This window comes from Variovorax frigidus (assembly GCF_051216515.1).
In the GTDB taxonomy this organism is placed as follows: domain Bacteria; phylum Pseudomonadota; class Gammaproteobacteria; order Burkholderiales; family Burkholderiaceae_C; genus Variovorax.
The window spans coordinates 558,161-613,976 of record NZ_JBPJZF010000001.1 but is presented as its reverse complement, the minus strand read 5'-3'; the positions used below and the strand labels follow the sequence as shown (position 1 = coordinate 613,976).

The following is a 55,816-nucleotide window of genomic DNA, read 5'->3' as shown; positions in this document are numbered from 1 at the left end:
TCTCGATGCAATCGGAAATGACTTCGCGGCTCACCAGCGAGAACTTCATGCCTTCGGTGCCCATGGCCATGCCGTCGGAGATGGTGGGGGTGCCGAAGACCTGGGCGTTGCCGCCGGCTTCCTCGATGCCTTCGATGGCCGCGTCGGTCAGCTTCTGCAGGCCCGAGTTGCAGGGCGTGATGGTGCTGTGGCCGTTGGCCACGCCGACCATCGGCTTCTTGAAGTCGGCTTCCTCGTAGCCCATCGCATAGAACATCGAACGGTTGGGCGCGCGCGATTTGCCCTCGACGATGTTGGCGCTGCGGCGGTTGATCTGGAGTGGTTTGTCGGCCATGGGGTCTCTTCTCGTGGGTTGTCTTGTGGGGGAGGCTCGGCGCCAAGTATCCGCCGTTTGACTGATTGGTTCCAATCCGTTGTTGGCCATCGATTGATATGCTCGACATATGAAAGAGACCCTCATCGATCTGCGTGCCTGGCGCCAGTTCGTCGCCGTGGCCGAAGAACTGCATTTCGGCCGAGCGGCCCAGCGCCTGCACATGACGCAACCGCCGGTGACGCAGGCCATCGCGCAGCTCGAGAAGACGCTAGGCATCGTGCTGTTCGACCGCACCCGTCGGCGCGTCGCGCTCACGCCTGCGGGCGAGGCGCTGCTGCCCGACGTGCGCGACATGCTCGAGCGCGCGCAGGCGTTGCCGGCCCGTGCGCGTGCCGCGGCCGCGGGCGAGGTGGGCCGGGTGCGGCTGGCTTTTGTCTCGACCATCGGCTTCGAACGGTTGCCGGTGTGGGTGCGCGAGTTCCGCGCGCTGTGCCCCGAGGTCGCGCTCGAACTGGTCGAGGCGACCGGCGACGTGCAGCTCGAGGCCTTTGCGCGCGGCGAGATCGATGCCGGCCTGATGCTGCATTCGCCCGGCTTCGCGCCGCCCGGCCTCGAGCGCCTAGTGGTCGCGCGCGAGCCGCTGGTGCTGGCACTGCCGGCCCGGCATGCGCTGGCGCAGGTCGGGACACCGGTGCTGGCCGACGTGCTGGCCGAGCCGCTGGTGATCTTCCCGCGCCGCATCGTGCCCTCGCTGCACGACGCGATCTACGGGCTCTACCACGCGGTCGGCCGCATTCCCTCGGTGGCGCAGGAAGCGATCCAGATGCAGACCATCGTCAACCTGGTCTGGGGCGAACTCGGCGTGGCGTGGGTGCCGGAAAGCGTGCGGCAGTTCCGGCGCGAGGGCGTGGTGTACCGCGCCGGCGCCGAGTTCGCGCCGCCCGGGCGCCAACGCCGGGCCGCGCCGTTCCCGGCCTGCGAGACCAGCCTGGTCTGGCCCGCGGCCCTCGATAACCCGGCGTTGGCGCGCTTCGTTGCCTTCGTGCGGGACCGGTCCGCCAGCGCCTGAGCGTGCAGCTCAGGTCGCGGCTTTCGGCCGCTCGCCGCCGTTGCGCAGCAGGCCGGCGGCCAGGGCCAGCAGCGGCAGCATCGCGAGGTTGATCGCCGACCAGCCGAGGCCGTTCAGCAGGGCGCCCGAAGCGAAGGACATCAGCGCGGCGGTGCCGCTGTTGGTGAGTTCCATCACGGCCTGGGCCTGGCCCCGTTCCTGCGGTGCATGCGACTCGCCGAGCAGGGTGGTGCCGGCGATGATCATCAGGTTCCAGCCCACGCCCAGCAGGAAGGAACTGACGAAGAAGGGCATGAACGCATTGCCGGTGAGGGCCACGCACGCACTGGCCGCCAGGCAACCCGCGCCCAGGGCCGCCACGCGCCGGCTGCCCCATCGGTCGACCAGCGCACCGGCAAAGAAGGCCGGCAGGAACATGCCGATCACATGCCACTGGATCACCTGTGCGGCCGAGGCGATCGAAAGACCGCACATGTCCATGGCCAGCGGCGTCGCGTTCATCGCCAGCACCATCAGCCCATGGCCGATCGCCGTCATGCAGACGGCGGCCCGCAGCGCCGGGCGCCGGAACAGGGCCGGCAGCGTCGACCAGTCGCCGCCGGCCGGCTGCGGCACGGTGCCTTCGCGCAGCCGCGACATGACGAGCACGCCGGCAGCGGCCAGCGCGGCGATCGCGAGGTAGGCGCCCGCGAAGGGCGTGGCCAGCGCATCGCGCGACCAGAGCGCGATGCTTGGCGCCAGCAGCGCGGCGCCGATGCCGCCGCCGACCACGCAGGCCGCCGCGCGCCCTTTGTGCTGCGGGTCCACGGCCTCCAGCGCGGCATAGCGGTAGTAGCCGGCCGAGGCCTGGTAGACGCCGATGCAGGCGATGCCGCCGCAGAAGACGATGAAGCTGCCGAGCACCACGCCGGCCGCGGCCACGCCGCCGCCGACGACGCCGAAGGCCGCGCCCCGCATGAGCCCGCGCCGCCGCCCGTGGCGCTGCATGAACATCGACAGCGGCCGCACGGCCGCGAGGTTGCCCAGCACCAGCAGGGCCAGCGGCAGGGTGGCGAGCACGGGCCACGGCGTGAGCCGGGCGCCGACCAGCGAGGTCAGCGTGATGCCGATGATCGAGCACGACCAGTAGAGCGCCTGGCCGATGAACAGCAGGCGCAGCGAGGAGTTGCGAAGCAGCAGCATCGGAGGCGGTCTCAGTCGGTGTGTGGGGCGGCACCGAAGCGTTCCGCGTAGGCCTGCGGACTCACGGCGCGGTGCTTGTGGAAGCTGCGCCGCAGGTTCTCCGTGTGCTCGAAGCCGCACAGCCGCGCCACGGTGGCGATCGAAGCCTGCGCCTGGGCCAGCAGCGCGGACGCCGCCTCGACCCGCACCCGCTCCACATAGCGGCCGGGCGCCATGCCCAGTTCGCGCTGGAACACGCGCGAGAGCGTGCGCGGCGGCATGCAGGCGCGATCGGCCAGCGCCTGCAGCGAGAGGTCGGCACCGATCTGGCCAGGGATCCATTCGAGCAGCGCCGTGAGCCGGGGCGCGTGTGAGGCCTCGGGTGCCAGCAGGTGGCTGAACTGCGCCTGGCCGCCCGGCCGGCGCATGAACATCACGAGCCGGCGCGCGACGGCCAGTGCGAGCGGCCGGCCCAGGTCGGCTTCGACCAGCGCCAGCGCGAGGTCGATGCCTGCCGTCACACCGGCCGAGGTGAACAGGTGGCCGTCCTGCGGGCTCGCGCTGTCGTAGGTGTGCAGGCAGTCGGGCTCGATCAGGACCGTCGGATGGCGCCGACGCAGCGTCTCGAGGCGCGACCAGTGGGTGGTGGCGCGGTGGCCGTCGAGCAGGCCGGCCGCGGCCAGCAGCAGGGCGCCCGAGCAGACCGAGCCCAGCCGGCGGACCCGCGGCTCGGCGGTGCGCAGCCAGGAATGCAGCGCCGCGTCGTCCAGTTGCGCGTCCACGCCATCGCCGCCGGGCACCAGCAGCGTGTCGAGTCCGGCGAGATCGAGTGCGTCGCGTGCCGTGTCGGCGGTCAATGCGAAGCCCGCTGACGTGGCCACGGGGCCGGCCGTCTCGCCCACCAGTTGCAGCACATAGGTCGGCGGCAGGCCGTGGCCCTTGCGTTCGGCATTGGCAGAGGCGAAGACCTGCATCGGCCCGACGACGTCGAGGCTCATCATGTCGGGATAGAGAAGGCAGGCGATGCGGCGCGGCGTGTGCATGACCCGAGTGTGGGTGGGAAGTGCAATGGCCGCAATGACAAGATGCCCACAGATCTGGCCAATTTTTCCGGTGTGGCCCGGCGTCCGGCAAGGGTTGCGCAACCCGTCACGGCGGCCACGGCACAATGCCCGCATGCTCATGTATCCGCAGATCAATCCGGTCGCCCTCCAAATCGGGCCCGTCGCCATCCACTGGTACGGCCTGACCTACCTCGCCGCCTTCGCGCTCTTCTATTTCCTCGGCACACGTCGGCTGCGGCACGAGCCTTTCCGCTCGCTGACCGGGCCCGGCCTCTGGAGCCGCAAGGACGTGGAGGACATCCTGTTCCTCGGCGTGATGGGTGTGATCGTCGGCGGCCGCCTCGGCTACTGCCTGTTCTACAAGCCCGGCTACTACCTCACGCATCCGCTGGAAATCCTGATGGTCTGGCAGGGCGGCATGAGCTTCCATGGCGGGCTGCTGGGCGTGATCGGCGCCATGGTGTGGTTCGCGCATTCGCGGGCCCGGCCGTTCTGGCAGGTGATGGACTTCGTCGCGCCCTGCGTGCCGACCGGCCTGGCCGCGGGCCGCGTGGGCAACTTCATCAACGGCGAACTCTGGGGCCGCTTCTCGAGCCCGGACCTGCCCTGGGGCATGGTGTTCCCGCAGAGCGGCTCGATGCTGCCGCGCCACCCGTCGCAGGTCTACCAGTTCCTGCTCGAAGGCCTGCTGCTCTTCGTGATCCTCTGGCTCTACGCCCGCAAGGAGCGCGTGCAGAGCCGGGTCGCCGCGGTGTTCCTGATCGGCTACGGCGCGATGCGCTTCATCGCCGAGTACTTCCGCGAGCCCGATGATTTCCTCGGCCTGCTGGCGTTCAACATGAGCATGGGCCAGTGGCTGTGCGTGCCGATGATCGCCTTCGGCGTCTGGCTGTACCTGAGCGCACCGGCGCGCGTCGCCCGTTCGGCACGCGCCTGAGCGTTCAGCGCCCGAGCGACAGCGTGGTGCGGAACACCCGCGCGTCGCCGGTCACCGGATCGGTGAAGCGCAGCGTCTGCGCCAGCAACTGCAACGGATGCGCGTGGTCTTCGTCGCCTTCCGCGCGCAGCACCGGGTAGACCGGGTCGTTGACGATCGGCATGCCCAGCGCCGCGCAGTGCACCCGCAGTTGGTGCTTGCGGCCCGTGACCGGCGACAACCGCAGGCGCAGCCGGCCGCCCTCGAGCGCCGCCAGTTGCTCGATCCCAGTTTCGGAGTTCGCTTCGCCCGGCACCTCGCGCATGCGCATGAAGGCCAGGTCTTCGGCCAGCCGACTGCGGTGCACCGCGGGCAGGGGCTGCGGCCCGGGCCCGTGCACGATGGCCTCGTAGGTCTTGTACACCTCGCGTTCCGCGAAGATGCGCTGGTAGAGGCCGCGCGTGGCGGGTTCCACGCTGAACAGCACCAGGCCCGCGGTGCTGCGGTCGATGCGGTGCACCGGCGCCAGCGTGTCGATGCCCAGCCTGCGCTTGAGCCGCACCAGCAGGCTTTCCTGCAGGTACTTGCCGCCGGGCGTGACCGGCAGGAAATGCGGCTTGTCGGCCACCACCAGGTGTGCGTCCTGGAACAGCAGCACCTCGTCGAAAGGCACGCGGGGCTCGTCCGGGATCTCGCGGTAGTAGTAGACGCGCCGGTGGGCGCGGTAGGGCTGCGTCCGCGTGACCGTCTCGCCGTGCTCGTCGATCACCTCGCCGGCGTCGATGCGCGCGAGCCAGGTGGCGGTGCCGACCGCGGGGAAGCGTTCGAGCAGGAAGGCCAGCACCGTCGGCCAGGCGCCGGGCGGCAGACCGACGCAGCTGGGGCCGACGCCGTCGCGGGTCGGCAGGGGGAGGGGAGGGGCAGGGGCGCGCACGGCATCGACTGTAGCCGTCCCACCGACGCGGGCCAGGGTTTCCACTGGCGCCCGGCCATTGCCAGCAGGGGATGTTGTTCCCATAATTACGCGTAATTATCGGAAATTACGGCGCTGCTTGAGGTCCGCACTGCACCTGCCGTCTGCGAACAGCCTTCCGCCCTCCGCCACACCCCGAACCACCCGCCAGGTCGATTCACACCATGCGCATCGTTGCCAACTCGCTGCACGACGAAGTCGCCACCGCGCTGAGGGAAGAGATCTTCGCGGGCGTGCTGGTGCCGGGCAGCTTCCTCGACGAAGCCGCGCTGTGCGAGCGGCTGGCCATCTCGCGCACGCCGCTGCGCGAGGCGCTCAAGGTGCTCACCGCCGAGGGACTGCTGCGCCACGAACCGCGCCGCGGCTGCTTCGTGGCCGAGGTGACCGAGCGCGACCTCGACGAGATCTTCCCCGTGATCTCGCTGCTCGAGGGCCGCTGCGCCTGGGAGGCCGCGCGCAATGCGAGCGACGCCGACATCGCCACGCTCGAGTCGCTGCACGACAAGCTGGTCAAGCACGCCGCGGCCAAGCGCATCACCGCCTACTACGCGACCAATCTCGTCATCCACGAGGCCATCATCACGCTGGCCGACAACCGCTGGCTGGCCCAGACCATCGGCGACCTGCGCAAGATCCTCAAGCTCGCGCGGCTGCAGCAACTCAACGCCCCGGGCCGGCTGGCGCAGAGCCTGTCGGAACACCTGGCCGTGTTCGCGGCCCTCAAGGCGCGCGACAGCGACGGCGCCGAGGCCGCGATGCGCACCCATCTCAACCGCCAGCGCGAAGCCCTGCGCGCCGTGGCGCTTCAACAGAAATCGAGGCTGGCTTCATGAATGCATCCACCTGGCTCACGCGCAGCGTGTCGCGATTGCGCCCCGGCGCCACCCCGGCGGCCGAAGCCGAAGCGGTGACGGCGCTGTCGCCGCTGCCCCCGGCCAAGAAGAAGGCCGCGTTGCCGCCGCGCACGCTGAGCGAGCGGCTCGAGGCCACCTTGCGCCGCCACGGCGAGGCGATGGCGCCGCGTGCGCTGCGGCGCGCGCTGACCGATCTGCAGGCGGTGGTCGACGCGCGCGTCAGCGAGGTCGAGGCCGGCCGGCGCGCCTGCGAAGTCATGCGCTGGTACGCCGAGCTCGATGCGGCCGAGCGGCGCGACGTCTGGCTGCTGATCAGCGAACGCTTCGCGCCCGATGCCAAGAAGCTCAGCAGCGCCCGTGCGCGCCACGAGGCCGCGGCCGGCACCGTCGACGAAGGGCAGGCCGAGGTGCATCTGCGCCGCGCGCTGGCCTCGCCGCGCGCGCGCCTGCTGCAACGCTTCACCATCGACCCCGACGGCATGCGCTTCCTGATCGACCTGCGGGCCGAGCTGCTGCCGCAGGTCAAGGGCGAGCGCCGTTTCGTGCCGCTCGACGCCGAGCTGGAGCACCTGTTCTCGACCTGGTTCGACGTCGCCTTCCTCGACCTGCGCCGCATCAGCTGGGACTCGCCGGCCTCGCTGATCGAGAAGCTGATCCAGTTCGAGGCGGTGCACGACATCAAGAGCTGGGCCGATGTGAAGAACCGGCTCGACAGCGACCGCCGCTGCTACGGCTTCTTCCATCCGCGCCTGCCCGACGTGCCGCTGATCTTCGTCGAGGTGGCGCTGGTCGACCACCTGAGCGACGGCATCGTGCCGCTGCTCGACGAGGCCGCGGCGCTGGCCACCGCGGACAAGGCCACGACCGCGATCTTCTATTCGATCAGCAACACGCAGACCGGCCTGCGCGGCGTGAGCTTCGGCGATTCGCTGATCAAGCGCGTGGTCGAGACGCTGCAGGCCGAGTTCCCGCGGCTCAAGGTCTTCGCCACGCTGTCGCCGATCCCGGGCTTTCGCCACTGGCTGGTCAAGCATGCGGCCGAGATGCTGCTGCGGCTCGACGACAAGCGCGCACGCGCCCTGGGGCAGGCGCTGGGCTCCTTGCCGCCCACGCCGGAGCGCCTGCTGGCCGCGGCCGACGATGCGCTGGCGCTCGATGCCAAATCTCCCGTGCGCCAGATGCTGATGCAATGCGCCGCCGAGTACCTGGGCCGCGCCACGGTCGACGGCAAGCCGATCGATCCGGTGGCGCGCTTCCACCTCGGCAACGGGGCGCGGGTCGAGCGCCTCAACTGGGCGGGCGACCCGTCGACCAAGGGCGTCAAGCAGGCCTACGGGCTCATGGTCAACTACCTCTACGATCTCAAGCGGCTCGACAAGCACCGCGCGCTGCTGTCCGAGGGCAAGGTGGCGGTGTCGGGCGACATCGACGGCCTGTTCTTCAAGGCTTGAGCATCCCGTTTTCGACGGGCCGATTTCCACGGCGTGCCGACGGCCCCGGCACATGAGCGTTGATAAAAACAGGAGACAAGACAATGAACCACAGCTTTCAGCGCCGCGACATGCTGCGCCTGGCCGCAGCGGCTGCCGCCGTCCTTGGCGGCGGCGCGCGCGCGCAATCCGGCTGGCCTGCCAAGCCCGTCACGCTGGTCGTGCCTTTCCCGGCCGGGGGCGGCACCGACGCGTTCGCGCGGCCGCTGTCGGCGCAGTTCTCCAAAGGCGCCGGCCAGACGTTGGTGATCGACAACCGCGGCGGTGCGGGCGGCACCTTGGGCGCGGGCGTCGCGGCCAAGCTGCCGCCGGACGGCTACGGCCTGTTCATGGGCGGGGTGCACCACGCCATCGCGCCGTCGATCTACCCCAGGCTCGACTACGACATCGAAAAGGATTTCGTGCCGCTGATGCTGCTGGCCAATGCGCCGCAGGTGGTGGTGGTCAACCCCAAGCGCGTGACGCAGACCACCCTCCAGGAGTTCATCGCCTATGCCAAGCGAAACCCGGCCAAGATGAATTACGGCTCGGCCGGCGCGGGCACCTCGCACCATCTGGCGGGCGAGCTGTTCAAGCAGCAGACCGGCACCTTCATCACGCACATTCCCTACCGCGGCGCGGGCCCGATGCTGCAGGACCTGATCGCGGGGAACGTCGACGTCTGCTTCGACGGCCTGGGTTCGTCCTCGCAGCACATCAAGGGCGGCCGCATCAAGGCGCTGATGATGGCCGGCGCCAAGCGCAACCCGGCCTTCCCCGACGTGCCCTGCGCGGCCGAGGTGGGCCTGCCCGACTACAACGTCACCACCTGGTACGGCCTGTGGGCGCCCAAGGGCACGCCGGCCGAGGTGCAGTCGCGCATCATCGAGGACATGAAGAAGGCGCTGGCCACCGACGAGCTCAAGACCATCTGGGCTGCCAACGGCTCCGAGGTTCCCGGCCTCACGGGCACGGCTTATGGCGGCTTCGTCAGTTCGGAAATCAAGCGCTGGGCCGCGGTGGTCAAGGCCTCGGGCGCCAAACTGGAATAAGGAAGAAGCGATGGCGGGTGAGATTCGCATCGAACGCGAAGGCGCGATCGCCTTCGTGACGCTGGTGCATGCCGGCCGGCTCAACGCCATGTCGCGCGCGATGTGGCGCGAACTGCGCGCGGCCTTCGAGGGCTCTGCTTCCCTGTCGGCCGACACGGCCCTGCGCTGCATCGTGCTGCGCGGGGAGGGCGGCGCGTTCTGCGCCGGCGGCGACATCTCGGAGTACCCGTCCTTCCGCTTCGATGCGGCCGCGCTGCGCGTCTTCCATGAAGACGAGGTCGGTGCCGCGCTCAAGGCGCTGCGCGGCTGCGAGGTGCCGATGCTCGCGCAGATCGAAGGCGCCTGCATGGGCGCCGGCCTCGAGATCGCGAGCTGCTGCGACATCCGGCTGGCCGGTGCATCCGCGAAATTCGGCGCGCCCATCGCCAAGCTCGGTTTCCCGATGGCGCCCTACGAGGCGGCGCTGGTCCACCGCGCCGTGGGCGATGCGCTGGCGCGCGACATGCTGCTGGCCGCGGGCGTGCACGGCGCGCCCCGGTTGAAGGACGCCGGCTTCCTGCTCGACGTGTGGCCCGACGAGGCCGTCGCCGACGCGGTGCAGGTGCATGCGCGCCGCATCGCCGCGCTCGCGCCCGAAGCCGCACGCGCCCACAAACGCATGCTGGCCGCACTGGCCGGCGTCGACACCGCGGCGGTCGAGGCCCTGCTGCCGACGGCCTACGACTACGCCGACACTCCCGAACACCGCGAAGGCATTGCCGCCTTCCTTGCCAAACGGCCTCCCGCTTTCCGAGACCCCGCATGACGACCAACGCCAACCTCTTCGCCGCGCTGCGCGCCGCTTTTCCTGCCGACCTCGATGCGGTCGCGGTCGAGACCGACGACGGCCTGCTGTATTCCTGGCGCGACCTCGATCGCGCGAGCGCGATGCTCGCCAACCTGTTCGCCGCGCTCGGCCTGGAAGAGGGTGCGCGCATCGCGGTGCAGGTCGAGAAGTCCGTCGAGGCGCTGATGCTCTACCTGGCCACGCTGCGCGCGGGCTATGTGTTCCTGCCGCTCAACACCGCCTACCGCGGCGCCGAGATCGAATACTTCATCGGCAACGCCGAGCCGGCCGTGGTGGTGTGCAGCAGCGCCAACGCCGGATGGGTCGGCCCGATCGCGCAGGCCGCGGGCACGCGCCATGTGTTCACGCTCGACGACGACCGCACCGGCACGCTGCTGGCGCTGGCGGCGCAATGCAGCGACCAGCACGCGGTGGCGCTCAAGAGCGACGACGATCTGGCGGCCATCCTGTACACCAGCGGCACCACCGGCCGCAGCAAGGGCGCGATGCTCACGCACCGCAACCTGCGCTCCAACGCCGAGGTGCTCAAGGACTACTGGGGCTGGACCGAGGGCGACGTGCTGATCCATGCGCTGCCGATCTTTCACGTGCACGGCCTGTTCGTCGCGATCCATGGTGCGCTGCTCAACGGCAGCAAGATGATCTGGCTCAACAAGTTCGATCCCAAGCGCGTGGTGGCACGGCTGCCCGAGGCCACGGTCTTCATGGGCGTGCCCACGCTCTACGTGCGCATGCTGGCCGAGCCCGGGCTCACGAAGAGGGCCTGCAAGCGCATGCGCCTGTTCATCGCCGGTTCGGCACCGTTGCTGATCGAGACCTTTCACGAATGGCAGCAGCGCACCGGCCACACGATCCTCGAGCGCTACGGCATGAGCGAGACGGCGATGCTCACGTCGAATCCCTACAGCCCGGTGCAGGGCGAGCGGCGCGGCGGCACGGTGGGCTTCGCGCTGCCGGGCGTGAACCTGCGCGTGCGCGTGGCCGACGAGAGCGGCGACAGCCGCGAGGCCACCACGGGCGAGATCGGCAACATCGAGGTCGATGGCCCCAACGTGTTCGCGGGCTACTGGCGCATGCCCGAGAAGACCAGGGAGGAATTCACGGCCGACGGTTTCTTCAAGACCGGCGACGTGGGCCAGATCGACGGACTGGGCTACATCACCATCGTCGGGCGCAGCAAGGACCTGATCATCAGCGGCGGCTACAACGTCTATCCGGCCGAGATCGAGGGCTTCATCAACGAGCTGCCGGGCGTGGCCGAGAGCGCGGTGGTCGGCGTGCCGCATGCGGACTTCGGTGAGGTCGGCGTGGCCGTGGTCACGACGAAGCCGGGCGCGACCCTCGATGCGGAAGCCATCGTGGCCGAGCTCAAGGCCAAGCTGGCGAACTTCAAGGTGCCCAAGCGCTGCTTCGTGGTCGGCGAGCTGCCGCGCAATGCGATGGGCAAGGTTCAGAAGGCGCTGCTGCGCGAGCAGCACAAGGGGCTGTTCGCGCGCGCCTGAGCCTCGTTCGGGCAGCGACGTCAGGGTGCGCGGCGCCGCCGTGGCCGGGCGAGCGTCAGCGGCTCGGCTCCAGGGGCGAGCCCGTCGGAAGGCTCGCGCAGGGCGGCGCTGCTGCGCGGTGTCGGACGGGCAGCCACGACAATGCGCGCATGAAAACTCTCGCGCTGTTCATTGCCACCGCGCTGGCCGAAATCGTCGGCTGCTACCTGCCGTGGTTGTGGCTCAAGCAGGGCAGGTCGGTCTGGCTGCTGCTGCCGGCGGCACTGAGCCTGGCGCTGTTCGCCTGGCTGCTCACACTGCATGCCACGGCCGCGGGCCGCGTCTATGCGGCCTATGGCGGTGTGTACATCGGCGTGGCGATCGCCTGGCTGTGGGCCGTGGACGGCATCCGGCCCACGCCCTGGGACGTGGCCGGCGTGGTGGTGGCGCTGACGGGCATGGGCCTGATCATGTTCCAGCCCAAGTGAGAGCGTGCCCTACTTGACCAGCAGCACCGAGACCGGGCTCTCGGCGATCACCTTGCTGGCCACCGAGCCCATGAGCGCGCGGCCGAACATGCCGTGGCCATGCGTGCCCATGACGATCAACCCGGCGCCGGCTTCCTTGGCGCCGGCGACGATCTCCTCGGGTGCGTGGCCATGGCGCTCCTGCGTCGTGAACGCGCTCACGCCCTGGTCGGCCAGCGCTTTCTTCACGGGCTCGAGGACTTTGGCTGCTTCTTCGGCGTAGTAGCCGTCGACGACTTCCTTGGACACATGGCGCTTCACGTTGCCCGGCAAGGCGGTGCAGACGTGCAGCACGACGAGTTCATGGCCTTCGACGAACATGGCGCGGTGGTCGGACAGGTAGGCCAGGGCCTTCTGGGTGTACGGGCTGCCGTCAACGGCGACGAGGATTTTCATGAGAGTCCTTTCAAGGTCATGGAAGAGGGCGACCGCGTGGGCGGCCCCTGCGACATGTGACCACAGCCAGGCCATCGTCGGTGGCGGATGCCCCCGATGGCGCTGCGGTCTTGACCTCGAGCGTAGGGGCGCGGTGCGCCCTGCGGGTTGATGCAGATCAACCCGCAGGGCGGCGGGAAGGCTCAGCGCTTGGGCTTGAGCTCGACGATCAGTGCCGGAGGAACGCGGCCGTCGATGTCACGTGGCAGCTTCTCGGTCTTCTGCAGCGCGCGCAGTGCGGCCTGGTCCCAGGCGGGCAGCCCGCTGGACTTGACCAGCCGTGGCGTGCCCACGATGGTGCCGTCGGGCGCCAGCTTGACCTCGAATTCGGCACCCGGGTTGCCGTTGACGAGTTCGGCGTCGGGGAAGACGACGTTCGGGCGCACAGCTGCCGCCACTCTGCCGCCGTAGCTGCCCGAAGGGCCGGAGGACTTCAGTGCAGTGCCGGTCGCGTTGTCGTCACCGCTGGCGCCGGCCAGGCCCTGCATGCGCTTGAGCGTGGCGGCACGGTCGGCCGCGGCCTGCTTGGCGGCATCGGCTTCCTTCTTCTTCGCGGCCTCGGCCTGCTGCTGTTGCTGCTGCTTGGCCTCGGCTTCCTTCTTCTTGCGTGCGTCGGCCTGCGCCTTCTCCTGTGCTTCCTTGCGATCTTCGGCCTGTTCTTCGGCGCGGCGCTTGGCCTCGAGTTCCTTCTTTTCCTGGGCCGCCTTCTTCGCGGCTTCCATCTTCTTTTCCTGCTTGGCCTGCTCGATCTCCTGCTCGCGCTCCTTCTGCTCGCGCGCCTTCTTCTCGCGCTCGAGCGCGATGTCGGGCGGACGCGGGGCGGGTGCGGGCTCGGGCGCCCTCGCCGCGGGCGGCGGTGGGGGCGGCGGAGGCGGTGGTGCAGGTGTCGGCGCGGGCGCGGGCGGCGGCACGGGCGCCGGCGGCTGCGTCAGGCGCGGTGCCGCCTGCTGCACCGTGGTCGACCAGATCTCGGCCTCGACCGCGTCGCTCTCGGCGTCGCGCTTCCAGTGCACGCCCCAGGTCAGCGCGGCGATCAGCACCGCGTGCGCGGCCAGCGCGAAGGCGATGGCGCGCGGCGTGCCGCGTTGGGGCGGGGGGGCGAACTCGGGGCGGTCGGCGGCGAGCGACATGCCTTACTTCGCGCCCGTGGTCGTGACCGACAGCCCGACCCGCTCGACGCCCGCGCGCTTGAGCAGGTTCATGGCCTTGACCACGGTCTCGTACTTGACCGACTTGTCGGCGCTGATGACCACCGGGCGTTCGGCGTCGCCGCCCTGTGCGGTCTGCACGGCCGTGCCGATCTGCGCGAACGGGATGGCGCTGCCGCCCGAACCGGTGGACGGGTCCTTCTTGATCTGGATCTCGTCGTCGGTCTTGATGACGATCTCGATCGGCTTGTCGGGCTGCTTGTTGGCGCGGTCGACGCTCGGCAGGTTGATCACGCTGGGTGTGATCAGTGGCGCGGTCACCATGAAGATGATCAGCAGCACCAGCATGACGTCGATGAACGGGACCATGTTGATCTCGTTGATCGTGCGGCGGCCGCGGCCGCGGGAGGAGGTGGCGGGCATGGGCTCAGCGGCCGGCGCTCGAAGGCGCCGGCTGGGTCGACAGGTTGCGCTGCAGGATGTTCGAGAACTCTTCGATGAAGGTCTCGAGTGCGATCGCGGTCTTGTCGATCTCGCGCGCAAAGCGGTTGTAGCCGACCACCGCGGGGATGGCGGCGAACAGGCCGATGGCGGTGGCGACCAGCGCCTCGGCGATGCCCGGCGCGACGGTGGCCAGCGTGACCTGCGTCAGCGCGGCCAGGCCGGTGAAGGCATGCATGATCCCCCAGACCGTGCCGAACAGCCCCACGTAGGGCGAGACCGAGCCGACCGTGGCCAGGAAGGACAGGTTGGATTCGGCCACGTCGAGCTCGCGCTGGAAGCTCGCGCGCATCGCGCGGCGCGCGCCGTCGAGCAGCGTGGCGGCGTCGGCCACATGGCGTTCACGCAGCTTCTGGTACTCGCGCATGCCGGAAGCGAAGATGCGCTCCATCGGGCCGGCGAGCTTGGCGTTCTGGGCCGCGGAGGCGAACAGCTCGTTCAGGCTGGTGCCCGACCAGAAGTCGCGCTCGAACTCGTCGTTGAGGGCGCGCATGCGCTTGAGTGCGAAGAACTTGCGGAAGATCGCCGCCCAGCTGGCGATCGAAATGCCGGCCAGCAGCAGCACCACGAGTTGCACGGGCAGGCTGGCATGGATCAGGAGGGTGAGGATCGAAAGGTCTTGGTTCATGGCGTGAGAGGTTGAGACATGGAGCCGCGATGGCGCTCGAGGGTTCCCGCAACATGGGCCGGAATGCGGGCTGGGCGCAATGTGAGGCCATCGACCCAGCCGATGCGGATCGTGCCTTCGCACAGCAAAGAGGGTTGCTCTTCTTTTGATAGCACTCGCTGAGCGATTATGGCGGACGCCGAACCGGTCTGACGAAGTTCGACCGTCACAAGCAGTTCGTCGTCGAGCCGTGCGGGCCGGTGGTACTTGAGCTGGGTCTCGCTCACCACGAACATCCCGCCGCTCTGTTCGCGCAGCGCGCGCTGCTCGATGCCCAGGTCGCGCAGCCATTCGGTGCGCGCGCGTTCCATGAACTTCAGGTAGTTGGCATAGAACACGATGCCGCCGGCATCGGTGTCTTCCCAATAGATGCGGATCGGGAACTGGAAGCTCATCCGGCCAGCGTCTTGAGCCGCGCGATGGCTTCTTCGAGGTGCGCCATGGAGCTGGCGGTCGAGAAGCGCACGAAGCGCGCGGTCTCGGCCGTGCCGAAGTCGCGGCCCGGCGTGATCGCGACGTGGGCGCGTTTCATCACCTCGAAGGCGAAGTCCCAGCTGCCTTCGATGCCCAGCTTGCGCGCGAACTCGGTGCAGTCGGCCCAGGCATAGAAGGCGCCGTCGGGTTCGACCGGCACCGTGAGCCCGAGCGCATTGAGCTGCGGAATGAACCAGTCGCGTCGGCGCTTGAACTCGGCGCGGCGGCGTTCGTACTCGGCGATGCTTTCGGGCTCGAAGCAGGCCAGCGCCGCGTACTGCGCCACGGTGCTCGCGCAGATGAACAGGTTCTGCGCCAGGCGTTCTACCGCCGGCACCAGCGCATCGGGCACCACCAGCCAGCCGAGTCGCCAGCCGGTCATGTTGAAGTACTTGCTGAAGCTGTTGATGCTGATGACCTGGTCGTCGATGGCCAGAGCGGTCTGGCCGAAGGCGTCGTCGTGCGACAGGCCGAGGTAGATCTCGTCGATCAGCGTGATGCCGCCGCGACGCGACACCACCTCGTGGATGCGGCGCAGTTCGTCGGGCGCGATCGAGGTGCCGGTCGGGTTCGAGGGCGAGGCCAGCAGCACGCCGCGCGTCTTGTCGGTCCAGGCCGCCTCGACCTTGGCCGCGCTGAGCTGGAAGCGCTCGGCCGCGGTGGTCGGCACCAGCACGGCGCGCCCTTCGGCGGCCGTCACGAAATGGCGGTTGCAGGGGTAGCTGGGGTCGGGCAGCAGGATCTCGTCGCCTGCCTCGATCAGCGCCAGGCAGGCCAGTTGCAGCGCAGCCGAGGCGCCGGCGGTGATCACGATGCGACGGGCCGGCACGTCGACGCCGAAGCGCTCGCGGTACCAGCCGCTGATGCGTTCGCGCAGCAGTTCGAGGCCGGTGGCCTGCGTGTACTGCGTGGCGCCCGCGCGCACGGCCCGTACGGCGGCTTCCTGCACCAGGGGCGGCGCGGTGAAGTCGGGCTCGCCGATGTTCAGGAAGATCATCGGCCGGTCGGTGTGGGCCACTTCGCGCGCCAGGGCGCTGGCGGCCTTGGCCACTTCCATCACATAGAAGGGCTCGATCTTTTCCGCACGGCTCGAGATCCTCATGCGCGCGCTTTCCCCGACGCGCGATCGGCTTCGACCTCGACGCTGCGCAGCGTCGGCGCCAGGCCGTTGAGCACCGCGTTCACGTACTTGTGGCCGTCGGTGCCGCCGAATTCCTTGGCCAGCTCGATGCACTCGTTGAGCACCACGCGCCATGGCACGTCGAGGCAGTGCCGGAATTCGTAGACGCCGATCCACATCACGGCATGCTCGATCGGCGAGATCTCTCCGAACTTGCGGTCGAGCAGCGGCTGGATCAGCGCGTCGAGCTCGGCCTCTTCGCGGATCGTGCCGTGCAGCAGCGCGTCGTAGTGGGCGGCATCGGCCTTGTGGAAGCCGGCCAGGTCGCGTGTGAAATGGTCGATCTCGGTCGCATCGTTGCGGCCCACCAGGTGCTGGTAGAGCGCCTGCAGCGCGAATTCGCGCGAGCGGCTGCGGTTGGACTTGGCCGAGGCCTTGCGTGCGCCCGTGCTGGTGAGGCCGGTGCGCACCTGGCGCGGCTTGGCGTCTTGGTCGGGGGGAAGGTCTGCGGTCATGAGAGGGTGGTGGCCAGCAGCTGCGCCATTTCGACGGCGACGCGCGCCGCATCGCGGCCCTTGTCGGTCTGGCGGGCCACGGCTTGGTCCAGGTTTTCGGTGGTGAGGATCGCGTTGGCGATGGGCAGGTGGTGGTCGAGTGCGATGCGGCTCACGCTCGCGCCCGATTCGTTGGCCACGAGTTCGAAATGGTAGGTCTCGCCGCGGATGATGCATCCCAGCGCGACCAGCGCGTGGTAGCCGCCGCGCCGGGCCATGGCCTGCAGCGCCACCGGCACTTCCAGTGCGCCGGGCACGCGCACGTGGTCGATGTCGGCATCGGCCACGCCGAGCGCCGAGAGTTCGGCCAGGCAGGCCTCGGCCAGTGCATCGGTGATGTCTTCGTTGAAGCGTGCCTGCACGATGCCGATGCGCAGGCCTTGTCCGTCGAGCGCCAGAAGCTCGCCCTTGTTTGCGTGAAGCACGTGTCAGTCCTTGTGGATGTAGCCGGTGATTTCGATGCCGTAGCCGGCCGCCATGCTGGGCATGCGACGCGGCGTGCCCAGCAATTGCATCTTGTGCACGCCGCATTCGCGCAGGATCTGCGCGCCGACGCCGTAGCTGCGCAGGTCCATGCGGCCGCGCTCGGGCGCCTGGGCCGGACGCGCGGTGCCGTCGAACTGGGCCAGCAGCTCCGCCGCGGTCTCGCCGCAGTTGAGCAGGATCGCCACGCCCTTGTCCTGCTTGGCGATGTAGGCCAGGCTGGCGTCGAGGCTCCAGGAGTGCAGCGAGCGGTTGATCTCGAGCGCATCGAGCACCGACAGCGGCTCGTGCACCCGCACGGCCACGGTCTCGTCGCTGTTCCAGCTGCCGCGCACCAGCGCGAGGTGCACGCCGTTGCTGGGCTTGTCCTGGAAAGCGTGGGCGGTGAAGCGGCCCCAGGCGGTTTCGATCTCGCGGCAACCGACCTTGTGGACCAGCGTCTCGGTGCGGCTGCGGTGTTCGATCAGCGCGGCGATGGTGCCGATCTTCAGGCCGTGCTCGGCCGCGAACAGTTGCAGGTCGGGCAGACGCGCCATCGTGCCGTCTTCGTTCATGACTTCGCAGATCACCGATGCGGGCGAGCAGCCGGCCATGGTGGCGAAGTCGCAGCCGGCTTCGGTGTGGCCGGCGCGCATCAGCACGCCGCCGTCGACCGCCTGCAGCGGGAAGATGTGGCCGGGTTGGACCAGGTCGGTTGCCACGGCATTGCGTGCGACGGCCGCCTGCACGGTGCGCGAGCGGTCGGCCGCCGAGATGCCGGTGGTCACGCCTTCGGCGGCCTCGATCGATACGGTGAACGCGGTCGAGTGCTGGGCGCCGTTGCGCGCCACCATCGGCGGCAGGTTGAGCCGCTCGCACATCTCGCGCGAGAGCGTGAGGCAGATCAGGCCGCGGGCGTAGCGCGCCATGAAGTTGATGGCTTCGGGCGTCACGTGGTCGGCGGCCAGCACGATGTCGCCCTCGTTCTCGCGGTCTTCCTCGTCGACCAGGATGACCATGCGGCCGGCGGCGATTTCCGCCACGATTTCCTCGACCGGCGAGATGGGGGCCGGGGCCCGCCCGTTGCGGTTGCCCGCGATGGGGGTGACGGATGCGTTCATGGCGTGTGCTGTTTAGGAGGTTGCGGCGGGAAGCATCCCGGCCTGGAGCATGCGCTCGACGTAGCGAGCGACGGTGTCGATTTCGAGGTTCACGCGGCTGCCTTCGCGCAGCGTGCCGAGCGAGGTGTTTTCCACCGTGTGCGGGATCAGGTTGATGCTGATCTCGCTGCCGTCGGCCCCATCGGTCACGCTGTTGACCGTGAGGCTCACGCCGTTCACGGTGATCGATCCCTTGTAGGCGAGGAAGCGGGCCAGCGCGGGCGGCGCGAGCACGCGCAGTTCCCAGCTTTCGCCGACCGGCGCGAAGCGGCGCACCGTGCCGATGCCGTCGACATGGCCCGACACGATGTGCCCGCCCAGACGGTCGTTGGCGCGCAGCGCCTTCTCCAGGTTGACCCGAGCGCTCTCTTCGGCCAGGCCGGCGGTCTTGTCCAGCGATTCGACGGAAATGTCGATGGTGAACTGCTGCTGCGCCGGATCGCGCGTGGTCACGGTCATGCAGGCGCCGTTGAGCGCGATGCTGTCGCCGAGGCCGACGTCGTCCAGATAGCCGGGCGGCGTGGCAATGCTGAGGCGCTTGCCGTGGGAGGAGGAGCTTCCGAGGTTGCGTACGGCGGCGATGCGCCCCACGCCGGTGATGATGCCGGTGAACATCCGCGCATTTTCGCAGAGAACGGGAGCCCCCCGGCTTTTCATGGCGCTTTGCACCATGTAATTCGCCACCCCCCGAGGGGGAGGCGCGGTTCGCCTTGGGGCGGCCCGGCGGCGGCCGCCTGCGTCCCGGTTTCTAGAAAGCGTCCCGGCCGGCGACGCGGGCCACGATGCGCAGGTCGGGGCCGAAGCGTTCCACAGAGCGAAATTCGAGGGGCAGGGCACCGCTCAATGCGCTCAGCGGGCCGCCGGCGAAGGGTTGGCTGGCCATCTCCAGGCCCTCGCCGAGCAGCTTGGGCGCCAGGTAGACCACCAACTCGTCCACCCAGCCTTCGCGCAGCAGCGAGCCGTTGAGCTTGTGGCCGGCCTCGACGTGCAATTCGTTGACTTCGCGCCGGGCCAGGTCGTGCAGCATCGCGCCCAGGTCCACCTTGCCGTCGGCATTGGGTAACTGGACGATGGTCGCGCCGCGCGCCGCGAGCGCGGCGGCCCGGGCTTCGTCGGCCTGCGCGGCGTAGATCCAGACCTGGCGGCCGGGCACGTCGAACAACCGGGCATTGGGCGGCGTTTGAAGCCGGCTGTCGACGATCACCAGATGCGGCTGCCGCGGCGTCTCGACCAGCCGCACGTCGAGGCGCGGGTTGTCGTCGATCACCGTGCCGACGCCGGTCAGCACGGCGCTCGCGCGGGCGCGCCAGGCGTGGCCGTCGGTGCGAGCCTCGGCCGAGGTGATCCACTGGCTCACGCCGTTGGACAGCGCCGTCTTGCCGTCGAGCGAGGCCGCGGTCTTGAGCCGGACCCAGGGCGTCTGGCGGACCATGCGGCTGAAGAAGCCGATGTTGAGTTCACGCGTCGCCTCGGCCTCGGCGCCGATCTCGACCACCACGCCGGCGGCGCGCAACCGTGCGAAGCCCTGGCCCGCGACCAGCGGGTTCGGGTCGGCGATCGAGGCCACGACGCGGCCGATGCCGGCCGCGGCCAGCGCGTCGCAGCAGGGGCCGGTGCGGCCGTGGTGGGCGCAGGGCTCGAGCGTGACGTAGGCCGTGGCGCCGGCCACCGACAGCCCGCGCGCCGCGGCATCGCGCAGCGCCATCACCTCGGCATGCGGGCCGCCCGCGCGCTGGGTGTGGCCGCTGCCGATCACCTCGCCCGAAGGCGCGACCAGCACGCAGCCGACGCGCGGATTCGGATCGGTCAGCAGGCGGGCGTCCGAGGCCAGTTGCTGGGCGTGCGCGATGTGCTGCGCGTCGAGGGAGGGAAGAGGCATGGAGGAGCGATCGAAGGGCGCGTGGCGCGCCGACGGATCATACGAGTGGTCGCGCGAGGCGACGAACGGCAGGCGGTCCGTCGAGGTTCAAATCTAGACTCCCGGCACTTCGACGGACGAGCAGGGGATTCCTGCCGGCGATCGAGGGCCTGCAGGGAGGCATAGAACATGACGTGTTCCAAACGTCTGGCCGGAGGCTTTTCTCTTCTCGAGGTGCTGGTCTCGGTCCTCGTGCTCAGCGCGGGATTGCTGGGCGCGGCGGGCATGCTGCTTACGTCGCTGCGCAGTGCCAGCGAATCGGCCGTGTTCAGTGCGGCCGTGGACCTGGCGCGCGACCTGTCCGAGAAGCTGCGCGCGAATCCGGGCATTGCGGCGAGAAACGACCCTGCGAACGCCTATCTCCTCGCACTCGGCGCGGGCGACGCGGCTCCCGCCAGCGCGCTGGCCTGCGTGGGCGAAGCGTCCTGCACCGCTGCGCAGTTGGCAGCCTGGGACGTGCACGAATGGGCGCTTCGTGTGCAGGTCGCATTGCCCGAGGCGCGGCTGGTGGTCTGCTTCGATGAGGCCTTTGCCCGGGCCGAGGACGATGTCTGGGCCTGCACCCACGCCGGGCGCACGCTTGCCGTCAAGTTGGGCTGGGCGCCCCGGGTGGGTCACAAGGCCGACGGCGCCGCCCCACCGCCCCGCCTGGTCATGCAACTGAGTCCCGGACACGACGGTGATGACCATGTGGCCGAAGGTTTCTGAGCCGCGCCCGGCCGGGCACCACCGCCCGGCTCGCGGCGTCACGCTGATCGAGCTGATGGTGGCGCTGGCCATCGGGCTGATCGTGGTGCTGGCGGCCGGCACCGCCTTCCTCGCCGCCCGCAAGCTGTTCGATGCCAACGCCGACATCCAGCAGGTGCAGGACACGATGCGTTATGCACGCTACGTGGTGCAGAACGTGGTCCGGCAGGCCGGCTATGCCGACTACGCGCCCGACAGGGCGGTCGAGGGCATCGGCGTGGTCGCCGCCAACACGGCGCTGCCGGGTGACGCCGCCGATCATCTGTCGAGCCTCCATGTCTTCGGTGCGACCCGCACGATCGTTCCGAGCACGGGCGACAGCGTCGGCGTGGATGGCACCGATCCCGTGGGGGCCAACGATTCGTTGCTGGTGCGCTTCTTCGGCCGCAGCGCCTTCGACAGCGACGAGCCCGACAGCACCATGGTCGACTGCCTCGGGCAGGCGGTGAGCGGGCCCGGGGGCGCCGCGCCGGAGGCGGCGCGCGCCTGGAGCTTCTTCTACGTGGCGCGGGCCGCCGACGGCGAACCCGAGCTGTACTGCAAGCGGCGTGTGGTCCACCCCGGCGCCGCCGACAGCTTCCAGTCGCAGCCCATCGCGCGCGGCGTCGAGCGGTTCAAGGTGGTGTTCGGCTACGACGCCGATGGCGACAGCGTGCCCGAGCGCTGGCTCGATGCCGAGGCACTCGACGAACAGGCCCGCGCCGCCAACGTGCCGGCCAGCACCGAGTGGCGCAAGGTCGTGGGGCTGCGGATCGGCATGGTGGTGCGCAGTGCGCGGCCCAACGCAGATCTGAGGCACGCGGGGACGGCCCTCGCCGCCATGACACCGCTGGGCGCTGCGTTCGAGCGCCGCGTGTCTTTCGATCCGCCGGACGATGGCCGTTTCCGCCTGACGACGACCTTCACGCTGATGCTGCGCAATGCCGTGAAGGACCCTTCGTGAGTGCGAAGCCCCAAGGTTGCGGGGCCGCCCAGCGCGGCTTCTCGCTGATCGTGGTGCTGCTGTTGCTGGCCATCGTCATGGTGCTGAGCGTGTCCGCGGCGCAATTGGCGCTGGTCAACGAGGCGGCGGCCCGCAGCGATCGCGACACCGAAATCGCACTGCAGGCCGCCGAGGCCGCGTTGGTCGATGCCGAGCGCGATGTGCTCGGCCCGAACGCCGACGCCGCGGCCCGGCTGTGCCTGTTCGACAACCGAGACATCGCCGCATTTACCGTCGGTTGCGGCACGGGCCGAAACCTTGGCCTGTGCGCGGCCACCGCACCGGGCGAAACACCCGCCTGGATTTCCGCCGATCTCTCGCCCGCGAGCGCCGTTGCCGTGTCCTACGGGCAGTTCACCGGACAGGCTTACGTGGCGGGCGAAGACCAGGGCGCGGTACCGGCCCATCTGCCTCGCTATGTCGTCGAGGCCATCCGCAACCACGGCGGGTGGGAGGCCAACCGCCTGCAAGGTGCCAGCGCCGAGGGCGCCACCCACCTGTTCCGCGTGACCGCCGTGGGTTTCGGTGTCGACGCCCGGACGCAGGTGATGCTGCAAACCACGCTCTACAAATCCATGACCAGCCCGGGGTGCCCATGAGCATGCAATCGATCCTCCGGTGCAGCCTCGTCGCATCGTCGCTCTGCCTGACCGGGCCCTGTGTGAGGGCTGATGCGCCTGCGCGCCCGCCCGACGCCGTGCTGGCCGCCGAGCCGCTGTTCGCCACCACGGCGCGCGTGAAGCCGAACATGGTGCTGGACCTGTCGGTGGCATATCCGACCACCGGCGCGGCCTACCGTGGCGAGTTCGATCTTCGCAAGACCTACATCGGTTACTGGGACCCGATGGGCTGCTACGACTACGCGGCGGCCGATGGCTTCTTCCGGCGCGGCGCCGATGCGAGCGAGAGCCCCGACGGTATCGTCTGCGTCAATCAGTGGAGTGGGAACATGCTCAACTGGGCTGCTTCGTCGGCCATCGACATGCTGCGCTACGCCATGACCGGCGGCGACCGTGTGATCGACACCGCCGACACGACGGTGCTGCAACGGGCCGTGCTCCCGGACGATTTCTACAACGCCGAGCGCTACTTTCCGGCCCGCACCCTGCGCGGCCGTCTCGACCAGCTCACGCCCCTGGTCGCAAGCGGGCAGGTGAGGGCCAACGGCTCGGTGCGCATCGCCAACTGCCGAGACCGTCTGTTCGTCGGTTCCGCGACCAGGGGCCACTGCGACGCACCCGGCGCCAACCAGGCCTACGGGCCGGGCGGCGCGGCACCGTACCTGGCGCGCGTGCAGGTCTGCAGCGGCGCCGAGGGCACGACGCGACGCGATCTGTGCTTCAGGTACCCGAGCGGACAGGCCAAGCCCGTCGGGGCGCTGCAGACCTACGCCGACAAGATGCGCTTCGCCGTCTTCGGCTATCTGACGGACAACACCAATGCGCGCTATGGCGGCGTGCTGCGCGCGCCCATGAAGTTCACCGGCCCGAACGGGCAGAACGAGCGCTTCGAAAAGATCGCCAACGAGGCCGCCGAGTGGGATGCGACCTCCGGCGTGTTCGTGCGCAACCCGCTGGCCGCGAGTGAAGGCCTGAGCGGCGTGGCGAACTACCTGAACCAGTTCGGGCGCACCGGCCCGGTGGCGGGCACCTACAAGGGCCTGGACCCTGTCGGTGAGCTGTACTACGAGTCGCTGCGCTACCTGCAGGGGCAGCCACCGTCCGAGCCGGCTGCGGCAGGCATGACGGCGGCGATGAAGGACGGATTCCCGGTCTACAACCAGAGCCGCCACTGGGGCGTCGGCGATCGGGCGCTGTGGGATCCCGTGGTCGAAGGCTGCCAGCGCAACCAGGTGCTGGCCATCGGCGATCTCAACACGCATCACGACCAGTCGCTGCCCGGCCTGCGCAACGACGGGCTCGACGGCTGGCCGAGCGGCATTCGCACGCCCGATCCCGCCCGGATGGAGCCCGACACCGCCCACTGGAGCCGCATCGTGGGCGCCTTCGAGAACAACGAGTCGCTGGCTTACACCCATCCCTCGGGCAAGCCCGGGCTCAGGACGCGCGGCAATGCCGACGGTCCCCGCGCCTTCGCCTACCGCAGCGGCACGCAGATCAGCGCGCAGAACATGGCCACGCTCGGCACGGGGGCCAGCGCCGGCTCCCTGGGCTGGGCGGGGCTGGCCTATTGGGCGCACACGCAGCAGATCCGCAGCGACCATCCCGCGCTGCGTGTGAAGACCTACACCATCGACGTGGACGAGCGGGGTGACGGCACGCTGCGCCGGGCCCAGCGGGGCAGCGCCTACTATCTGGCGGCCAAGTACGGTGCCTTCGACGACCGCAACCAGGACGGCAACCCTTTCGTGACGGCCAGCGGTGTCGGCGGCGAAGAACGCGTCTCGAATGCGGAATGGCAATCGGGCGTGGACGACGACGGTTTTCCCAAGCCGCGCGGCTACTTCCTGGCGAGCCGGCCTCAAGAGATGATTGCAGCCATCCGGGAGATCTTCCGGAGCGCCGCCGCCCCGAGCGGCACGACCGCGGGCGGCGCCATCGCCAGCCACCACGTCGCGCGCAGCGGCACGCAGCTCTACATCCCGCAGTTCGACAGCAGCACCTGGTCGGGCTCGTTGCTGGCCTATCCGTTGCACTACGACGCAGCCTCGGGCGCGGTCAGCAAGGGCGCGACCCCCATCTGGAATGCGGGCGAGCGGCTCACGGGCCATCCGGAGGCGGTTCCGCCTGTGGCGGCCCGCGATCCGGCCAGCCGGCGGATCTTCACGCAGCGCAGCACGGGGCAGGGCGCCGAATTCTTGTGGGAAGCATTGAGCGCCGATGCACCGCTGCGGGCCGCCCTGGACCGCGTGCCCGACTCGCAGATGGACGAACGCGACGGGCTGGGCGAGGCCCGCGTCGCCTACCTGCGCGGTGACCGCCGGCGCGAGGGCCACGGGAGTGCGGGGGTGTTCCGCATGCGCGACTCGGTGATGGGCGACATCGTCAACGCCGCGCCGCTGCAGGTGGGGGCGCCTAGTGCCGCATTGCAGGGTCCGGCTTACGCGGACTTCCTGGTCGCGAACCGGGCACGGCGGCAGGCCGTCTACGTCGGCGCCAACGACGGCATGCTGCACGCCTTTGCCGCCGACGACGGCAGCGAACTCTTCGCCTACGTGCCGCGCGCCGTGTTCGACAGGCTGGGCGCCTACGCCTCGCCGGCCTATGTCCATCAGCCCTATGTCGACGGCAGTCCGGTCGCGGGCGAGGTCCTGGGCACCGACGGCCAGTGGAAGACGATGCTGGTGTCGGGCATGGGCGGTGGCGCGCGCGGGGTCTTCGCGCTGGACGTGAGCACGCCCGAGCGCTTTGCCGCGTCGCAGGTCCGATGGGAGTTCAGCGGTGCCGACGACGCCGACATGGGCCATGTCACCCAGGCGCCGCGCCTGCTGAAATTTCGCACCACCGCAGCCAGAAACGGCAAGGCCGCGACCTACCGGTGGTTTGCGGTGGTGCCATCCGGTTTCAACAACGCCAACGCCAGCCGGGCCGGCGCGTTGTTCCTGCTGTCGCTCGACAAGGCACCGGGCGAGCCCTGGGTCATGGGCAGCAACTACCACAAGGTCCTGCTGCCCGCGCCCGTCGACACCACGCGGGTCAATGCGCTCGGACCGGTCGGCGACTACGCCGGCGCGGACCGCGCCACGCGGTGGCTCTACGCGGGTGACACCCAGGGCAATCTCTGGAAGTTCGACTTCGCGAACGACGCGCCCTGGACGGCGGCCAACGCACTGGCCCTGTCGGGTGCGCCGTTGATGGTTGCCCAAGACGCGGCGGGGCTGCGCCAGCCCATCACCGTGCCGCCTGAAGTCGGGGTCGGGCCGAACGGCGGCGCGATCCTGCTGTTCGGTACCGGGAAATGGGTGGAGGCCGACGACGTGGGAAGCCGTGGCGTGCAATCGATCTATGCGGTCCACGACAACGGCCAGGCGATCCCCGGCGGCGGCGCCCGCACGCAACTGCAAAGCCGCCGCGTTACCAGCGAGGGCGACCGGTTCCGGGTCACGGGCGATGCCTTCGCCTACGGCCGCTACAGCGACAAGACGGCCCAGCGGCGCGGCTGGTATTTCGACCTGCCCAACGCCGAGGACCAGGGCGAGCGCCTGGTGTCGCGCATGGTGCTCAGCGATGGCCAGTTGTTCTTCAACACGCTGATTCCCCAGGCCAGCACTTGTAGTGCAGGCGGTGGCGGCCACCACTGCGCGGTCGAAGCCATGACGGGCTTGTCCGCGGGCTTGACCTGCCTCCCGTCGACCGTCGGCATGCCGAGTGCGCCGCTGGTCGTCCAGGCCGGCGACGGTGCATTCGCCCGGACCGACGCTTTCGGGCGCCGCACCGAGACGAAGAAGGTCGAGGTCGTCAGCATCGGTACCGGGCCCGGCGACGCACCGGGTGTGTCCATCGACCGGCCGCTTGCCGGTGGAAAGATCGCGCAGGTGGCCGGGCGCCTGAACTGGCGCCGGGTGCTCCACTTCAAGGATCTGAAGAAATGACGCGCCGCCGCCTTGCCCTGCGCGGCTTCACGCTGGTGGAGCTCATGATCGTGGTGACCATCATCGCCATCCTGGCCTCGATCGCCTACGCCTCCTACGTGGACGCGTTGCGCAGGGGCTGGCGGGCCGAGGCGCGCACCGCGCTGATGCAGGAGATGCAGCAGCAGGAACGCTTCTACACACAGCGCGCCACCTACCGCGGCACGGCTTTCAGCAGCGACTCGGGTCCGACCGCTGGCGCCGGAAAGTACACGCTGGCGGTCGGCCCCTGCGATGGGCAAACCGGTACGCGACATTGCATCCGGCTCACGGCCACGCTCAAGAGCCATTTCGTCGACCCCCTGGCATGGGCTTTCTGGCTGGACAGCCGGGGAGAGAAGGGCTGCACCGGCACGGCGTCGCCGTCGGGCTGTTGGCCATGACGGTGCGGTGGGGCCGGGGCTTCACGCTCGTCGAACTGCTGGTCGTGGTGGGGCTGCTGGCCATCCTGGCGATGCTGGCCGTTCCGGGCTTTCGCGATCTGATGCTGAACCAGCGGCTGAGCGCGAGCACCCGGGATTTCGTCGCCGCGCTGAATCTGGCGCGCGCCGAGGCGCTCAGGCGTTCGCAAAGCGTCAGGGTCCTGCCGACCGGCCGCGACTGGGACAGTGGTTGGCAGGTGCAGGTCCAGCAGGGGGAAGAGATCGTGGTCCTGCGGCGTTTCGAGCCGCTGCGCGAGGGTGTCACGGTGGATGCGCTGGGCAATGCCTTCGGCCGCTCGGTCAGCTACGACGCCAACGGCTTTGCGGGTGGCAGCAAGGGTATCAATGCACTGGGCTGCCTGACCTTCAAGGCCCGGACCCAGCGCCGCAGCTCGATCGTCATTCCGGCTTCTGGCCGGCCCAAGCTGTGCGATCCCGACAAGGCCGGTGATTGCGGCCTGGGCCGCTGCGGCAGCAAGCGGTAGCCGCGGCTCAAATATCCCGCAGCAGCTGCCTGAACTCGTCCACGTCCTCGAAGCTGCGGTAGACCGAGGCGAAGCGCACGTAGGCCACCTTGTCGAGCTTCTTGAGCTCGCGCATCACGAGCTCGCCGACCTTGGTCGAGTCGATTTCGCGCAGGCCGCTCGAGAGAAGCTTCTGGTCGATGCGCAGCAGTGCGCCGTCGATCTGCTCGATGCTCACCGGACGCTTGCGCAGCGCCAGCATCATCGAGGCACGCACCTTCCTGGAATCGAAGTCGGCGCGGCTGCCGTCCTTCTTGACCACGACCGGATAGTTGACGTCCGGCCGTTCGTAGGTGGTGAAGCGCTTGTCGCAGTCGCCGCACTGGCGACGGCGGCGCACGAAGTCGCCGTCCTCCGAGACCCGGGTCTCGACGACCTGGGTCTCGGCATGGCCGCAGAACGGACACTTCATGCGGGCGGCCTAGACAGGGGAACTCAACGGTAGACCGGGAACCGGCTCGTCAGCGCATGCACCTTGGCGCGCACGGCATCGATGTTCGCCGCATCGCGCGGGTTCTCGAGCACGTCCGCCACCAGGTTGGCCGTGAGGCGCGCTTCCTCGTCCTTGAAGCCGCGCGTGGTCATGGCCGGCGTGCCGATGCGCACGCCGCTGGTCACCATCGGCTTTTCCGGATCGTTGGGGATCGCGTTCTTGTTGATCGTCATGTGGGCGCTGCCCAGCACCGCTTCGGCTTCCTTGCCGGTGATGCCCTTGGCGCGCAGGTCGACCAGCATCACGTGGCTTTCGGTGCGTCCGCTCACGATGCGCAGGCCGCGCTCGGTCAGCGTGTCGGCCACGATCTTGGCGTTCTTGACCACCTGTTGCTGGTAGGTCTTGAACTCCGGTGTCATGGCCTCCTTGAACGCGACGGCCTTGGCGGCAATCACGTGCATCAACGGGCCGCCCTGCAGGCCGGGGAAGATCGCGCTGTTGATCGCCTTCTCGTGCTGCGACTTCATCAGGATGATGCCGCCGCGCGGGCCGCGCAGGCTCTTGTGGGTGGTCGAGGTGACGATGTCGGCGTGCGGCACCGGGTTGGGGTACACGCCCGCGGCCACCAGGCCGGCGTAATGGGCGATGTCGACCATGAAGATCGCACCGATGTCCTTGGCCACCTTGGCGAAACGCTCGAAATCGATGTGCAGCGAGTAGGCCGAGGCGCCCGCGATGATCAGCTTGGGCTTGTGCTCGTGCGCCTTGCGCTCCATCGCTTCGTAGTCGATGGCTTCATTGGCGTCCAGGCCGTAGCTCACCACGTTGAACCACTTGCCGCTCATGTTCAGCGGCATGCCGTGGGTCAGGTGGCCGCCTTCGGCCAGGCTCATGCCCATGATGGTGTCGCCGGGCTTGAGGAAGGCCAGCATCACGGCTTCGTTGGCCGAGGCGCCGCAATGCGGCTGCACGTTGGCGGCGTCGGCGCCGAAGATCTGCTTCACGCGGTCGATGGCCAACTGCTCGGCCACGTCGACGTGCTCGCAACCGCCGTAGTAGCGCTTGCCCGGATAGCCTTCGGCGTACTTGTTGGTGAGCTGCGAGCCCTGGGCCTGCATGACGGCCGGCGAGGCGTAGTTCTCGCTGGCGATCAGTTCGATGTGGTGTTCCTGGCGCGCGTTTTCGGCTTGAATCGCAGCCCAGATTTCGGGATCGGTCTGTTCGACCAGGATGTCGCGGTGGTACATGGCAGTCCTTTGAAGACGGTGGTCCTTGTCTGTTCTTCTGAGATGAAACAACAAGGGCTGCCCAGGCGAACGGCTGATCGCCCGAAGATCGGGCGGCACGCTTCCCAGTGGTATTCCACGTCAGCACCATCCGCAGCAAGAAGAGGGATGGCACCTATCGCCAGTCGCGTACCTCGCGAGTGTAGCCCAGCGTCGACGGGCCCGTGACCCGCCGGGCCACGTTCGGGATCAGGAGGCCTCGAGCAACGCCACCTTCTGCGGCGGTGCGACGTCGGGCTTGGCGGCCGGGGCCGGCGCCACGATCGGGATCGGTTGGGTGCGCACAGCCGCTGGCGGCGTCACCGGCAGCGAACGGCCGTCGGCCACCAGGCGCAGGCGCTCGTGTTCGGCCATCACCTTGCCGGTGTAGCCGCCGTCGTCGGCGAGGTTGGCCGCGCCCACGTAATAGCGCAGGCCGGCCTCCAGCGAGCCGGCGCGTGCGATGCATTCCTGCAGCACCTTCACGCCGACGCGCATGTTCGTCACCGGATCGAAAGCCGCGAGCGTGCCGCCCGCGCTTTCGTACTTGTCCACGTGCACCCGGGTCATGACCTGCATCAGGCCCTGCGCGCCGACCTGGCTTTGCGCGAAGGGATTGAAGCTGGATTCAACCGCCATGATCGCGAGGATCAGCGTGGGGTCGAGCTTGGTGCGCTGGCCCAGTTGGTAGGCTTCCGCCACCAGCACGCTCAGCGGCTCGGCCGCGACGCGGTACTTCTTGCTCAGCCAGAAGGCGACGGCCGCTTGCTGCTTGGGCAGGTCCTTGGGGCTCGCCGCGGTCGTGCGGTCGATTGCATTCGGCTCGAGCGCCGTGGCTTCCGGTGCCGGTTTGCGCGATTCCAGCCAGCTCATCAGATGGACTTCGCCGCTTTCGCGCAAGTCCGGTCGGGCCATCAACGCGAGCACCACGAACACGGTGGCCAGGCCCAGCAGGGCGAAGCCGTTGTGCGTGATCTCGAAGAAGCCGTCGACCACATCGGACCCGAAAGTCCGTAGCCCGCGGGCTGTGGCCTCGAACGCCTTGTTCATCGTTTTCCTTTCTGTGCGGCGCCTGAGTCTCTGGGCCCGTGCGGGCGGCGGAGAATTCAAACGACAGCGCTTGGATTGGTACGTACCAGGTGAGCGCGAGGAGGGAGGAGCGCTTCAGCCTGATGAGCCGAAGCAGGTTCGGCGGCGGAAAGAGAAGGCCCGGCGCGGAGTAGGGAGCGCGGGGCGACGGCGGATTCTAGGAGTGGCCAAATACCCAGTCAAGCATAAAGAGATTGATCTTTATGCATTGGTGGATGAAGGAAATGCTGACTTTCGTCTTATGAGGCGATGCCAGTCGATGGACAAACGGTGTTGCCGGCGCTGCATGAAAAGCCTAATGTGAGGCCGTCCGATCTGATCGGACACCGGCCGACGTCCCGGACATCCGGCGCAAGCCAAACGGTCCGGCGACAGAGGCAAAGGTGGCGGCAATCTCTTGCTGCCAGCAACGGCGGAACCCTTCAACTTCTGCCCGAGCGCCCAGATGGCATGGGCCTTGCGCCCGCCATCGAGCCCGGTGCGTGACTGCAGGTCATGCACCGGGCTTTCTCGTTTGGAGCGCAGCATTCGCAGTGCCAGAGCGAGATATGTTGCGCATTGCGGCTTCGTACGCGCTGTTTCAGGATGTGCGTCCGTCGCGGGCACCGATCAATTGCGGCACACTCGCGCGATGAATGCCGCTTCGTTGAAACAGAACAAATGGGTGCGACGGTGTGGCGTCGCGGTGCTGGTGCTGCTTGGGCTGTGGCTCGTGGCCTGGCTGGCAGTGCCACCCATTGCCAAGAGCCAATTGCAGAAGATCGCGAGCGAGAAACTCGCACGCCAGGTAACGGTTGGCAAGATCGACTTCAAACCGTGGACGCTCGAATTGGCGCTGAACGATCTGCGCATTGCATCGGCCGACGGCAGTCAGTCGCAGCTGGCCATTCGCCGTCTCTATGTCGATGCCGAACTTCAGTCGCTGCTGCGCCTGGCGCCGGTGATCGATGCGGTCAGCATCGAGGCACCGGAGGTGCATCTCACGCACCTGGCCGACGGCAAGTACGACATCGACGACATCCTCGCCAAGCTGGCGAGCGAACCGGCCAAGCCTGCGGGAGACCCGGCGCGTTTCGCCGTCTACAACATCAGCGTGTCCGGCGGCAGCGTCGACTTCGACGACCGCACTGTCGGTCGCAAGCACGAGCTGCGCGACCTGGTGCTCAACGTCCCCTTCCTGAGCAACCTCGACTCGAAGCGGGACATCAAGACCGAGCCCAAGCTGGCCTTCACGCTCAACGGCAGCGCCTTCGACTCGGCCGCTTTCTCCACGCCCTTTGCCGAGAGCCGCAAGACCGATGCGCAGCTTCGCTTCAAGGGTCTGGATCTCGCGCCTTACCTGGGCTACATCCCGGCCGGTTTGCCGGTCCAGCTCAAGGCCGGCACGCTCGATGCCGACCTCAAGATCGACTTCGAACGCGCCGCCACCGCGGGCCTCAAGATCACCGGTACGGTCGAAGCCCACAAGGCCCGCGTGGCCGATGCCAAGGGGCGCGAGCTGCTGGCCTTCGACTCGCTCAAGCTGGCGCTCGCCGATGTGCGGCCGATCGACGGTGTGATCCACCTGGGCGAGGTGGCACTGGCCGGCCCCCAGTTGGCGGTGGCGCGCGATGCGGCCGGACAACTGAACCTGCTGGCCACCGATCCGGCGACCGGCGCGACCCAGAAGGTGGCGCCGCCCAAGCCCGCGGCCAGCGCTGCGGCGACGCCAGCCGCCGAGAAGAAGCCCCTGCGCGTGCAGGTCGACAAGGTGGTGCTGACGGGTGGCCAGATCGGCTGGCGCGACGAGACAACGAAGCCCGCTGCCGCCGTCGATGTGAGCCAGCTCGCGGTCGAGGCCACCGGCATCGCCTGGCCGATGGACAAGCCCACGCATTTCAGCGGCTCGACGCTGGTGGCGGGCGCAGCGCTCAAGTTCTCGGGGGACGCCACCGACAAGGCCGCGACCGTGCAGACCGAGGTCACGGCGCTGCCGTTGTCGCTGGCCGCGCCCTACCTGGCGCAGAGCCTGGAGCCGACGCTCGACGGCAAGCTCAGCGGCCAGATCGACGTGGCCTGGACTGCACCTGCCGCGCTCAAGTTCAAGGCCCGCCGTCTCGCGGCCGATGGCCTGGCGCTGACCCAGGCCAAGACGGCACTGGTGAGCGTGGGGCGTTTCGAGCTGATCGATGCCGAGGCCGACATGAGCCAGCACACGTTGGCCATCGCGTCCTTCACGGCCACCAACCCGAAGCTGCGCATCGAACGCGACAACGAGAAGCGCTGGATGTTCGAGCGTTGGCTCAGGACGCCGGCTGCATCGTCGAAAGAGGGCGCGAAGGAGACCAGCGCCCGCGTGGCCGCGCCCAAGCCGGAGTCGGCATCCGCGCCACAGCCGGGCGCCAACACGCAACCCTGGCGCTTGAGCATCGGAACGCTCGCCATCGACGGCGGTGCCGTGTCGTACGCCGACAAGGCCGGTTCGGCCCCGGTCGCGGTCGAGATCACGGCCCTCAAGCTCAATGTGCAGAAGATCGTGCCCAACAGCGCGACCGTTTCGCCGGTACAACTGTCGGGGCGCATCGGTGCCGGGCGCGCCGATCCGGGGCGCTTCGACTACAAGGGCAATGTGGTACTGCAGCCGTTGTCGGCCGAAGGCCGGCTCGAAGTCAGTGCCTTCCCGGCCCATGCCTTCAAGGCCTACTACGCCGACGCGCTCAACATCGACATTCGCCGCGCCTTCGCCAGCTACCGCGGCACGGTGCGCTACGCCACCCAGCCCGCGGGCATGAACCTGCAGCTGGCAGGCGACACGGCGGTCGAAGATTTCCGCGCCAACAGCGCCGCGCTGACCCAGTCCGATGCACCCGGCCTGGAGCGCAGCAACAACCAGCTGCTGAGCTGGAAGGCGCTGAGCCTGCGTGGCCTGCAGGTGGCGATGGTGCCCAAGGCGCCGCTGTCGGTCGACGTGCGCGAGACCACGCTGACCGACTTCTTCGCCCGCGTGATCGTCGATCCCACAGGGCGGCTCAACCTGCAGAACCTCACGAAGAAGTCGCAGCAGGACGCCGATGCCGCGGCGGCGAAGGTGGCGGCAACGCCCGAGACCGCCACGCAGCGCAAGACCGGTGGTGTCACCGTCACGACGGCCGTGGTGCCCGCAGCAGAAGGCGCCACGCCAGCGCCCGACGCGGGCGGGCCGGCGCCTTTGATCCGTTTCGGCCCGATGAGCCTGGTCAACGGCAAGATCGACTTCACCGACCTGTTCGTCAAGCCCAACTACTCGGCCGATTTGAGCGAACTGACCGGCAAGCTCAGCGCCTTCGCCTCCGACAAGGCGGGGCTCGCCGATCTCGAATTGCGCGGCAAGGCGCAGCAGACCGCGGCGCTCGACATCTCCGGCAAGATCAATCCGCTGGTCAAGCCGCTGGAGCTCGACATCACGGCCAAGATTCGCGACCTCGATCTCGCGCCGCTGACCCCGTACTCGGTGCGCTACGCCGGCCACGGCATCGAGCGCGGCAAGCTGAGCATGGACGTCAACTACAAGATCACGCCCGAGGGCCGGCTCACGGCCGCGAACAAGCTGGTGCTCAATCAGCTGCAGTTCGGCGAGGAAGTGAAGGGCGCACCCAACAGCCTGCCGGTCAGGCTGGCGGTCGCGCTGCTGTCCGACCGCAACGGCGTGATCGACGTCGACCTGCCGATCAGCGGTTCGCTCAACGATCCGCAGTTCAGCATCGGCTCGCTGATCTTCAAGGCCATCGGCAACCTGATCGTCAAGGCCGTGACCGCACCCTTCAGCCTGCTGACCGGCGGCTTCGGCGGCGGGGGGGCAGGAGAGGCCACCGCCATCGCCTTCGACGCCGGCAGCGCCGCGCTGTCGTCTGCCGCCAAGGAAAACCTCGACAAGGTCGCCAAGGCCCTGACCGATCGGCCGGCGCTGCAGCTCACCGTGGTCGGCACGGCGGGCCTCGAGCAGGAACGCGATGCGGCCAAGCGCCAGCGCCTGCGCCAGATGCTGCAAGCCGAGAAGCGGCGCGCGGCGGCGCGGGCGGGCCAGGATGCCGCCGAGGTGCCCCCGTTGACCGATGCCGAGTACCCGGCTTTGCTCACCGCGGTCTACAAGCGCGCCGACATCACCAAGCCGCGGAATATGATCGGGCTTGCCAAAGACCTGCCGGTGCCGCAAATGGAAGACCTGTTGCTTGCCGGCATCACCGTGAACGAAGAGACCATTCGGCAGCTCGCCGTCGAACGCGGCGCCGTGGTCCGCGATTACCTGCTGGCCAAGCAGTTGCCGAGTGAACGCCTGTTCCTCGGCGCGGTGCGCACGAACCCCTCCGATGCCGGCTGGAAACCCGGCGCCGAACTGAATCTGGCGAGCCGTTGACCGGATCGAGCGCCGGTCTGTGAAAATGGCGGGGTGCGCCGGCTTTTGCCGGCGCCTTGGCTTTCCTCTTATCCGATAAAACGATCAGCGCGCAGTGACCTCTACCTCCTCCAAGCACCAAGACCTCCAGTCCCTCGATACGCTCACCGGCGGCGCCTTCACCGCGCCCACCTCCGGAGAGCGCGCGCAGCGCATCCGCGAGTGGCTGGCGACGAGCCCTTCGCCCGAGCAGATGCAGGAGGTGTTCAAGGAATTGAGCGGCCGCGACAAGGGCGCGGCGCGCCTGCTGCGCGAGAAGCTCGACGAGATCAAGCGCGCCAAGGGCCAGGAAGCGATCGCCGCCGAATGGGCCCAGAAGGCCGAGGCGCTGCTGGCCCAGTCCAAGCTCAACATCGCCGACGCGCTGGCATGGCAGCGCGATGCCGCCAAGGCCGGTGCGCCGCTGTCGCGCGAGCCGCTGGCTGGCTTCAAGGTGCAGCTGGCCGAACGCGTGAAGGGCATCGAGGACCTGCAGCACCGTGCCCAGGTGCAGCGCGAAGCCGCCGTGCTGTTGGCGCAGCGCTTCGAAGTGCTTTCGACCAAGGGCTGGCGCGATGCGCAGGCCGCCGAGGAGGCGCTCAAGGCCGACGTCGCGCATTGGCAGCAACAGGCCGGCGAACTGACCGCCGATGCCAACTGGAGCAGCCTGGACGCGAAGTTCGCGCCGCAGCTCGAGGCCTCCAAGGCCCAGCTGATGGTCGTGTCCGATTCCTTTCATGGCGCGCTGACGCAGGCCGTTGCAGCTGCCGCGGATGTCGCCGCGCCGCTGCCGCCGGTGCCGGTCTGGGCCGACGAACTGCGGGCCGCGCGTGGCTTGCCGACCGAGGCCTCGGTGGTGGCCGCGGCCACCGTGCCCGCCAAGCCGGCGGGCCCGAAGGTCGATCCCGAAAAGCGCGCTGCGGCGCAGGCTGCGGTCGAAGCGGCCCTGACCAAGCTCGAGCAGGAAACCGCCGAGGGCCACGGCAAGGCCAGCGCCGGCGCTGCCGCCGCGCTGCGTGCGGTACTGAAGGAACACGGCAAGCTGGTCGACGCGCCGCTGGAAGCCCGCGTGCATGCCGCGCTGGTGGCGGCCGGTGAACTCGAAGGCTGGCAGCGCTGGAGCGCCGACAAGGTGCGCGAAGAGCTGGTGGCCAAGGCCGAAGGCCTGCTCAAGCGGCCCGAAGGCCAGGCGCTGGGCGGCCGCAAGATGCAGGAATCGCTGCGCACGCTGCGCGAGCAGTGGAAGCAGGCCGACCAGGGCGGCGTGCCGAACCACGCGCTCTGGAAGCGCTTCGACGAAGCCTGCAACGAGGCGCACAAGGTGGTCGAGGCCTGGCTCGACAAGGTGCGTGCCGACGCCGCGGAACACCGCGCCCATCGCGTGGCGCTGATCGAAGAGGTCAAGGCCTGGGCGGTCGAACATGCCGCCGGCAACGACCTCAAGGCGCACAGCCGCGCGCTGCACCAGTTCGCCGACCGCTGGCGCGATGCCGGCCATGTGGGTGAAAAGGTGTTCGCCGAACTGCAACTGCTGTGGAACGAAGCTTTCGGCGCTGCCCGCGTGCCGCTGGAAAGCGCGCAGGCGTCGAGCGTCGAGCGCCGCCAGGCCATGATCGCCGAGGCCGCCGAGCTGGGGGCCCAGCCGATGCTGCGCATCGACGCCGTGAAGGCGCTCCAGCAGCGCTGGCAGGCCGAGGCGCAAGGCGTGCCGCTTGATCGCCGCCATGAACAGAAGCTGTGGGACGCCTTCCGCGCACCCATCGACGAAGCCTTCAACCGCAAGACGAGCGAGCGCGAAAAGGCATCGGCCGCCATGAGCGAGCACGACCGCTACGTGCTCGACGCCTCGAAGGCGCTCGACGCCGCCAACGCGACGGGCGATGTGCAGAAGATCCGCGCCGCCGTGGCGCAGCTCGAGGCCGCCATCCGTGGCGAGGCCCCGCCGCCCGCACCCGCGCGTGCACCGGCCGCTGCCAAGGTCGGCGCCGACGGCCCGGCCGTGGGTGCGACCGAAGTCGTGGCGCCCGGCCAGGCTGCGGCCGAGTTCAGCGAAGGTGCGCAGATCCAGCCGGTGCCGGGCGAGAACGATGCGCCTGCGCCCACCGTCGCGTCAGCCGACACCGAAGAAGCCGGCGACGCGGTGGCAAGCCCCGCTGCGGCCGGCGACCTGATCGCCCCGGTCGGCAGCGCCGATGCAGGTGCGCTGGCCGACGAGGGCGACAGCGCCGCGGCCGCCGAGCCTGCGCCAGCGCCGAAGCCCGCACCCAAGCCGGTCGTGGCCGCGCGCCGCGGCGATGACCGTCCGGGCAGCCGCAAGGCCGAGCCCGCGGCGCCCGCCGGTCGTTTCGGTGACCGCCGTGACAGCCGCAGCGGCCCTGGCGGTCCCGGCGGCCGTCCCAACGACCGTGGAGCACGCCCTGGAGCGCCGGGTGGCGATCGCGGCGACCGTGGCGCGCCAGGCGGCGGCCGTTTCGGCGACCGCCCTCCGCGTTTCGAAGACCGCGGCCCGCGCCTCGGTGACACGGCTTTCCGTGCCCAGCGCGAAGCGCTGGAGCGCGCCGACCTGGCGCTGCGCAAGCTGGCGGCACAGGCCCATGGCGAAGCGCTCACGCACCTGCTGAGCGCATGGGAAAAGCGCGATGCGGCCCAATTGCCCAGCGTGCAGGAACTCGGTCGCGCGGTGACGCCGACGGTGCGCACGGCCTGGACCCAGGCGGTCGCCAAGCCCGCCGCTGGCGACGCTGGTGAAGCGCTGCTGCGCCTCGAAATGGCTGCCGAAGTGCCGACGCCCGCCGATCAGCTCGACGCGCGCCGTGCGCTGCAGTTGAAGCTGCTGACCAAGCGTGGCGACCCGGTGCCGGCGCAGACCTGGGGCGAGGATGCCGGCAAGGTGCTGGCCTCGGCCCACGATGCCGCCACCGCGCGCCGGCTGCAGAACGCGCTCAAGGCGCTGCTGCGCAAGTGATCGCCGCGGCGCTGCGCATCCGCGCGGCGCCGTTCGCGATGCACGCTTTCTTCAGGCCCGATCAGGTCGGAAGAAGGCGTCGAACAGTGCGAGCAGCGGCGGAAACTCTTCGCCGAAGCGTGCACGGTTGACGAAATACGCCTCGCAGGCCACTGCGAAGAATTCGCTGATCGATTCCGCGCCGTAAGGGTCGAGCCAGGTCGGCTCGCCGCCGAAGCGCTCGGCCAGGATGGTCTGTTCCCTGAACGCCTCGTAGGCCGGCAGGATCACATCGGTCCAGGCCGCGCGCGCCTCGCGGGTGCTGGTGGTGCCTGCAAAGCCCGAGGGCAGGGTGGGGCAGCCGTCGGCCCCGCCGTCGCGCATGTCGATCTTGTGGGCGAACTCGTGGATCACCACGTTGTAGCCCTGGTCGGCCGTCAGGCTGCTGGCCAGCACGTCCTGCCAGCTCAGCATCACCGGACCGCGTTCCATGGCCTCGCCGGCCACGACTTCCTCGTACTCGTGCACCACGCCGGCCTCGTCCATGGTCTTGCGCAGCGCGACCACTTCCGACGGGTGCACGACGATGCCGACGAAGTCGCCGTACCAGTCGAGTCCGCCCGGCAGATGCAGCACCGGCAGCACGGCCTGTGCGGCAATGGCCAACGCCACTTCGTCGGTGATGACGAAGCCGTGCGCGCCGTGGAATTCCTTGTCGCGCAGCAACTCCGCGGCCATCGCGCGGAGTCGAGCAGACGCTTCACCGGTGGGCTGCGCCAGGAAAGGGTAGCGGGCCAGCGTCGCCAGCCACGCCGCATCGGGGATCGCAGGGGCGGCACGCAGGCCGCGGAGCCACTTGAACATCGAGGCGCCGTCAGCGGACGTCGACGCGCCGGGCACCGGTGGTCGACAGGCACAGCACCTGCGCGCGCGGCGGGTGCGCGGCGGCATCCCAGTCGCTCAGCACGATGCGCCGCAGTCCGTCGCCGAGCGCGTGCTCGGCCGGTTTGTGCGTATGGCCGTGGACCAGCGTGCGCGCATCGGCGCGTCGCAACCAGTCGCGGGCCGCGTCCGTGTCGACGTCGGCCCAGACCATGCCGGGCGTGGCCTTGCGGGCTTCGCTCTGTGTGCGCATCGACCGCGCGAGTGCGCGTCGCTCCTCGAGCGGGCGCGCCAGGAAGGCCTGCTGCCAGGCCGCATTGCGCACCTGCGCGCGAAACTTCAGGTAGTCGGTGTCTTCGAGGCACAGCAGGTCGCCGTGGCTCAGCAGCCAGCGTTGGCCGTGCAGCACCAGCACCGTCGGGTCATCGAGCAGCGTCAGGCCGCACTGCGCGGCAAAGGCCGGACCGACCAGGAAGTCGCGGTTGCCGTGCATGAAGAAGACCGGGCGTCGTGCCGCAGCCTGGCGCAGCAGTTCAGCGCATTGCGCCTCGAAGCCGGGCAGGGCGGTGGCGTCGTCGCCGATCCAGACCTCGAACAGATCGCCGAGGATGAACAGCGCGTCGGCGGGGGTGGTCTGGAGGTAGCCGCGCCACGCATCGAAGGTGACGGGCTCGTTCGCCTGCAGGTGCAGGTCGGACAGCAGGTCGACGGTGCGCCACGCGGCGGGCGCGACGAGTTCGGCGAAGGCCGCCTGGTCACTCATGCCGCGCAGCGCCGGGCCGTCATTCGACGGTGATGGTGGCCTTCTCGATGACCACGTCTTCGAGTGGCACGTCGTCGTGGAAGCCCTTGCGGCCCGTCTTGACGGCCTTGATCTTGTCGACCACGTCGGTGCCCGAGATCACCTTGCCGAACACGGCGTAGCCCCAGCCCTGCGCCGAAGGCGCGGTGTGGTTCAGGAAGGCGTTGTCGGCGATGTTGATGAAGAACTGCGCGGTGGCCGAATGGGGCGCGCTGGTGCGTGCCATGGCGACCGTGTACTTGTCGTTCTTCAGGCCGTTGTTGGCTTCGTTCTCGATTTCGGCGTCGGAAGGCTTCTGGCTCATGCCGGGCTCGAAGCCGCCGCCCTGGACCATGAAGCCCGGGATCACGCGGTGGAACACCGTGTTGTCGTAGTGGCCCTTCTTCACGTAGGCGAGGAAGTTCTCGACCGACTTCGGCGCCTTGGCGCGATCGAGTTCGAGGGTGATGGTGCCTTGGCCCTTGATGCTGAGTTCGACCTGGGGATTGCTCATTGGAAAGCTCCTTTTTCGCTTTACTTCGCCACGACGGTGGCGGACTGGATGGTGATGGGTTCGACCGGCACGTTCTGCATGCCGCCCTTGTTGGCCGTCTGCGCCGCGCGGATCTTGTCGACCGTCTCGGTGCCCGATACGACCTTGCCGAACACGGTGTAGCCGTGGCCATCGGGGTTGGGGGCGTCGAGCATGGCGTTGTCCTTCACGTTGATGAAGAACTGCGCGGTGGCGGAGTTCGGGTCGCCGGTGCGCGCCATGGCGATGGTGTACTTGGTGTTCTTCAGGCCGTTGGAAGCCTCGAGCGGCACGGGCGCGCGCGTGGGCTTCTGCCGCATGTCGGCGCTGAAGCCGCCGCCCTGGATCATGAAGCCGTCGATGACGCGGTGGAACACCGTGCCGTCGTAGTGCTTGTCCTTCACGTACTGCAGGAAGTTGGCGACCGTCTTGGGGGCCTTCTCGGGCGCGAGTTCGACCACGATGTCGCCGGCCGAGGTGCTCAGCTTGACGCGCGGCGCGGCGGCCGTCTGGGCCCAGGCGGCACCGGTCACGAGCAGCGTGGCCGCGAGGGTCAGCGCCATGCGGCGCGTGGAGGATGGGAGTTTCAAGAAAAGGTCTCGCTTTCTGAAAAGGAAATGGGCAGGGTCACTGCGCCGCCCGGTGTCGCGCGCCGAGGACTTACTTGCTGCGCGCCGGCTTGTGCGCTGGCACGGGGGCCGGCGCGGGCGGCAGGACCGCGGCGGCCGGTGCGTTGACGAAGATTTGCCGGATCAGCACGAGCTTGGGCGCAGCGGTGGCGTTGGTCGATGCGAGCTGCTGCGCACGGCCGTACGACTGGGCCGCCAGGCGCGCATACACGTCGCCGAGGTTCTCGTGCGCGGTCGCGTAGTTCGGGTTGAGCCGCAGGGCGGTTTCGAGCGCGTCGCGCGCCTTGTCGAACTGGCTCTGCTGCGCATAGAGCGCCGCGAGGTTGTTGTAAGGCTCGGGCAGTTCCGGGAAGTCCTGCGTGAGCTGCGTGAAGGCCGCGGTGGCTTCGGCGGTCTTGCCCTGCTCGGTGAGGATCACGCCGCGCAGGAAGCGCATCTGAGGATCGCGCGGCTTGCCGGCGATGTAGGTGTCGGCCTTGGCCAGTGCTTCGGGCGCCTTGCCCTGGCGCAGCAGCTGGTTGACGTCCGAATAGTCGTCGGCCAGTGCGACGGTCGATGCAGCGGCCAGCAGCAGCGCGCCCAGCAGGCGCAACGTGGGGCGGAAGGACAGGGCGGGGGAGAGGAGGGGTACGGCGTGCTTCATGAGGCTCGGGAAGAAGGTCTGGCGCGGGCTTCGAGATTCACCCGGAAGATGCCCGGCAGGGGCCGTTTATACTGGGCGCGATTGTAGCCGAGGGGCCGCGTCCAACCTCTCGTGCCACAGTCCCCCCATCCCTGAATAAAAACGTTGTTCGCCCGCACCCGTCGCCAGCCTGCGTCGGGTGGGTCGGACATCGACGCTTCCCGAATTCCATGAGTCTGCGCATCTACAACACGCTCTCGCGTGAACTGGAGGAGTTTTCCCCGTTGCAACCCGGCCACGTGCGCATGTACGTGTGCGGCATGACGGTCTATGACCTCTGCCACATCGGCCATGCGCGGATGATGATGGCCTTCGACGTGGTGCAGCGCTGGCTGCGCGCGAGCGACCTGCAGGTCACCTACGTGCGCAACATCACCGACATCGACGACAAGATCATCGACCGCGCGGTGAAGCGCGGCATCACGATCCGCGCGCTGACCGACGAGATGATCGCGTTGATGCACGAGGACATCGCCGCGTTGGGCATCGAGCCGCCGGCCGTGGAGCCGCGCGCCACCGACTACGTGCCGCAGATGCTGGGCCTGATCGAGACCCTCGAGCGCAAGGGCCTGGCCTATCGCTCGCCGACCGGCGACGTCAACTATGCGGTGCGCAAGTTCCCGGGTTACGGCAAGCTGTCGGGCAAGTCGCTCGACGAGCTGCACGCAGGCGAGCGCGTGGCGGTGCTCGACGGCAAGCAGGACCCGCTGGACTTCGTGCTCTGGAAGGCCTCGAAGCCGACCGAGCCGGCCGAGGTGCAATGGGACAGCGCGTTCGGCAAGGGCCGGCCCGGCTGGCACATCGAGTGCTCGGCCATGAGCTGCGCGACGCTCGGCGAAACCTTCGACATCCACGGTGGCGGTGCCGACCTGCAGTTCCCGCACCACGAGAACGAGATCGCGCAGAGCGAAGGCGCGAGCGGCCAGCAGCTGGCCAGGGTGTGGATGCACAACGGCTTCGTGCGCGTGGACAACGAGAAGATGTCCAAGAGCCTGGGCAACTTCTTCACCATCCGCGAGGTGCTGCAGAAGTACGACCGCGAGACGCTGCGCTTCTTCCTCGTGCGCACGCACTACCGCAGCCCGCTCAATTACAGCGACGCCCATCTGGACGATGCGCGCAATGCGCTCAAGCGCCTGTATACGGCGCTCGACCTGGTGGCGCCCGCACCGGTGACGATCGATTGGACGAACCCGCACGCCGCCGCCTTCAAGGCCGCGATGGACGAAGACTTCGGCACCCCCGGCGCCATCGCGGTGCTGTTCGAACTGGCCACGGCCGTCAACAGCACGCGATCGGCGGAAACCGCGGGGCTGCTCAAGGCGCTGGCCGGCACGCTGGGGCTGCTGCAGGGGGACCCCAAGGCCTTCCTGCAAGCGGGCAGCACGCTCGACGACGCGGCGATCCAGTTGCGGATCGCACAGCGCGCGACCGCCAAGGCGGGCAAGGACTTTGCCGAGGCCGATCGCATCCGCGACGAACTGCTCGGCCAGGGCATCGTGCTCAAGGATTCGCCTACCGGCACCACCTGGGCTGCGGCCCAGTGAAGGACACGACTGCGATGTCTCCTGTCATTTCCGCGCCGGTCAAGATCATCACGCCCGACTACTGGGAAGAAGCCTGCAGGCATCTGGCCAAAAAGGACCGCGTGATGAAGCGGCTGATCCCGCGCTTCGGCGACGCCTGCCTCGAGTCGCGCGGTGACGCCTTCGTCACGCTCGCGCGCAGCATCGTCGGCCAGCAGATCTCGGTCAAGGCCGCGCAGCAGGTGTGGGACCGCTTCGAAACGCTGCCGCGCAAGATGACGCCGGCCAATGTGCTCAAGCTCAAGGTCGACGACATGCGTGCGGCCGGCCTGTCGGCGCGCAAGATCGAATACCTGGTCGACCTCGCGATCCACTTCGATTCGGGCGCGGTCCACATCGACGCCTGGAAGGACATGACCGACGAGATGATCATCTCGGAACTGGTCGCCATCCGTGGCATCGGCCGCTGGACGGCCGAGATGTTCCTGATCTTCCACCTGATGCGCCCGAACGTCATGCCGCTGGACGACGCCGGCCTGATCACCGGCGTGAGCCAGAACTACTTCTCCGGCGAGCCGGTGAGCCGCAGCGACCTGCGCGAAGTCGGCGTGGCCTGGGCGCCTTACTGCAGCGTGGCGACTTGGTATATTTGGCGATCGCTCGACCCGGTACCGGTCGCGTATTGAGCTCGCCCCCAAGCTTCGGCGCACTGCGTGTCGCCTGCGCCAACCCCTTGCCGGGGGCAACACCAGTGGCCCGGCAAAGCCGGTTCCACGGTGTTTCTGGAACAGATCACGCGCGGCTAAAGTCGCGCCGTAAACGAAACTAACAGGAGAAGACGTTGGCGAAACGAACCTTCCTAGACTTCGAGCAGCCCATCGCTGAACTCGAAGGCAAGATCGAAGAACTGCGCTATGTGCAGACCGAATCCGCGGTCGATATCTCCGAAGAGATCGACCAGCTGAGCAAGAAGAGCCAGCAGCTCACCAAGGACATCTACAGCGAGCTTTCGCCCTGGAAGATCACCAAGATCGCCCGGCATCCCGAGCGCCCGTACACGCTGGACTACGTCAACGAGATCTTCACCGACTTCGTCGAGCTGCACGGCGACCGCCATTTCTCCGACGACCTGTCGATCGTGGGCGGCCTGGCACGCTTCAACGGCACGCCCTGCATGGTGCTCGGCCATCAGAAGGGCCGCGACACCAAGGAGCGCACCGCGCGCAACTTCGGCATGAGCAAGCCCGAGGGTTATCGCAAGGCACTGCGCCTGATGAAGACCGCCGAGAAGTTCAAGCTGCCGGTGTTCACCTTCGTCGACACGCCCGGCGCCTACCCCGGCATCGACGCCGAGGAGCGCGGCCAGTCCGAAGCCATCGGCCGCAACATCTTCGAGATGGCGCAGCTCGAGGTGCCGATCATCGTCACCATCATCGGCGAGGGCGGCTCCGGCGGCGCGCTGGCGATCTCGGTGGGCGACCAACTGGTCATGCTGCAGTATTCGATCTATTCGGTGATCAGCCCTGAAGGCTGCGCATCGATCCTGTGGAAGACCAGCGAGAAGGCGCAGGAAGCGGCCGATGCGCTGGGCATCACGGCGCACCGGCTCAAGGCCCTGGGCCTGGTCGACAAGATCGTGAACGAGCCCGTGGGCGGCGCGCACCGCGACCACAAGCAGATGGCCGCCTTCCTCAAGCGCGCGCTCAACGACGCCTTCCGCCAGGTCAGCGACCTCAAGGTCAAGGAACTGCTCGAACGCCGCTACGAGCGCCTGCAGAGCTACGGCCGCTACTCGGACACCAAGGCCGAGAGCACGCGCTGACGCGCCGCGGGCCGATGCCGGCCTGCCTTCCTCCGATGGACAACCCCGCCGCTCACGCGCTCGCCTCGTGGGCGGCGCCGTTGCCGCTGGCCGTGGCCTACAGCGGCGGTGCGGATTCGACCGCGCTGCTGCACGCGGCCGCATCCCTCTGGCCGGGCCAGGTGCAGGCCCTGCATGTGCACCACGGCCTGCAAGCGGCCGCCGATGAATTCGAGCGTCATTGCGTGGCCGCCTGCCATGCCTTGTGCGTGCCTTTGCACATCGCGCGCATCGATGCACGCCATGCATCGGGCGACAGCCCCGAGGATGCTGCTCGTCGTGCGCGCTACGCGACGCTGGCACGACTCGCGCGGGAGCATGGGCTGCCAAACGTCGCGCTGGCCCAGCATGCCGACGATCAGGTCGAGACCATGCTGATCGCATTGGGCCGTGGTGCGGGCCTGGACGGCCTGGCCGCGATGCCGCGCGAGATGACGCGCCACGGCGCGCAGTTCCACCGGCCTTTGCTCGACGTGCATGCCGACGCCTTGCGTGGCTGGCTGGTGGCCGCGCAGGTGGCCTTCATCGACGATCCGAGCAACGCCGATGCGCGCTACACGCGCAACCGCATCCGCCATCAGCTGCTGCCGGCATTGGCCCAGGCGCTGCCGCAGTTTCGCGAGACCTTCGCGCGCTCGGCACGCAACGCGGCGCGGGCGTCGTCGCTGCTGGTCGCGCTGGCCGACATCGACCTGGCCATGACCGGCGCGCCGCCGCGCATCGCAGCGCTGCAGGCCTTGCCGCGCGAGCGCTGTGCCAACGCGTTGCGGCGCTGGCTGCGGCGCGATCACCAGGCCGTGCCCAGCGAGGCGCAGTTGCAGCAACTGCTCGACCAGGTCGATGCCTGCCGCACGCGGGGCCATCGCATTCATTTGAAGGTGGCCGGCGGCTTCGTCGCGCGCGAGAGCGATGTCCTGCATTGGTACAATGCCCCGCCTTCGTCGACGCTTGCAGCTTCCTCCGCTGAATGAGCTTGGCGGCGACTGCAGCCTCCGGCCACCGACGACTTCGCGGTGCCCGTTCTACTTCTTCTTGATTTCACCCATGGCATTGATCGTTCACAAATACGGCGGTACGTCGATGGGCTCGACCGAGCGCATCAAGAACGTCGCCAAGCGCGTCGCCAAGTGGGCGCGCGCGGGCCACCAGATGGTGGTGGTCCCCAGCGCCATGAGCGGCGAGACCAACCGCCTGCTCGGCCTGGCCAGAGAGCTGGCTTCCGGCAAGGCCGACTCGCAATACGAGCGCGAGCTCGACATGCTGGCGGCGACCGGCGAGCAGGCTTCGTCGGCGCTGCTGGCGATTGCGCTGCAGGCCGAAGGCGTGCAGTCGGTCAGCTACGCCGGCTGGCAGGTGGCGGTGCGCACCGACGATTCGTATACCAAGGCCCGCATCGAGAGCATCGACGATGCCCGCGTGCGTGCCGATCTCGAGGCCGGCAAGGTGGTGGTCATCACCGGCTTCCAGGGCGTCGACGATCACGGCAACATCACGACGCTCGGTCGTGGTGGCAGCGACACCTCGGCCGTGGCCATCGCCGCGGCGATGAAGGCGGCCGAATGCCTGATCTACACCGACGTCGATGGTGTCTACACCACCGACCCGCGCGTCGAGCCCGATGCGCGCCGCCTGCTGACCGTGAGCTTCGAGGAAATGCTCGAGATGGCCAGCCTGGGCTCCAAGGTGCTGCAGATCCGCTCGGTGGAATTCGCCGGCAAGTACAAGGTCCCCTTGCGTGTGCTGTCGAGCTTCACGCCCTGGGACATCGACATCAATGAAGAAGCCAAATCTGGCACGCTGATCACTTTCGAGGAAGACCTGAACATGGAACAAGCCGTCGTATCCGGCATCGCGTTCAACCGCGACGAAGCCAAGATCTCGGTGCTGGGCGTGCCCGACAAGCCGGGCATCGCGTACCACATCCTCGGCGCGGTGGCCGATGCGAACATCGAAGTCGACGTGATCATCCAGAACCTGAGCAAGGACGGCAAGACCGACTTCAGCTTCACGGTGAACCGCAACGACTACGCCAAGGCCACCGACCTGCTCAAGGCCAAGGTGCTGCCGACCTTGGGCGCGGACGAGATCGTCGGCGACACCAAGATCTGCAAGGTCAGCATCGTGGGCATCGGCATGCGCAGCCATGTGGGCGTCGCGAGCAAGATGTTCCGCGTGCTGAGCGAAGAGGGCATCAACATCCAGATGATCTCGACCAGCGAAATCAAGACCTCCGTCGTGATCGACGAGAAGTACATGGAGCTGGCCGTGCGCGCATTGCACAAAGCTTTCGATCTCGATCAACCTGCGGCCTGAAACCGCTCCAAAGACTGGCATAATCCAGGCTTCCAAAGGAACTGTGACCGAGTGGCCGAAGGTGCTCCCCTGCTAAGGGAGTATGGGGTGTAGAGCCTCATCGAGGGTTCGAATCCCTCCGGTTCCGCCAAGATGCTGAAGCCCCGTTGATCGTTTGATCGGCGGGGCTTTTTTCATGCTCGCCTTCTTCCGGAAAGGCGTTGATCCGCTGTAAGCGGCCGCGTGGACGCAGACGAAGCCCTCGAAGCCAGGCAGCCGGGCCGGTGCGGTCCTCATCGTGGTGCTGTGGCTGGCTATGGGCGCAGTGGCGTGGTCTTGGCTCAAGCCGCGTCTGCAGGCAGCCCCACGTCGCACCCCCGAGCCGCCGCGCTTTCACGGTCAACCGACGCCACGGGCGCAGTCTTCAGCGCGGCACGGACCCGTCGTGGCGCACCGCGCCGAACTGCGCTTCGAGCGCGGCGAGCGGCAGCCGGCCCTGCAGGCCGATGGCCACCACGGCCGGCCCGGCCTGTGGCGCCGTGGCGCGACGCAGCGAGGCATGGCGGCCGGCGAACTGGAGCTCGGTCCATTCGGCTTCGCCGGTGCGCAGCAGGGCCTTGAGCCGCAGCAGGCCCTCGGGCGCGTCGGCCATCCAGCGGCGCAGCGTCGCGGCTTCGAAGCAGCGCTCGGGCCGGGCAGACCAGGTCTGGAACAGCTCGCCATGCCGCGGCAGTGCATCGCCGCCGGGCGAGGGCCCCGCATGGTTGCAGCCCGGGCCGCAGACGTGCGGCGCCTGCGCGCCGGGTGCCGGCCGGGTCGGCCATGCGGGCTCGCGCAGCAGCTCGAGCGGCACGCGGGCCTGCACGGTGTCGAAGCACGGCGTCTTGGGGGCGCTGGCCGCGATGCGCGCGTGCACGCGGGCCAAGACCTCGCCGTCCACGGTGTCGGTCTTGTTGACGACGATCAGATCGGCCGCCCGCAACTGGCGTTCCATCGTGTCGGCCAGCAAGGGATCGCCCAGATGCGCGAGCAGGGCGCCGGCGTCGACCAGCACGACCACGCCGCCCAGGCTCAGGCCGGGGTCGGCCAGGCCCAGCTGCGCAATGCGCCAGGGGTCGGACACGCCGCTGGCCTCGACCACCACGCCGTCGAAGCGCGTGCCCGAGGAAAGCACCTGCATCAGCGCGCGCGACAGGTCGTCGCCGATCTGGCAGCAGACGCAGCCGTTGCTCAGTGCGATGGTGTCGCCGCTGGCGGAGGCGATCAGTTCGGCATCGATGTTGAGCGCGCCGAAGTCGTTCACCAGCACCGCGATGCGCTGGCCTTGTGTGGCGCGCAGCCAGCCGTTGAGCAGCGTGGTCTTGCCGGCGCCGAGGAAGCCGCCGATGACGGTGAGCGGCAGGCGCCTTGTCATGCGCATGTCGGGCTCAGCCCCGGTGCGCTTCGAACACGCGGCCCGAGAGCACGGTGCCCCACACGCGCGCGTCCTTCAGCGCGGCCGGGTCCATGGCCAGCGGGTCGTCTTCCAGCACGCAGAAGTCGGCGCGTTTGCCGCATTCGATGCTGCCGACCTCGTGGTCGAGCTTGAGGGTCCAGGCCGCGCCCAGCGTGATCGCGCGCAGCGCCTGCGGCACCGTGATGCGCTCCTTCTCGCCGAGCACGCGGCCCTTGGGCGTGACGCGATTGACGGCGCACCAGGCGGTGAAGAGGGGCCCGAGCGGTGTCACCGGCGCATCGGAGTGGATGGCCAGCGGCACGCCGGCTGCGAGCGCGCTGCCGCAGGCGTCGAGCCGGTTCGCGCGGTCGGGGCCCATCGTCATCTCGTAGTGCTGATCGCCCCAGTACCAGAGGTGGTTGGCGAACAGGTTGGCACACAGCCCGAGCGATGCCATGCGGCGGAACAGCGGCGCGTCGATCATCTGGCCGTGCTGCAGCGTGTGGCGGTGGTCGGGCCGCGGCGTCTTGGTCAGGATGCGCTCGATGGCGTCGATGGCGACCTCGCTCGCCTCGTCGCCGTTGGTGTGCGTGTGGATGGTCAGCCCGGCGCGGTGGTAGGTCTCGAAGTCAGCCTCGTACTGCGACGGGGCCGTGACCCAGATGCCGTTGGGCGCGCCGTTGAAGTGGCCGGGCCAGCGCAACCGCGCCGAGAAGCCCTGGATCGAGCCGTCGAGCATCATCTTCACCAGCCCGTAACGCAGCCGGTCGGTGTTGCGGGCCTTCAGCGCCGTCACGTGCTCGGCGCCCTGTGGCGCCCCGTGGGTGCCGTGGAAGGCCTGGAAGGCGGGCAGGATACGCACGCCGAAGTCGTCGTCGCCGGTCACGCTTTCGAGCACGCGGCAGTCTTCCTCGCCCAGCTTGTTGACCAGGTCGGTCGCGGTCGTCACGCCCTGCATGCAGGCCAGCCGCGCGAAGGAGCGCACGCCGGCTTCGGTCATCGGCGCCAGCAGGCCGGCATTGCCGATCTTTCGCAGCACGAGGTACATCGCCGCGGGTTCCTGCAGCTCGCCGGTGGGCTCGCCGGCGTTCGGGCCGTCGGCGAACTTCAGCACGCCCTCGACTTCGTTGTCGCGCGTGACCTCGGCGATGCGCAGCATGGCCGAGTTGACGTTCATCAGGTGGCCGTTGGCGTGGCCGATGACGATGGGGCGCGTTGTGCTCGCGCGGTCCATGTGCGCGACCGTCATGCGCTCACCGCCGAAGTAGATCGGGTCGAAGCCCCAGGCGATCAGCGGCTCGCCGTCGGGCCGGCCCTCGGCCGTCATGCGCGACGCGACCTCGATCAGCCGCGCCACCACCGCCTCCATCGAGCGCAGGCCGGGCCACACCTTGCCCTGCGGGTCGCGCCGGTCGAACCAGCCAAGGTACGTCCAGTCCCACATGCTGCCTTCCTTCAGATGGCAGTGGCCTTCGACCAGCCCGGGCATCAGCACCTTGCCGGCGAAGCGCTGGTCCAGCGCGAAGTCGCCCCAGGCCTGCATGTCGGCCAGGGAACCGACCGCCAGCACCCGGCCGTCGCGCACCGCGACGTGCGTGGCGCTCTCCTGCATCGGGTTCATGGTGATGATCCTGCGGGCGGGGTAGACGGTGATCGGGCTCATGGATGGCGTGGCTTGGTTGGATGAGGGGAGGGCGGAAAGGCTCAGGCGGCAGGCATCTGCAGCGGGACGGTCGGCACGCCGTCGACGACATCGACGCGGCGGCAGCGCACCCAGTGGCCGGGCGCGACCTCGCGCAGCGGCGGCAGGTCGGCCGCGCAGGCCGGCTCGGCGACCGGGCAGCGACCGGCGAAGCGGCAGCCTGCCGGCGGGTTGATCGGGCTCGGCGGATCGCCGCTCAATTTGATGCGCTGCGCCGCGCGCCGGCGGCCGCCGTCGACGGTCGGCACCGCCGACATCAGCGCCACGCTGTAGGGATGCAGCGGCCGGGCGAAAAAAGCGCGGCGCGGTGCGCGCTCGACGATCTGGCCCAGGTACATCACGGCGATCTCGTCGCAGATGTGCTCCACCACCGCCATGTCGTGCGAGATGAAGAGGTAGGTCAGGCCGAGCTGGCGCTGCAGCCGCACCAGCAGGTTGAGGATCTGTGCGCGGATCGCGATGTCCAGCGCCGACACCGGCTCGTCGCACACCACCAGTTCGGGGTTGGTGGCGAGCGCGCGCGCGATGTTGATGCGCTGGCGCTGGCCCCCGGAGAACTGGTGCGGGAACAGGTGCTGCTGCTCCGGCCGCAGGCCGACCGCCTCGAACAGTTCGTCCACGCGCGCGCTGCGTTCGGCCGGCGTGCCGACCTTCATCAGGTCGAGCGGCGCACGCACCGTGGCGCCGGCGCGCTCGCGCGGGTTGAGCGAGGAGAACGGGTCCTGGAAGATGATTTGCATGCGCCGGCGCGCGAGGCGCAGCGCCTCGCCGCGCAACGCGCTCAGGTCCATGTCGCCGAGCCGGATGCGGCCCGAGGTCAGGGGCGACAGGCGCATCACCGCCAGCGCGGTGGTGGTCTTGCCCGAGCCCGATTCGCCGACCACGGCCAGGGTGCTGCCGCGGCTGATCTCGAAGGACACGCCGTCGACCGCCTGCACCACCTCGGCCGGCCGGCCCCAGCCTGCGCCCGGGCGCGGGAAGTGCACCTGCAGGTCCTGCACGGACAGCAGCACGTCGGTGGAGGCGATCTGCGTCACGCGACCTCCAGTTCGGCGCGGGCGGGCGCGCTCGCGTGCAGCCAGCAGGCCGCGCCGTGCGGCGTGGAGGGCCGCTCGGCACCGGCGTCGCCCAGCGCCAGCATCGGCGGCACCTCGGCAGCGCAGCGCGGCATGGCCTGCGGACAGCGTTCGCGGAAAGCGCAACCGTTGCCCAGCTCCCAGATCGAAGGCACGACGCCGGCGATCTCGGCCAGTGCGACGCGCTCGCCGGCTTCGGACGCGACGCTGCTGCCCAGCGCGGGCAGGCAGTCGATCAGTCCGCGGGTGTAGGGGTGGCCGGGCCGGCCCAGCACTTCCTCCGTGGTGCCTTGTTCGATCACCCGGCCGGCGTACATCACCATCACGCGGTCGGCCATCTCGGCCACCGCGCCCATGTCGTGCGTGATGAGCATCACGGCGGTGCCCTTCTCGCGCTGCAGCGCGCGCAGCAGGTCGAAGATCTGGGCCTGCACCGTCACGTCGAGTGCGGTGGTGGGTTCGTCGGCGATCAGGATGTCGGGCCGGCAGGCCAGCGCCATCGCGATCATCACGCGCTGGCGCATGCCGCCCGAGAGCTGGTGCGGGTATTCGTCGACGCGCCGCTCGGGCGCCGGAATGCCGACCTGCTGCAGCATCTCGATGGCGCGCTGCCGTGCGGCGGCCGCGTCGAGCCCGGCGTGCAGCCGCAGCGACTCGCCGATCTGGTCGCCCACGGTGAACACCGGGTTGAGCGAAGTCATCGGCTCCTGGAAGATCATCGAGATGCGGTTGCCGCGCACCGCGCGCATGCGGGCCTCGTCGGCCTGCAGCAGGTCCTCGTCGTGGAACAGCACGCGGCCGCCGCTGATGCGCCCTGGCGGGGAGGGGATCAGGCGCAGCAGCGCGAGCGCCGTCATGCTTTTGCCGCAGCCCGACTCGCCGACCACGCAGAGCGTCTCGCCGGCGCGGATCTCGAAATCGACGCCGTTGAGGACCAGCGCCCGGCCGCGCCGGGTCTTGAATTCCACGTGCAGGTCCTGCACGCGAAGGATCGCGTTGTCGGTGGCCATCAGCGTTCCCTCAGTTTCGGGTTCAGTGCATCGTTCAGGCCGTCGCCGATCAGGCTGACGGCCAGCACGGTGACGAAGATCGCCGCGCCCGGAAAGGCGACGGCCCACCAGCAGTCGAGCACGTACTGGCGGCTCGAGCCGATCATCAGTCCCCAGCTCATCTGGTTCGGATCGCCCAGCCCGAGGAAGGACAGGCCGGCCTCGAACAGGATCGCCGCACCGATGGCCAGCGTGGCCGACACCACCAGCGGCGGCAGCGCGTTGGGCAGGATCACCTTCCAGATGATGCGGGCGTCGCGCGCGCCGATGGCCCGCTCGGCGCGCACGAACTCGAGGTTGCGGAACTTCAGGAACTCGGCGCGCGTGAGCCGGGCGGTACCGGTCCAGCTGACGACGCCGATGGCCAGCGTCACGGTCACCAGCGAGGGCGAGAACAGCGTCACCACGACCATCGCGAACAGCAGGGCCGGCAGCACCTGGAAGAACTCGGTCACGCGCATCAGCACCGCGTCCACGCGGCCGCCGTAGTAGCCGGCGAAGGCCCCCAGCGTGATGCCGATCAGCACCGACAGCAGGGCTGCGACGGCCCCCACCAGCAGCGTGGCGCGACCGCCGTAGATGAGCGTGGTCAGCACGTCTCGTCCGAGGTAGTCGGTGCCCAGCCAGGCGTCTTCGCCGAAGGGCGCGGTGAGCGGCGCGGCGCGGATCTCGAACGGATCGGCAGGGTAGACCCACGGCCCGGCGATCGACACCGCCAGCACCAGGAACAGCGTGGCCATCCCGACGATGGCCGAGGGGTTGCGCACGAACATGCGCAGCGCCTCGACGGACGGGTGCGGCACCTTGGCGGTCGCACGGGGCAGCGCGACCGGGGTGGCGGCCTGGGGAAGGGTGGAGCTGTTCATGCGGTCTTGATCCGGGGGTCGATGAGGCGGTAGCAGAAGTCGGTCACGAGGTTCATGACGATCACCACCACGCTGGAAAACAGCAGCACGCCCAGGATGGTCGGGTAGTCGCGACGAAGCACCGAATCGAAGGCCAGCCGGCCCAGGCCGGGCCAGTTGAAGACGGTCTCGACCAGGATCGCGCCGGCCATCACGTTGCCGAACTGCAGCCCGAGCACGGTGACCACCGGCAGCAACGCGTTGCGCAGCGCGTGCTTGTAGAGCACCACGCGGTCGGCCAGGCCCTTGGCGCGCGCGGTGCGGATGTAGTCGGCCCCCAGCACGTCGAGCATCGCCGAGCGCGCGAGCCGGCTGTACTGCGCGAGGTAGACCAGCCCCAGCGAGACGGTCGGCAGCACCAGGTGGTGCAGCACGTCGAGCACGTCGGCGAAGCCGCCGCCGCTTGAGTCGGCCGCGCGCATGCCCGACACCGGCAGGATCGGGATCACCGAGGCGAACAGGATGATGAGCATGATCCCCATCCAGAACACCGGTGCCGCGAAGCCCACCATGCTCAGCACCGTGATGAACTGCGAGAGCAGCCCATTGGGCTTGCGCGCCGACAGCACGCCCAGCGTGGTGCCCAGCACGAAGGCCCACAGCACCGCGCTGAGCACCAGCAGCAGCGTGGCCGGCACGCGCTCGAAGATCATCTGCGTGACCGGCAGGTTGAAGAAGTAGGAGTAGCCGAGATCGCCACTCAGCACCTTGGAGAGATACACGCCGAGCTGCACGTACAGCGGCTTGTCGAGGCCGTACTGGGTGCGCAGCTGCGCGACCATCTCGGCGCTCATGCCGCCGCTGGCGCCGGCGATGGTTTCCACCGGATCGCCCGGCGCCGCATGCACCAGGACGAAGTTGAGGACCACCACCGCGAGCACCAGGGCCAGGCCCTGGAGCACCCGCGACAGGGTCTGGCGCGCAAGATTCATCGTGTTTTCTCCCGCCACCGAAGCAGCCGTTTCAGCCTCAATCCCGCAAGCCCCGCGCCACCGCCGGGCCGCCCCCTGCAAGGGAAGCGCCGCGAGACGCGGCGTGCGAACCCCGGGGGTCTACTTGAAATACACCTCGTCCATCGGCGACAGCGGACCCCAGATGGAGACCGGCGCGTTGACGATCTTCTTGTCGTAGGCCGTGTGATAGGGCACCTGGTTCACGAACAGCAGCGGCAGCTCGTCGGTCACGATCTTCTGGAAGGTGGCGTAGTAGGCCTTGCGCTTGGTCGGGTCGGTGATGCCGCCGGCGGTGTTGAGCAGCTCGTCGACCTGCGGGTTGGCGTAGGACTGCGTGTTGGTCCAGACGATCGGCTTGATGTTGGTCGACAGGTAGGTGCGGTGCACGCCGATGATCGGGTCGCCCCAGTTGAACACCAGGTCCATCGACATGTCGAAGTCGTGCGTGGCCATGCGCTTGGCCCAGGCCGGGAAGTCGGCCGAGGCGCGCACCTCGACCGCGATGCCCACCTTCTTCAACTGGCCGCGGATGTACTCGGCCACGTTCTTCTGCTGGTCGTCGTTGCCCGGCAGGTAGTCGATGGTGAGCTTGAAGCGCTCGCCGTTGGGCCCGGCCTTGTAGCCGGCGGCATCGAGCATCTCGCCGGCCTTCTTCAGATCGACCGGGTAGCGCACCAGGTCGGTCACCGCGAACGGGCTGCCGGCCACGATCGGGCCGTCGGACGGCGTCGCGAAGCCGCCCATCAGCGCCTTGGCGATGAAGTTCTTGTCGATCGCCGTGGCGATGGCCTTGCGCACCGGCAACTCCGACAGCGGCTTCTTCTTGAGATTGAAGGCCAGCCAGTTGAGTGCGCCGATGCCGTCGTAGCCCTGCGGCGTGAGCGAGGCCTTCGGGTTCGCGCTCAGGCGCTTGAGGCTGGTCGGGGTGGTGACGAAGGGCACCATCTGGATGTCGCCGCGCTCGAAGCCGAGCATCAGGGTGGCGCTGTCGGGCGTGATGTTGACGATCAGGCGGTCGAGGTAGGGCCGCCCCGGCAGGAAGAACTTGTCGAAGCGCTCCAGCACGATGCGCTGCGAGGGATTGAACTCGGTCACGCGGAAGGGACCGGAGCCGACCACGTCGGTGCCGTTGCGCGGATGCGTCTTGAGGTCCTGGCCGTCGCCGTAGATGTGCTTGGGCAGGATGGGTGCGAGCGCGGGCGACATGGCCAGCACGATCGCGGGGTGCGGCGTGCTCATGCGGATGATGGCGGTGTAGGGGTCGGGCGTGTCGACTTTCTCGACCGGGGCCAGCATGGTCTGGAACGGGTGGTTGGCCTTGATCGCCATGATCGAGAAGGCGACGTCGGCCGAGGTGATCGGCTTGCCGTCGTGGAACACCGCGTTCTTGCGCAGGTTGAGCGTCAGCGACCTGGCGTCGTCGGACAGCTTCCAGGTCTCGGCGAGGTAGGGCTGCGGATTCCACTTGTCGTCGAAGCGCAGCGGGCTCGCGAAGATCTGCGTGCCGGGCAAGGCGGTCGCGATGCCGGACTGCACCGCGCCGTTGAGGTGGCGCGGCGTCTGCGTGCTGCCGATGACCAGCGTGCCGCCGCGCTTGGCTTCCTGGGCGGTGGCCGGGACCGACATCAGCGCGCCGGCGGTGAACAGGGCGGCCGCCAGCAAGGCGGTGCGACGGACGAGACGGATAGGGGGCATGCGTACCTCTTCGGATGTCGACGGATGAACGAGGCCCGCAAGCCTCAACTCCGAAGATAAGGCGCAGGCCACCCCGGTGCGAAGATCCACAGTAACGTCAACGAAAGGTCCAGATGGCAAGGGTTTTCCCCGCTCTGCACCCAAGCCATGCACGCGCCCCGATGTGGCGCATGCGGTGCCGTGTACTTCTGTCTACCTCGCTCTACTTCTCGTCGCGCAGCCAGTACCACTTGTAGAGCGCGCGCTGGCCGATGCGGCGGA

General features: G+C 68.8%; 52 protein-coding genes, 1 tRNA gene and 1 riboswitch (2 of these 54 cut by a window edge). Of the genes, 22 read left to right on the top strand and 31 right to left on the bottom strand.

The features are described from left to right. Positions 1-334, bottom strand: partial view of a dihydroxy-acid dehydratase gene (ilvD, locus tag ACSFBC_RS02885; RefSeq protein WP_435508796.1) — the beginning only. Its footprint begins 1,361 nt before the window's first position; only the first 334 of its 1,695 coding nucleotides appear in the window; its start codon is at positions 332-334; the stop codon falls past the left edge of the window. 109 nt (positions 335-443) lie between these two features. Here ilvD and ACSFBC_RS02880 point away from each other — a divergent pair, with 109 nt between their 5' ends. Next, positions 444-1,385: a LysR family transcriptional regulator gene (locus tag ACSFBC_RS02880; RefSeq protein WP_435508795.1), complete on the top strand. Its 942-nt coding sequence runs from the start codon at positions 444-446 to the stop codon at positions 1,383-1,385. A gap of 9 nt (positions 1,386-1,394) precedes the next feature. Here ACSFBC_RS02880 and ACSFBC_RS02875 read toward each other — a convergent pair whose 3' ends face one another. Both ACSFBC_RS02875 and ACSFBC_RS02870 read right to left on the bottom strand, forming a co-directional pair. Further along, positions 1,395-2,567 carry an MFS transporter gene (locus tag ACSFBC_RS02875; RefSeq protein ID WP_435508794.1) on the bottom strand — a complete coding sequence of 391 codons (1,173 nt, stop codon included), beginning with the start codon at positions 2,565-2,567 and terminating at the stop codon, positions 1,395-1,397. 11 nt (positions 2,568-2,578) lie between these two features. Further along, the gene (locus tag ACSFBC_RS02870; protein ID WP_435508793.1) at positions 2,579-3,589 is read right to left on the bottom strand and encodes a GlxA family transcriptional regulator; all 1,011 of its coding nucleotides are present in this window, start codon (positions 3,587-3,589) and stop codon (positions 2,579-2,581) included. A gap of 133 nt (positions 3,590-3,722) precedes the next feature. On the opposite strand from ACSFBC_RS02870, the gene lgt reads away from it, so the two are divergent. Next, positions 3,723-4,547 (top strand): prolipoprotein diacylglyceryl transferase, encoded by an 825-nt coding sequence (gene lgt / locus ACSFBC_RS02865; protein ID WP_435508792.1) that lies wholly within the window; start codon positions 3,723-3,725, stop codon positions 4,545-4,547. Between the two features lie 4 nt (positions 4,548-4,551). On the opposite strand, the gene ACSFBC_RS02860 is transcribed toward lgt, so the two are convergent. After that, complete coding sequence (locus ACSFBC_RS02860) at positions 4,552-5,460, bottom strand: pseudouridine synthase (protein ID WP_435508791.1); 909 nt, start codon at positions 5,458-5,460, stop codon at positions 4,552-4,554. A gap of 203 nt (positions 5,461-5,663) precedes the next feature. Between ACSFBC_RS02860 and ACSFBC_RS02855 the strand changes: the two genes are divergently transcribed. The 6 genes from ACSFBC_RS02855 (at position 5,664) to ACSFBC_RS02830 (ending at position 11,690) form a co-directional block, all read left to right on the top strand. Beyond that, the gene (locus tag ACSFBC_RS02855) at positions 5,664-6,332 is read left to right on the top strand and encodes a GntR family transcriptional regulator (RefSeq protein ID WP_435508790.1); all 669 of its coding nucleotides are present in this window, start codon (positions 5,664-5,666) and stop codon (positions 6,330-6,332) included. Next, positions 6,329-7,804, top strand: a complete 1,476-nt coding sequence (locus ACSFBC_RS02850; protein WP_435508789.1) for a malonyl-CoA decarboxylase — start codon at positions 6,329-6,331, stop codon at positions 7,802-7,804. Before ACSFBC_RS02855 ends, ACSFBC_RS02850 begins: the two co-directional genes overlap by 4 nt. An 83-nt stretch (positions 7,805-7,887) precedes the next feature. Further along, positions 7,888-8,874, top strand: coding sequence for a Bug family tripartite tricarboxylate transporter substrate binding protein (locus ACSFBC_RS02845; protein WP_435508788.1), 987 nt, complete (start codon positions 7,888-7,890; stop codon positions 8,872-8,874). Positions 8,875-8,884: 10 nt separating this feature from the next. Next, positions 8,885-9,679: an enoyl-CoA hydratase/isomerase family protein gene (locus tag ACSFBC_RS02840; RefSeq protein WP_435508787.1), complete on the top strand. Its 795-nt coding sequence runs from the start codon at positions 8,885-8,887 to the stop codon at positions 9,677-9,679. Then, positions 9,676-11,223: a malonate--CoA ligase gene (locus ACSFBC_RS02835; RefSeq protein ID WP_435508786.1), complete on the top strand. Its 1,548-nt coding sequence runs from the start codon at positions 9,676-9,678 to the stop codon at positions 11,221-11,223. Before ACSFBC_RS02840 ends, ACSFBC_RS02835 begins: the two co-directional genes overlap by 4 nt. Positions 11,224-11,372: 149 nt before the next feature. Beyond that, on the top strand, positions 11,373-11,690 hold the full coding sequence (locus ACSFBC_RS02830) for a YnfA family protein (protein ID WP_435508785.1): 318 nt from the start codon (positions 11,373-11,375) through the stop codon (positions 11,688-11,690). 9 nt (positions 11,691-11,699) lie between these two features. Here ACSFBC_RS02830 and ACSFBC_RS02825 read toward each other — a convergent pair whose 3' ends face one another. The 11 genes from ACSFBC_RS02825 to ribD form a co-directional block, all read right to left on the bottom strand. Further along, positions 11,700-12,125, bottom strand: coding sequence for a universal stress protein (locus ACSFBC_RS02825; RefSeq protein ID WP_435508784.1), 426 nt, complete (start codon positions 12,123-12,125; stop codon positions 11,700-11,702). 182 nt (positions 12,126-12,307) lie between these two features. Beyond that, positions 12,308-13,294, bottom strand: coding sequence for a cell envelope integrity protein TolA (tolA, locus tag ACSFBC_RS02820; protein ID WP_435508783.1), 987 nt, complete (start codon positions 13,292-13,294; stop codon positions 12,308-12,310). Positions 13,295-13,297: 3 nt separating this feature from the next. Beyond that, on the bottom strand, positions 13,298-13,735 hold the full coding sequence (locus tag ACSFBC_RS02815; protein ID WP_435508782.1) for an ExbD/TolR family protein: 438 nt from the start codon (positions 13,733-13,735) through the stop codon (positions 13,298-13,300). Between the two features lie 4 nt (positions 13,736-13,739). Further along, positions 13,740-14,441 (bottom strand): protein TolQ, encoded by a 702-nt coding sequence (gene tolQ, locus ACSFBC_RS02810; RefSeq protein WP_435508781.1) that lies wholly within the window; start codon positions 14,439-14,441, stop codon positions 13,740-13,742. Beyond that, on the bottom strand, positions 14,438-14,875 hold the full coding sequence (gene ybgC, locus ACSFBC_RS02805) for a tol-pal system-associated acyl-CoA thioesterase (RefSeq protein WP_183025612.1): 438 nt from the start codon (positions 14,873-14,875) through the stop codon (positions 14,438-14,440). The genes tolQ and ybgC overlap by 4 nt, the downstream gene beginning before the upstream one ends. After that, positions 14,872-16,056, bottom strand: coding sequence for a pyridoxal phosphate-dependent aminotransferase (locus tag ACSFBC_RS02800; protein WP_435508780.1), 1,185 nt, complete (start codon positions 16,054-16,056; stop codon positions 14,872-14,874). Before ACSFBC_RS02800 ends, ybgC begins: the two co-directional genes overlap by 4 nt. Beyond that, positions 16,053-16,589 carry a transcription antitermination factor NusB gene (gene nusB / locus ACSFBC_RS02795; RefSeq protein WP_435508779.1) on the bottom strand — a complete coding sequence of 179 codons (537 nt, stop codon included), beginning with the start codon at positions 16,587-16,589 and terminating at the stop codon, positions 16,053-16,055. Before nusB ends, ACSFBC_RS02800 begins: the two co-directional genes overlap by 4 nt. After that, positions 16,586-17,053 carry a 6,7-dimethyl-8-ribityllumazine synthase gene (ribH, locus tag ACSFBC_RS02790; RefSeq protein ID WP_435508778.1) on the bottom strand — a complete coding sequence of 156 codons (468 nt, stop codon included), beginning with the start codon at positions 17,051-17,053 and terminating at the stop codon, positions 16,586-16,588. The genes nusB and ribH overlap by 4 nt, the downstream gene beginning before the upstream one ends. 3 nt (positions 17,054-17,056) lie before the next feature. Continuing rightward, positions 17,057-18,211, bottom strand: coding sequence for a bifunctional 3,4-dihydroxy-2-butanone-4-phosphate synthase/GTP cyclohydrolase II (ribBA, locus tag ACSFBC_RS02785; protein WP_435508777.1), 1,155 nt, complete (start codon positions 18,209-18,211; stop codon positions 17,057-17,059). Positions 18,212-18,223: 12 nt separating this feature from the next. Beyond that, entirely contained in the window at positions 18,224-18,865 is a 642-nt protein-coding gene (locus tag ACSFBC_RS02780) for a riboflavin synthase (protein WP_435508776.1), read from the bottom strand. Positions 18,866-18,998: 133 nt separating this feature from the next. Further along, positions 18,999-20,129, bottom strand: a complete 1,131-nt coding sequence (gene ribD, locus ACSFBC_RS02775) for a bifunctional diaminohydroxyphosphoribosylaminopyrimidine deaminase/5-amino-6-(5-phosphoribosylamino)uracil reductase RibD (RefSeq protein WP_435508775.1) — start codon at positions 20,127-20,129, stop codon at positions 18,999-19,001. 168 nt (positions 20,130-20,297) lie between these two features. On the opposite strand from ribD, the gene pilV reads away from it, so the two are divergent. The 6 genes from pilV (at position 20,298) to ACSFBC_RS02745 (ending at position 27,395) form a co-directional block, all read left to right on the top strand. Continuing rightward, positions 20,298-20,876, top strand: coding sequence for a type IV pilus modification protein PilV (pilV, locus tag ACSFBC_RS02770; RefSeq protein ID WP_435508774.1), 579 nt, complete (start codon positions 20,298-20,300; stop codon positions 20,874-20,876). After that, positions 20,851-21,858 carry a PilW family protein gene (locus ACSFBC_RS02765; RefSeq protein ID WP_435508773.1) on the top strand — a complete coding sequence of 336 codons (1,008 nt, stop codon included), beginning with the start codon at positions 20,851-20,853 and terminating at the stop codon, positions 21,856-21,858. The genes pilV and ACSFBC_RS02765 overlap by 26 nt, the downstream gene beginning before the upstream one ends. Further along, positions 21,855-22,496, top strand: coding sequence for a pilus assembly PilX family protein (locus ACSFBC_RS02760; protein WP_435508772.1), 642 nt, complete (start codon positions 21,855-21,857; stop codon positions 22,494-22,496). Before ACSFBC_RS02765 ends, ACSFBC_RS02760 begins: the two co-directional genes overlap by 4 nt. 98 nt (positions 22,497-22,594) lie before the next feature. After that, a complete protein-coding gene (locus ACSFBC_RS02755) occupies positions 22,595-26,449 on the top strand; it encodes a pilus assembly protein (protein ID WP_435508771.1) in 3,855 nt (1,284 codons plus the stop codon). Next, positions 26,446-26,871, top strand: a complete 426-nt coding sequence (locus ACSFBC_RS02750) for a type IV pilin protein (protein ID WP_435508770.1) — start codon at positions 26,446-26,448, stop codon at positions 26,869-26,871. The genes ACSFBC_RS02755 and ACSFBC_RS02750 overlap by 4 nt, the downstream gene beginning before the upstream one ends. Next, positions 26,796-27,395 carry a GspH/FimT family pseudopilin gene (locus ACSFBC_RS02745; protein ID WP_435508769.1) on the top strand — a complete coding sequence of 200 codons (600 nt, stop codon included), beginning with the start codon at positions 26,796-26,798 and terminating at the stop codon, positions 27,393-27,395. Before ACSFBC_RS02750 ends, ACSFBC_RS02745 begins: the two co-directional genes overlap by 76 nt. 7 nt (positions 27,396-27,402) lie before the next feature. On the opposite strand, the gene nrdR is transcribed toward ACSFBC_RS02745, so the two are convergent. The 3 genes from nrdR to ACSFBC_RS02730 all read right to left on the bottom strand — a co-directional run bounded on the left by nrdR (position 27,403) and on the right by ACSFBC_RS02730 (position 30,182). Then, positions 27,403-27,846, bottom strand: coding sequence for a transcriptional regulator NrdR (nrdR, locus tag ACSFBC_RS02740; protein WP_435508768.1), 444 nt, complete (start codon positions 27,844-27,846; stop codon positions 27,403-27,405). Between the two features lie 23 nt (positions 27,847-27,869). Continuing rightward, on the bottom strand, positions 27,870-29,114 hold the full coding sequence (gene glyA, locus ACSFBC_RS02735) for a serine hydroxymethyltransferase (RefSeq protein ID WP_435508767.1): 1,245 nt from the start codon (positions 29,112-29,114) through the stop codon (positions 27,870-27,872). Between the two features lie 52 nt (positions 29,115-29,166). Then, positions 29,167-29,292, bottom strand: a riboswitch (ZMP/ZTP riboswitch). 50 nt (positions 29,293-29,342) lie between these two features. Further along, positions 29,343-30,182, bottom strand: coding sequence for a lytic transglycosylase domain-containing protein (locus tag ACSFBC_RS02730; protein WP_435508766.1), 840 nt, complete (start codon positions 30,180-30,182; stop codon positions 29,343-29,345). A 670-nt stretch (positions 30,183-30,852) separates the two neighbouring features. On the opposite strand from ACSFBC_RS02730, the gene ACSFBC_RS02725 reads away from it, so the two are divergent. Next, on the top strand, positions 30,853-34,593 hold the full coding sequence (locus ACSFBC_RS02725; protein ID WP_435508765.1) for a DUF748 domain-containing protein: 3,741 nt from the start codon (positions 30,853-30,855) through the stop codon (positions 34,591-34,593). 94 nt (positions 34,594-34,687) lie between these two features. Continuing rightward, a complete protein-coding gene (locus ACSFBC_RS02720; protein ID WP_435508764.1) occupies positions 34,688-37,576 on the top strand; it encodes a DUF349 domain-containing protein in 2,889 nt (962 codons plus the stop codon). A 51-nt stretch (positions 37,577-37,627) separates the two neighbouring features. Here the strand turns inward: ACSFBC_RS02720 and ACSFBC_RS02715 are convergent, their stop codons facing one another. The 5 genes from ACSFBC_RS02715 to ACSFBC_RS02695 all read right to left on the bottom strand — a co-directional run bounded on the left by ACSFBC_RS02715 (position 37,628) and on the right by ACSFBC_RS02695 (position 41,022). After that, the gene (locus ACSFBC_RS02715; RefSeq protein ID WP_435508763.1) at positions 37,628-38,419 is read right to left on the bottom strand and encodes a M90 family metallopeptidase; all 792 of its coding nucleotides are present in this window, start codon (positions 38,417-38,419) and stop codon (positions 37,628-37,630) included. A gap of 10 nt (positions 38,420-38,429) precedes the next feature. Beyond that, positions 38,430-39,200 carry a UDP-2,3-diacylglucosamine diphosphatase gene (locus ACSFBC_RS02710; RefSeq protein WP_435508762.1) on the bottom strand — a complete coding sequence of 257 codons (771 nt, stop codon included), beginning with the start codon at positions 39,198-39,200 and terminating at the stop codon, positions 38,430-38,432. Between the two features lie 19 nt (positions 39,201-39,219). Then, the gene (locus ACSFBC_RS02705; RefSeq protein WP_435508761.1) at positions 39,220-39,732 is read right to left on the bottom strand and encodes a peptidylprolyl isomerase; all 513 of its coding nucleotides are present in this window, start codon (positions 39,730-39,732) and stop codon (positions 39,220-39,222) included. Between the two features lie 20 nt (positions 39,733-39,752). After that, positions 39,753-40,313 (bottom strand): peptidylprolyl isomerase, encoded by a 561-nt coding sequence (locus tag ACSFBC_RS02700; protein WP_435509254.1) that lies wholly within the window; start codon positions 40,311-40,313, stop codon positions 39,753-39,755. A 97-nt stretch (positions 40,314-40,410) separates the two neighbouring features. Next, complete coding sequence (locus ACSFBC_RS02695) at positions 40,411-41,022, bottom strand: tetratricopeptide repeat protein (RefSeq protein WP_435508760.1); 612 nt, start codon at positions 41,020-41,022, stop codon at positions 40,411-40,413. Positions 41,023-41,231: 209 nt separating this feature from the next. On the opposite strand from ACSFBC_RS02695, the gene cysS reads away from it, so the two are divergent. The 6 genes from cysS to ACSFBC_RS02665 all read left to right on the top strand — a co-directional run bounded on the left by cysS (position 41,232) and on the right by ACSFBC_RS02665 (position 46,891). After that, positions 41,232-42,608, top strand: a complete 1,377-nt coding sequence (cysS, locus tag ACSFBC_RS02690; protein ID WP_435508759.1) for a cysteine--tRNA ligase — start codon at positions 41,232-41,234, stop codon at positions 42,606-42,608. Positions 42,609-42,622: 14 nt separating this feature from the next. Further along, entirely contained in the window at positions 42,623-43,273 is a 651-nt protein-coding gene (locus tag ACSFBC_RS02685) for a DNA-3-methyladenine glycosylase family protein (protein WP_435508758.1), read from the top strand. Between the two features lie 155 nt (positions 43,274-43,428). Then, the gene (locus ACSFBC_RS02680) at positions 43,429-44,409 is read left to right on the top strand and encodes an acetyl-CoA carboxylase carboxyltransferase subunit alpha (RefSeq protein WP_435508757.1); all 981 of its coding nucleotides are present in this window, start codon (positions 43,429-43,431) and stop codon (positions 44,407-44,409) included. A 35-nt stretch (positions 44,410-44,444) separates the two neighbouring features. Then, positions 44,445-45,419 (top strand): tRNA lysidine(34) synthetase TilS, encoded by a 975-nt coding sequence (gene tilS, locus ACSFBC_RS02675; protein WP_435508756.1) that lies wholly within the window; start codon positions 44,445-44,447, stop codon positions 45,417-45,419. 73 nt (positions 45,420-45,492) lie between these two features. Further along, complete coding sequence (locus tag ACSFBC_RS02670) at positions 45,493-46,761, top strand: aspartate kinase (protein WP_435508755.1); 1,269 nt, start codon at positions 45,493-45,495, stop codon at positions 46,759-46,761. Between the two features lie 37 nt (positions 46,762-46,798). Continuing rightward, positions 46,799-46,891 (top strand) — tRNA-Ser (locus tag ACSFBC_RS02665). A 273-nt stretch (positions 46,892-47,164) separates the two neighbouring features. Here ACSFBC_RS02665 and ACSFBC_RS02660 read toward each other — a convergent pair. The 8 genes from ACSFBC_RS02660 to ACSFBC_RS02625 all read right to left on the bottom strand — a co-directional run. Then, positions 47,165-48,154 (bottom strand): CobW family GTP-binding protein, encoded by a 990-nt coding sequence (locus ACSFBC_RS02660; protein ID WP_435508754.1) that lies wholly within the window; start codon positions 48,152-48,154, stop codon positions 47,165-47,167. 13 nt (positions 48,155-48,167) lie between these two features. Next, positions 48,168-49,838 (bottom strand): amidohydrolase, encoded by a 1,671-nt coding sequence (locus tag ACSFBC_RS02655; protein WP_435508753.1) that lies wholly within the window; start codon positions 49,836-49,838, stop codon positions 48,168-48,170. A 41-nt stretch (positions 49,839-49,879) separates the two neighbouring features. Continuing rightward, a complete protein-coding gene (locus tag ACSFBC_RS02650) occupies positions 49,880-50,914 on the bottom strand; it encodes an ABC transporter ATP-binding protein (protein WP_435508752.1) in 1,035 nt (344 codons plus the stop codon). Then, a complete protein-coding gene (locus ACSFBC_RS02645) occupies positions 50,911-51,963 on the bottom strand; it encodes an ABC transporter ATP-binding protein (RefSeq protein ID WP_435508751.1) in 1,053 nt (350 codons plus the stop codon). The genes ACSFBC_RS02650 and ACSFBC_RS02645 overlap by 4 nt, the downstream gene beginning before the upstream one ends. Beyond that, positions 51,963-52,868, bottom strand: a complete 906-nt coding sequence (locus ACSFBC_RS02640; protein ID WP_435508750.1) for an ABC transporter permease — start codon at positions 52,866-52,868, stop codon at positions 51,963-51,965. The genes ACSFBC_RS02645 and ACSFBC_RS02640 overlap by 1 nt, the downstream gene beginning before the upstream one ends. Then, positions 52,865-53,839: an ABC transporter permease gene (locus ACSFBC_RS02635; RefSeq protein ID WP_435508749.1), complete on the bottom strand. Its 975-nt coding sequence runs from the start codon at positions 53,837-53,839 to the stop codon at positions 52,865-52,867. Before ACSFBC_RS02635 ends, ACSFBC_RS02640 begins: the two co-directional genes overlap by 4 nt. Before the next feature lie 120 nt (positions 53,840-53,959). Continuing rightward, positions 53,960-55,555, bottom strand: coding sequence for an ABC transporter substrate-binding protein (locus ACSFBC_RS02630; protein ID WP_435508748.1), 1,596 nt, complete (start codon positions 55,553-55,555; stop codon positions 53,960-53,962). A gap of 202 nt (positions 55,556-55,757) precedes the next feature. Next, on the bottom strand, positions 55,758-55,816 hold the 3' end of the coding sequence (locus ACSFBC_RS02625) for an NAD(P)/FAD-dependent oxidoreductase (RefSeq protein WP_435508747.1). 1,384 nt of this gene lie beyond the right edge of the window; 59 of the gene's 1,443 nt are visible here — the last part of the coding sequence; its start codon lies beyond the right edge, outside the window; it ends in the stop codon at positions 55,758-55,760.

Excerpts from the sequence above, each read along its gene's own strand:
- ACSFBC_RS02880 (WP_435508795.1), top strand. The coding sequence starts at position 444 with ATGAAAGAGACCCTCATCGATCTGCGTGCCTGGCGCCAGTTCGTCGCC.
- ACSFBC_RS02875 (WP_435508794.1), bottom strand. The coding sequence starts at position 2,567 with ATGCTGCTGCTTCGCAACTCCTCGCTGCGCCTGCTGTTCATCGGCCAG.
- ACSFBC_RS02870 (WP_435508793.1), bottom strand. The coding sequence starts at position 3,589 with ATGCACACGCCGCGCCGCATCGCCTGCCTTCTCTATCCCGACATGATG.
- lgt (WP_435508792.1), top strand. The coding sequence starts at position 3,723 with ATGCTCATGTATCCGCAGATCAATCCGGTCGCCCTCCAAATCGGGCCC.
- ACSFBC_RS02855 (WP_435508790.1), top strand. The coding sequence starts at position 5,664 with ATGCGCATCGTTGCCAACTCGCTGCACGACGAAGTCGCCACCGCGCTG.
- ACSFBC_RS02850 (WP_435508789.1), top strand. The coding sequence starts at position 6,329 with ATGAATGCATCCACCTGGCTCACGCGCAGCGTGTCGCGATTGCGCCCC.
- ACSFBC_RS02845 (WP_435508788.1), top strand. The coding sequence starts at position 7,888 with ATGAACCACAGCTTTCAGCGCCGCGACATGCTGCGCCTGGCCGCAGCG.
- ACSFBC_RS02840 (WP_435508787.1), top strand. The coding sequence starts at position 8,885 with ATGGCGGGTGAGATTCGCATCGAACGCGAAGGCGCGATCGCCTTCGTG.
- ACSFBC_RS02835 (WP_435508786.1), top strand. The coding sequence starts at position 9,676 with ATGACGACCAACGCCAACCTCTTCGCCGCGCTGCGCGCCGCTTTTCCT.
- ACSFBC_RS02830 (WP_435508785.1), top strand. The coding sequence starts at position 11,373 with ATGAAAACTCTCGCGCTGTTCATTGCCACCGCGCTGGCCGAAATCGTC.
- ACSFBC_RS02825 (WP_435508784.1), bottom strand. The coding sequence starts at position 12,125 with ATGAAAATCCTCGTCGCCGTTGACGGCAGCCCGTACACCCAGAAGGCC.
- tolA (WP_435508783.1), bottom strand. The coding sequence starts at position 13,294 with ATGTCGCTCGCCGCCGACCGCCCCGAGTTCGCCCCCCCGCCCCAACGC.
- ACSFBC_RS02815 (WP_435508782.1), bottom strand. The coding sequence starts at position 13,735 with ATGCCCGCCACCTCCTCCCGCGGCCGCGGCCGCCGCACGATCAACGAG.
- tolQ (WP_435508781.1), bottom strand. The coding sequence starts at position 14,441 with ATGAACCAAGACCTTTCGATCCTCACCCTCCTGATCCATGCCAGCCTG.
- ybgC (WP_183025612.1), bottom strand. The coding sequence starts at position 14,875 with ATGAGCTTCCAGTTCCCGATCCGCATCTATTGGGAAGACACCGATGCC.
- ACSFBC_RS02800 (WP_435508780.1), bottom strand. The coding sequence starts at position 16,056 with ATGAGGATCTCGAGCCGTGCGGAAAAGATCGAGCCCTTCTATGTGATG.
- nusB (WP_435508779.1), bottom strand. The coding sequence starts at position 16,589 with ATGACCGCAGACCTTCCCCCCGACCAAGACGCCAAGCCGCGCCAGGTG.
- ribBA (WP_435508777.1), bottom strand. The coding sequence starts at position 18,211 with ATGAACGCATCCGTCACCCCCATCGCGGGCAACCGCAACGGGCGGGCC.
- ACSFBC_RS02780 (WP_435508776.1), bottom strand. The coding sequence starts at position 18,865 with ATGTTCACCGGCATCATCACCGGCGTGGGGCGCATCGCCGCCGTACGC.
- ribD (WP_435508775.1), bottom strand. The coding sequence starts at position 20,129 with ATGCCTCTTCCCTCCCTCGACGCGCAGCACATCGCGCACGCCCAGCAA.
- pilV (WP_435508774.1), top strand. The coding sequence starts at position 20,298 with ATGACGTGTTCCAAACGTCTGGCCGGAGGCTTTTCTCTTCTCGAGGTG.
- ACSFBC_RS02765 (WP_435508773.1), top strand. The coding sequence starts at position 20,851 with ATGACCATGTGGCCGAAGGTTTCTGAGCCGCGCCCGGCCGGGCACCAC.
- ACSFBC_RS02750 (WP_435508770.1), top strand. The coding sequence starts at position 26,446 with ATGACGCGCCGCCGCCTTGCCCTGCGCGGCTTCACGCTGGTGGAGCTC.
- ACSFBC_RS02745 (WP_435508769.1), top strand. The coding sequence starts at position 26,796 with ATGGGCTTTCTGGCTGGACAGCCGGGGAGAGAAGGGCTGCACCGGCAC.
- nrdR (WP_435508768.1), bottom strand. The coding sequence starts at position 27,846 with ATGAAGTGTCCGTTCTGCGGCCATGCCGAGACCCAGGTCGTCGAGACC.
- glyA (WP_435508767.1), bottom strand. The coding sequence starts at position 29,114 with ATGTACCACCGCGACATCCTGGTCGAACAGACCGATCCCGAAATCTGG.
- ACSFBC_RS02730 (WP_435508766.1), bottom strand. The coding sequence starts at position 30,182 with ATGAACAAGGCGTTCGAGGCCACAGCCCGCGGGCTACGGACTTTCGGG.
- ACSFBC_RS02725 (WP_435508765.1), top strand. The coding sequence starts at position 30,853 with ATGAATGCCGCTTCGTTGAAACAGAACAAATGGGTGCGACGGTGTGGC.
- ACSFBC_RS02715 (WP_435508763.1), bottom strand. The coding sequence starts at position 38,419 with ATGTTCAAGTGGCTCCGCGGCCTGCGTGCCGCCCCTGCGATCCCCGAT.
- ACSFBC_RS02710 (WP_435508762.1), bottom strand. The coding sequence starts at position 39,200 with ATGAGTGACCAGGCGGCCTTCGCCGAACTCGTCGCGCCCGCCGCGTGG.
- ACSFBC_RS02705 (WP_435508761.1), bottom strand. The coding sequence starts at position 39,732 with ATGAGCAATCCCCAGGTCGAACTCAGCATCAAGGGCCAAGGCACCATC.
- ACSFBC_RS02700 (WP_435509254.1), bottom strand. The coding sequence starts at position 40,313 with ATGGCGCTGACCCTCGCGGCCACGCTGCTCGTGACCGGTGCCGCCTGG.
- ACSFBC_RS02695 (WP_435508760.1), bottom strand. The coding sequence starts at position 41,022 with ATGAAGCACGCCGTACCCCTCCTCTCCCCCGCCCTGTCCTTCCGCCCC.
- cysS (WP_435508759.1), top strand. The coding sequence starts at position 41,232 with ATGAGTCTGCGCATCTACAACACGCTCTCGCGTGAACTGGAGGAGTTT.
- ACSFBC_RS02685 (WP_435508758.1), top strand. The coding sequence starts at position 42,623 with ATGTCTCCTGTCATTTCCGCGCCGGTCAAGATCATCACGCCCGACTAC.
- tilS (WP_435508756.1), top strand. The coding sequence starts at position 44,445 with ATGGACAACCCCGCCGCTCACGCGCTCGCCTCGTGGGCGGCGCCGTTG.
- ACSFBC_RS02670 (WP_435508755.1), top strand. The coding sequence starts at position 45,493 with ATGGCATTGATCGTTCACAAATACGGCGGTACGTCGATGGGCTCGACC.
- ACSFBC_RS02660 (WP_435508754.1), bottom strand. The coding sequence starts at position 48,154 with ATGACAAGGCGCCTGCCGCTCACCGTCATCGGCGGCTTCCTCGGCGCC.
- ACSFBC_RS02655 (WP_435508753.1), bottom strand. The coding sequence starts at position 49,838 with ATGAGCCCGATCACCGTCTACCCCGCCCGCAGGATCATCACCATGAAC.
- ACSFBC_RS02645 (WP_435508751.1), bottom strand. The coding sequence starts at position 51,963 with ATGGCCACCGACAACGCGATCCTTCGCGTGCAGGACCTGCACGTGGAA.
- ACSFBC_RS02640 (WP_435508750.1), bottom strand. The coding sequence starts at position 52,868 with ATGAACAGCTCCACCCTTCCCCAGGCCGCCACCCCGGTCGCGCTGCCC.
- ACSFBC_RS02635 (WP_435508749.1), bottom strand. The coding sequence starts at position 53,839 with ATGAATCTTGCGCGCCAGACCCTGTCGCGGGTGCTCCAGGGCCTGGCC.
- ACSFBC_RS02630 (WP_435508748.1), bottom strand. The coding sequence starts at position 55,555 with ATGCCCCCTATCCGTCTCGTCCGTCGCACCGCCTTGCTGGCGGCCGCC.